General features: G+C 67.5%; 50 protein-coding genes, 1 tRNA gene, 1 pseudogene and 1 riboswitch (2 of these 53 running past the window's edge). Of the genes and pseudogenes, 25 read left to right on the forward strand and 27 right to left on the reverse strand.

From position 1 onward, the window contains the following. The 3 genes from DM450_RS02940 to DM450_RS02950 all read right to left on the reverse strand — a co-directional run. On the reverse strand, window positions 1–1,817 hold the 5' portion of the coding sequence (locus DM450_RS02940) for a hypothetical protein (RefSeq protein ID WP_142632519.1). 742 nt of this gene lie to the left of the window's left edge; 1,817 of the gene's 2,559 nt are visible here — the first part of the coding sequence; its start codon is at window positions 1,815–1,817; its stop codon lies beyond the left edge, outside the window. A gap of 129 nt (window positions 1,818–1,946) precedes the next feature. After that, a complete protein-coding gene (locus tag DM450_RS02945; protein ID WP_142632520.1) occupies window positions 1,947–3,449 on the reverse strand; it encodes a lipopolysaccharide biosynthesis protein in 1,503 nt (500 codons plus the stop codon). Between the two features lie 81 nt (window positions 3,450–3,530). Beyond that, window positions 3,531–5,678, reverse strand: a complete 2,148-nt coding sequence (locus DM450_RS02950) for a GumC family protein (protein WP_185928693.1) — start codon at window positions 5,676–5,678, stop codon at window positions 3,531–3,533. A gap of 204 nt (window positions 5,679–5,882) precedes the next feature. Here DM450_RS02950 and DM450_RS02955 point away from each other — a divergent pair, with 204 nt between their 5' ends. The 3 genes from DM450_RS02955 (at window position 5,883) to DM450_RS02965 (ending at window position 9,446) form a co-directional block, all read left to right on the forward strand. Then, on the forward strand, window positions 5,883–7,100 hold the full coding sequence (locus DM450_RS02955) for a glycosyltransferase (RefSeq protein WP_142632522.1): 1,218 nt from the start codon (window positions 5,883–5,885) through the stop codon (window positions 7,098–7,100). After that, complete coding sequence (locus tag DM450_RS25695) at window positions 7,093–9,054, forward strand: glycosyltransferase (protein ID WP_185928694.1); 1,962 nt, start codon at window positions 7,093–7,095, stop codon at window positions 9,052–9,054. The genes DM450_RS02955 and DM450_RS25695 overlap by 8 nt, the downstream gene beginning before the upstream one ends. A gap of 77 nt (window positions 9,055–9,131) precedes the next feature. Continuing rightward, complete coding sequence (locus DM450_RS02965) at window positions 9,132–9,446, forward strand: hypothetical protein (protein WP_142632523.1); 315 nt, start codon at window positions 9,132–9,134, stop codon at window positions 9,444–9,446. A 3-nt stretch (window positions 9,447–9,449) separates the two neighbouring features. Here the strand turns inward: DM450_RS02965 and DM450_RS02970 are convergent, their stop codons facing one another. From DM450_RS02970 to DM450_RS02985, 4 genes are all read right to left on the reverse strand, one after another. Next, window positions 9,450–10,289 (reverse strand): metallophosphoesterase family protein, encoded by an 840-nt coding sequence (locus DM450_RS02970; RefSeq protein WP_142632524.1) that lies wholly within the window; start codon window positions 10,287–10,289, stop codon window positions 9,450–9,452. A gap of 138 nt (window positions 10,290–10,427) precedes the next feature. Then, window positions 10,428–11,270 carry a TorF family putative porin gene (locus DM450_RS02975; protein WP_142632525.1) on the reverse strand — a complete coding sequence of 281 codons (843 nt, stop codon included), beginning with the start codon at window positions 11,268–11,270 and terminating at the stop codon, window positions 10,428–10,430. Window positions 11,271–11,566: 296 nt separating this feature from the next. Beyond that, the gene (locus DM450_RS02980; RefSeq protein ID WP_142632526.1) at window positions 11,567–13,096 is read right to left on the reverse strand and encodes a SulP family inorganic anion transporter; all 1,530 of its coding nucleotides are present in this window, start codon (window positions 13,094–13,096) and stop codon (window positions 11,567–11,569) included. Beyond that, window positions 13,093–13,782: a carbonic anhydrase gene (locus tag DM450_RS02985; protein WP_142632527.1), complete on the reverse strand. Its 690-nt coding sequence runs from the start codon at window positions 13,780–13,782 to the stop codon at window positions 13,093–13,095. The genes DM450_RS02980 and DM450_RS02985 overlap by 4 nt, the downstream gene beginning before the upstream one ends. Before the next feature lie 179 nt (window positions 13,783–13,961). On the opposite strand from DM450_RS02985, the gene DM450_RS02990 reads away from it, so the two are divergent. Continuing rightward, window positions 13,962–14,534, forward strand: a complete 573-nt coding sequence (locus DM450_RS02990; protein WP_142632528.1) for a hypothetical protein — start codon at window positions 13,962–13,964, stop codon at window positions 14,532–14,534. A 43-nt stretch (window positions 14,535–14,577) separates the two neighbouring features. Here DM450_RS02990 and DM450_RS02995 read toward each other — a convergent pair whose 3' ends face one another. From DM450_RS02995 to DM450_RS03015, 5 genes are all read right to left on the reverse strand, one after another. Beyond that, window positions 14,578–15,903 (reverse strand): ATP-binding protein, encoded by a 1,326-nt coding sequence (locus DM450_RS02995; protein ID WP_142632529.1) that lies wholly within the window; start codon window positions 15,901–15,903, stop codon window positions 14,578–14,580. Beyond that, window positions 15,903–16,640 (reverse strand): response regulator transcription factor, encoded by a 738-nt coding sequence (locus DM450_RS03000; RefSeq protein ID WP_142632530.1) that lies wholly within the window; start codon window positions 16,638–16,640, stop codon window positions 15,903–15,905. Before DM450_RS03000 ends, DM450_RS02995 begins: the two co-directional genes overlap by 1 nt. Before the next feature lie 137 nt (window positions 16,641–16,777). Next, the gene (locus DM450_RS03005) at window positions 16,778–17,398 is read right to left on the reverse strand and encodes a hypothetical protein (RefSeq protein WP_142632531.1); all 621 of its coding nucleotides are present in this window, start codon (window positions 17,396–17,398) and stop codon (window positions 16,778–16,780) included. Further along, window positions 17,398–17,664, reverse strand: a complete 267-nt coding sequence (locus DM450_RS03010; RefSeq protein WP_142632532.1) for a hypothetical protein — start codon at window positions 17,662–17,664, stop codon at window positions 17,398–17,400. The genes DM450_RS03005 and DM450_RS03010 overlap by 1 nt, the downstream gene beginning before the upstream one ends. Before the next feature lie 208 nt (window positions 17,665–17,872). Further along, window positions 17,873–17,964, reverse strand: a tRNA-Ser gene (locus DM450_RS03015). A 312-nt stretch (window positions 17,965–18,276) separates the two neighbouring features. Between DM450_RS03015 and DM450_RS03020 the strand changes: the two genes are divergently transcribed. The 3 genes from DM450_RS03020 to DM450_RS03030 all read left to right on the forward strand — a co-directional run bounded on the left by DM450_RS03020 (window position 18,277) and on the right by DM450_RS03030 (window position 21,119). After that, complete coding sequence (locus tag DM450_RS03020) at window positions 18,277–19,077, forward strand: DUF1134 domain-containing protein (protein ID WP_142632533.1); 801 nt, start codon at window positions 18,277–18,279, stop codon at window positions 19,075–19,077. Between the two features lie 322 nt (window positions 19,078–19,399). After that, window positions 19,400–20,578 (forward strand): aromatic amino acid transaminase, encoded by a 1,179-nt coding sequence (locus DM450_RS03025; protein WP_142632534.1) that lies wholly within the window; start codon window positions 19,400–19,402, stop codon window positions 20,576–20,578. 1 nt (window position 20,579) lies between these two features. Then, complete coding sequence (locus tag DM450_RS03030) at window positions 20,580–21,119, forward strand: GNAT family N-acetyltransferase (protein WP_142632535.1); 540 nt, start codon at window positions 20,580–20,582, stop codon at window positions 21,117–21,119. 193 nt (window positions 21,120–21,312) lie between these two features. Here the strand turns inward: DM450_RS03030 and DM450_RS03035 are convergent, their stop codons facing one another. From DM450_RS03035 to DM450_RS03060, 6 genes are all read right to left on the reverse strand, one after another. Then, window positions 21,313–21,930 (reverse strand): riboflavin synthase, encoded by a 618-nt coding sequence (locus tag DM450_RS03035; protein ID WP_142632536.1) that lies wholly within the window; start codon window positions 21,928–21,930, stop codon window positions 21,313–21,315. Then, the gene (ribD, locus tag DM450_RS03040) at window positions 21,915–22,886 is read right to left on the reverse strand and encodes a bifunctional diaminohydroxyphosphoribosylaminopyrimidine deaminase/5-amino-6-(5-phosphoribosylamino)uracil reductase RibD (RefSeq protein ID WP_142632537.1); all 972 of its coding nucleotides are present in this window, start codon (window positions 22,884–22,886) and stop codon (window positions 21,915–21,917) included. The genes DM450_RS03035 and ribD overlap by 16 nt, the downstream gene beginning before the upstream one ends. Continuing rightward, on the reverse strand, window positions 22,883–23,410 hold the full coding sequence (locus DM450_RS03045) for a hypothetical protein (protein ID WP_260610123.1): 528 nt from the start codon (window positions 23,408–23,410) through the stop codon (window positions 22,883–22,885). Before DM450_RS03045 ends, ribD begins: the two co-directional genes overlap by 4 nt. Window positions 23,411–23,533: 123 nt before the next feature. Next, window positions 23,534–24,259: a M48 family metallopeptidase gene (locus tag DM450_RS03050; RefSeq protein WP_142632538.1), complete on the reverse strand. Its 726-nt coding sequence runs from the start codon at window positions 24,257–24,259 to the stop codon at window positions 23,534–23,536. Between the two features lie 2 nt (window positions 24,260–24,261). Further along, window positions 24,262–24,777, reverse strand: coding sequence for a YcgN family cysteine cluster protein (locus DM450_RS03055; RefSeq protein ID WP_142632539.1), 516 nt, complete (start codon window positions 24,775–24,777; stop codon window positions 24,262–24,264). Window positions 24,778–24,796: 19 nt separating this feature from the next. Further along, a complete protein-coding gene (locus DM450_RS03060; protein WP_260610125.1) occupies window positions 24,797–25,423 on the reverse strand; it encodes an SCO family protein in 627 nt (208 codons plus the stop codon). 131 nt (window positions 25,424–25,554) lie between these two features. Here DM450_RS03060 and DM450_RS03065 point away from each other — a divergent pair, with 131 nt between their 5' ends. From DM450_RS03065 to DM450_RS03095, 7 genes and pseudogenes are all read left to right on the forward strand, one after another. After that, complete coding sequence (locus DM450_RS03065; RefSeq protein WP_242526223.1) at window positions 25,555–26,196, forward strand: ankyrin repeat domain-containing protein; 642 nt, start codon at window positions 25,555–25,557, stop codon at window positions 26,194–26,196. 67 nt (window positions 26,197–26,263) lie between these two features. Continuing rightward, window positions 26,264–26,929, forward strand: a complete 666-nt coding sequence (locus DM450_RS03070; RefSeq protein ID WP_142632541.1) for a COQ9 family protein — start codon at window positions 26,264–26,266, stop codon at window positions 26,927–26,929. A 140-nt stretch (window positions 26,930–27,069) separates the two neighbouring features. Beyond that, a pseudogene (locus DM450_RS03075) lies at window positions 27,070–27,297 on the forward strand (ferrous iron transport protein A); the annotation flags it as partial. Between the two features lie 86 nt (window positions 27,298–27,383). Beyond that, on the forward strand, window positions 27,384–29,228 hold the full coding sequence (locus DM450_RS03080; protein ID WP_142632543.1) for a ferrous iron transporter B: 1,845 nt from the start codon (window positions 27,384–27,386) through the stop codon (window positions 29,226–29,228). Between the two features lie 362 nt (window positions 29,229–29,590). Next, entirely contained in the window at window positions 29,591–30,181 is a 591-nt protein-coding gene (gene ssb / locus DM450_RS03085) for a single-stranded DNA-binding protein (RefSeq protein ID WP_142632544.1), read from the forward strand. 282 nt (window positions 30,182–30,463) lie between these two features. Beyond that, window positions 30,464–31,921, forward strand: coding sequence for a methyl-accepting chemotaxis protein (locus DM450_RS03090; protein ID WP_142632545.1), 1,458 nt, complete (start codon window positions 30,464–30,466; stop codon window positions 31,919–31,921). A gap of 183 nt (window positions 31,922–32,104) precedes the next feature. Beyond that, complete coding sequence (locus DM450_RS03095; protein WP_142632546.1) at window positions 32,105–32,593, forward strand: outer membrane beta-barrel protein; 489 nt, start codon at window positions 32,105–32,107, stop codon at window positions 32,591–32,593. 262 nt (window positions 32,594–32,855) lie between these two features. Here the strand turns inward: DM450_RS03095 and DM450_RS03100 are convergent, their stop codons facing one another. Further along, the gene (locus tag DM450_RS03100; protein ID WP_142632547.1) at window positions 32,856–33,530 is read right to left on the reverse strand and encodes a response regulator transcription factor; all 675 of its coding nucleotides are present in this window, start codon (window positions 33,528–33,530) and stop codon (window positions 32,856–32,858) included. 329 nt (window positions 33,531–33,859) lie between these two features. Between DM450_RS03100 and DM450_RS03105 the strand changes: the two genes are divergently transcribed. Together DM450_RS03105 and DM450_RS03110 are read left to right on the forward strand one after the other, a co-directional pair. After that, window positions 33,860–34,759 carry a UDP-2,3-diacylglucosamine diphosphatase gene (locus DM450_RS03105; protein ID WP_142632548.1) on the forward strand — a complete coding sequence of 300 codons (900 nt, stop codon included), beginning with the start codon at window positions 33,860–33,862 and terminating at the stop codon, window positions 34,757–34,759. Then, window positions 34,756–35,823 (forward strand): glycosyltransferase family 4 protein, encoded by a 1,068-nt coding sequence (locus DM450_RS03110; protein WP_142632549.1) that lies wholly within the window; start codon window positions 34,756–34,758, stop codon window positions 35,821–35,823. Before DM450_RS03105 ends, DM450_RS03110 begins: the two co-directional genes overlap by 4 nt. Window positions 35,824–35,826: 3 nt before the next feature. Here the strand turns inward: DM450_RS03110 and DM450_RS03115 are convergent, their stop codons facing one another. From DM450_RS03115 to DM450_RS03140, 6 genes are all read right to left on the reverse strand, one after another. Then, on the reverse strand, window positions 35,827–36,621 hold the full coding sequence (locus DM450_RS03115) for an IclR family transcriptional regulator (protein ID WP_142632550.1): 795 nt from the start codon (window positions 36,619–36,621) through the stop codon (window positions 35,827–35,829). A gap of 6 nt (window positions 36,622–36,627) precedes the next feature. Beyond that, window positions 36,628–37,635: an LLM class flavin-dependent oxidoreductase gene (locus tag DM450_RS03120; protein ID WP_260610131.1), complete on the reverse strand. Its 1,008-nt coding sequence runs from the start codon at window positions 37,633–37,635 to the stop codon at window positions 36,628–36,630. A gap of 78 nt (window positions 37,636–37,713) precedes the next feature. Continuing rightward, window positions 37,714–38,121: a Rap1a/Tai family immunity protein gene (locus DM450_RS03125; RefSeq protein WP_142632551.1), complete on the reverse strand. Its 408-nt coding sequence runs from the start codon at window positions 38,119–38,121 to the stop codon at window positions 37,714–37,716. An 87-nt stretch (window positions 38,122–38,208) separates the two neighbouring features. After that, window positions 38,209–38,799, reverse strand: a complete 591-nt coding sequence (locus DM450_RS03130) for a TMEM165/GDT1 family protein (RefSeq protein WP_242526221.1) — start codon at window positions 38,797–38,799, stop codon at window positions 38,209–38,211. A gap of 58 nt (window positions 38,800–38,857) precedes the next feature. After that, window positions 38,858–38,989, reverse strand: a riboswitch (yybP-ykoY riboswitch). Between the two features lie 139 nt (window positions 38,990–39,128). After that, complete coding sequence (locus DM450_RS03135; RefSeq protein ID WP_142632552.1) at window positions 39,129–41,819, reverse strand: TonB-dependent receptor domain-containing protein; 2,691 nt, start codon at window positions 41,817–41,819, stop codon at window positions 39,129–39,131. 114 nt (window positions 41,820–41,933) lie between these two features. Then, complete coding sequence (locus DM450_RS03140) at window positions 41,934–43,535, reverse strand: hypothetical protein (RefSeq protein WP_142632553.1); 1,602 nt, start codon at window positions 43,533–43,535, stop codon at window positions 41,934–41,936. Window positions 43,536–43,861: 326 nt separating this feature from the next. On the opposite strand from DM450_RS03140, the gene DM450_RS03145 reads away from it, so the two are divergent. The 8 genes from DM450_RS03145 (at window position 43,862) to virB11 (ending at window position 51,957) form a co-directional block, all read left to right on the forward strand. After that, a complete protein-coding gene (locus DM450_RS03145) occupies window positions 43,862–44,236 on the forward strand; it encodes a tetratricopeptide repeat protein (protein ID WP_142632554.1) in 375 nt (124 codons plus the stop codon). A 274-nt stretch (window positions 44,237–44,510) separates the two neighbouring features. Next, window positions 44,511–44,852: a TrbC/VirB2 family protein gene (locus tag DM450_RS03150; protein ID WP_142632555.1), complete on the forward strand. Its 342-nt coding sequence runs from the start codon at window positions 44,511–44,513 to the stop codon at window positions 44,850–44,852. 3 nt (window positions 44,853–44,855) lie between these two features. Further along, a complete protein-coding gene (locus tag DM450_RS03155; protein ID WP_142632556.1) occupies window positions 44,856–45,137 on the forward strand; it encodes a type IV secretion system protein VirB3 in 282 nt (93 codons plus the stop codon). Between the two features lie 37 nt (window positions 45,138–45,174). Beyond that, window positions 45,175–47,604 (forward strand): VirB4 family type IV secretion/conjugal transfer ATPase, encoded by a 2,430-nt coding sequence (locus DM450_RS03160; protein ID WP_142632557.1) that lies wholly within the window; start codon window positions 45,175–45,177, stop codon window positions 47,602–47,604. A 5-nt stretch (window positions 47,605–47,609) separates the two neighbouring features. After that, entirely contained in the window at window positions 47,610–48,920 is a 1,311-nt protein-coding gene (locus DM450_RS03165) for a type IV secretion system protein (protein ID WP_142632558.1), read from the forward strand. Beyond that, window positions 48,920–49,774 carry a TrbG/VirB9 family P-type conjugative transfer protein gene (locus DM450_RS03170; protein ID WP_142632559.1) on the forward strand — a complete coding sequence of 285 codons (855 nt, stop codon included), beginning with the start codon at window positions 48,920–48,922 and terminating at the stop codon, window positions 49,772–49,774. The genes DM450_RS03165 and DM450_RS03170 overlap by 1 nt, the downstream gene beginning before the upstream one ends. Before the next feature lie 2 nt (window positions 49,775–49,776). Further along, a complete protein-coding gene (locus DM450_RS03175) occupies window positions 49,777–50,868 on the forward strand; it encodes a TrbI/VirB10 family protein (protein WP_142632560.1) in 1,092 nt (363 codons plus the stop codon). Between the two features lie 18 nt (window positions 50,869–50,886). Next, window positions 50,887–51,957 carry a P-type DNA transfer ATPase VirB11 gene (gene virB11, locus DM450_RS03180; RefSeq protein WP_142632561.1) on the forward strand — a complete coding sequence of 357 codons (1,071 nt, stop codon included), beginning with the start codon at window positions 50,887–50,889 and terminating at the stop codon, window positions 51,955–51,957. A gap of 127 nt (window positions 51,958–52,084) precedes the next feature. On the opposite strand, the gene DM450_RS03185 is transcribed toward virB11, so the two are convergent. Together DM450_RS03185 and DM450_RS03190 are read right to left on the reverse strand one after the other, a co-directional pair. Continuing rightward, window positions 52,085–53,566 carry a Ppx/GppA family phosphatase gene (locus tag DM450_RS03185; protein WP_142632562.1) on the reverse strand — a complete coding sequence of 494 codons (1,482 nt, stop codon included), beginning with the start codon at window positions 53,564–53,566 and terminating at the stop codon, window positions 52,085–52,087. Between the two features lie 86 nt (window positions 53,567–53,652). Continuing rightward, the gene (locus DM450_RS03190) at window positions 53,653–55,821 is read right to left on the reverse strand and encodes an RNA degradosome polyphosphate kinase (RefSeq protein WP_142632563.1); all 2,169 of its coding nucleotides are present in this window, start codon (window positions 55,819–55,821) and stop codon (window positions 53,653–53,655) included. Window positions 55,822–56,196: 375 nt separating this feature from the next. On the opposite strand from DM450_RS03190, the gene DM450_RS03195 reads away from it, so the two are divergent. Beyond that, window positions 56,197–56,484 carry the 5' end (the start) of a DUF2126 domain-containing protein gene (locus tag DM450_RS03195; RefSeq protein ID WP_142632564.1) on the forward strand. 3,102 nt of this gene lie beyond the right edge of the window, so 288 of the gene's 3,390 nt are visible here — the first part of the coding sequence; it begins with the start codon at window positions 56,197–56,199; the stop codon falls past the right edge of the window.

A 56,484-nucleotide genomic window follows, 5' to 3' on the forward strand; every position in this document is an offset into this window, starting at 1 on the left:
GTCTTGCCGCCATCGTCGCTGAGGTGGATCCAGTAGCCGCCGGGGCTGATCTCACCGGCGCGGTCGAACATCCCGGACAGGCTGATGGCGACGGCGCGCTTGTCGTTCCGTTCGAAACGGACCGGCGTGAAGCCGCGCGGCAGCTCGCCCCAGGCTTTTGGCCACTGGGCGCTCTTTTCGTTGTCGGCGTAGGCGTTGTCGGCGGGGTCGTTGCCCGTGGTCGCCGGAGCGCTGCGCAGTTGCGGGGGCAGCGGATGGACGGCAAAGTCGGGCGGGCTGGCGCGCAGCGCTGGGCGATCTCGCCACGCCGGATCCGTGCGATCCTCGGTAAATTCCAGACGCGCCTTGGCCAGACCGGCATCGATGCGGGTACGCAGGGTGGGCCAGCCGTCGAGGGCGATTCCATCGATCCTGGCTATCGCAGCGGCGCGTCGGGCTTCGGTCTGCTTGTCGTCAGGCTCGATGGTCCAGGTGACGGAGCGGCGTGCATGCGCGCAGATCTGCTGGAACGGCGGAGCGGCAAAGACCGAACATCGCAGGCGGGCCGTGGCGCCATCGGCGCTCGGGCGCTGCGAACCGGAAAAAGCGGCTTCGGCATAGATGTAAGGGTCCCGCTCGGGAGTGTCGATCGCGTGGAGCAGCAGTATGCCGTCGATGGCCACCTCATCATGCGGGGCGGTTTTGACGTCGTCCTCGCCCAGTCCTTCGCGTTTCAGGCAAGCCTGCGCAAAGGTCCGGTCATCGGGGCGGGTGTTGCTCTGGTAGCCACAGGCAACGATGGCACGCCAGATGACGGTTTGCGGGGAGGCGATGACGATAGCGCGGGCTTCCGTCTTCCGCCCGGCGTCGAACAGGGCCGCGGCGATGGAACTTGCCAGATCGCCCTCTGCTAGCGCGGGAAAGGCAACCGGGAGATCGTCTATTTCGGCTTCGAACGCCGGCTGCACTGCGGGCAGGATGGCCTGTCGTTCGCCTGCGGAGAGGCCGTCGAACAGTGCAAGGCCCTCTGAAACGAGCCCGGTATCGAAGGCCAGGGCGATGGCCGTTCGGGTCATGCGCAGGCGCAGGGCATCGCGCGACGACGGTGCCGCGCGGGCCAGCGCGGACGGAGATGCCAGCCACTCCGCAATCGGCAGCGCGTGGACTTTGCGCATTTCGTCCGACAGCAGGAGTTCGCTTAGGGTGGCGGCCGCATGGGCGGGATCGGCTGCGGCAAGGCGGGCCTGGTACACGGGGCACTGGGTGACGCTGGCAATGGCGCGCAAGGCTTCGAGCGGATCGGCGCCGATGTGTTCGAGCTGTTCGAAGTGCGCTGTGCAATGGTCGATCTGCCACATGGCATCGGCGGCGATCTCGATCGACAGCTGTGTGCCCTGTGCGGCTTTGGTGTGATCCAGCAGCCGGCGGGTCATCGCGGCGGCGGCTTCTTCGTCCGAGCCAAACCCGGATCGCCAGGCATAGTCCTGCATTCTCAGCCAATCGCGCGCGAGATCGAGCATGGCGGGGGCGGCCATGCCGTGTTCTTTCGCAAGACTGGCAGAGACAACGGGAAGAGAATGCGCCTTGAGGCCTGCCAGCAGGGCCGTGGCCCAGTGGTCGAACTCGGGCGGGCGCGAGCGGTAGCCGGGTAGGCTATAGTCAGCCGATTTCTTGCGCAGCGCCTCGTCCGAGAAGTCATGCGGACGGGCGTCGCTGCTGACCATGACTTCTTCGCTCATCTCCTCGACCGAGCTTTGCGGACCGGCGCTGGCCGGTGCGGGCATCGTCAGCAAGATTCCCAGCGCCAGCGCCGGTATGGAAAGCAGCCCTGATCCCATTCGCACTCTGTGTGCTCCCACCCGTTGCCTCTTGCTTATCTTTTCAGATCAGCACTTTGGTGAGTCTGGTGGCGGCTCTCTCGGGGGACGGCAAGCGGAATTTTGCTGGGTGGTGCCGGGCCACCGCTCTTACGCCGCCGAGCGCGCTTTTCGCGCCTTTGCCAACCTGCGCAACTGGACAAAGACCGTGCGATCCTGCGCCGCGAAGGCGCCGAGGTAGATCATTGCGGCAATCGGCAGCCAGAGCGCGAGGATCGCCGGTTCGCTCATCCGGCTTTCGCAGTATTGCACGCCGGGCAGGACGATCACAGCCATCAGGCACGAACTCGACAAGGCAGGCCGCAGGCTGGCGATGACCTCGTGCAGGGTGATGCCGGTGTGCTTGCGCAGCAGATGGAAGCCGTAAGGCAGGATCAGGTAGCCTCTTGCCACGCCGGTCATCAGCATGGCCTGCCAGCCCCAGCGGGCGGCGAGGGCCGCAGCGGCGATGCCGGCGACGATCTGCAAGGTCGTCCACGAGAGGACCTGGCGGGATTCGCCGGTAGCGGCCAAGGCGCTAATGATCAGGTTGTTCATCTGCGAAGCAACGACCGCGCAGGCGAAAATGCGGATGGCGTCGGCCACCGGCTCCCACCCGGGGCCAAAGACCAGCGCGACGATTTCATCGGCGATGGTAACGCAGCCGAGGAAAGCGGGGAACATCAGGAACGAGGAGAGGCGGCTGAGCTGAAGGTAGCTTTCGCGCAGTGCTGCCCCGCCGTGCCCAACCCTGCCATGCTCAACCCCGCCGTGCTCGGCCTCCCCGTGGACCGCACGGGCGAGCACCGGCATCGAGACTTGCTGGAACGGCGTGTAGGTGACTTGGTTCAGCACTTCCATCACGCGCGAACCGGCACGAATGAAGGCAACCGCCACCGGGCCTATCAGCGCGCCGCTGATCAGTTCCGCGCAGCGGATGTTGAGCTGGTTCAACGTGCGGGACAGGCCGAGATAGCCGCCGAAGCGGATCATCTCGGTGCAAGTCTGCCGCCGGAACCGCATGCGAGGCCACCATGGGTAGCAGGCCCATACCGCCAGGACCAGCGCGCCCGCAAAGGCGATGCGCTGGGCGACGAGCGCCCAGACCCCGAAGCCGAGCAGCGCCATGGGCAGTCCGACCGCCGCTCCCGCCAGTGCCGCCACGAGGTTGCGGATGGCCACGGAGCGGAACCGGAGGTCCCGCGTCAGCCGCGCGGTGTGGATCGCACCCAGCGGCGTGATCGTGAAGATCGATGCGAGCGCCATGATCACCGGGGTCAGGCCGGGCTGGCCAAAAAGCAGCGAAACGAGCGGGGCAATCGCGATCGTCAGCAGCGTGAACAGCATGCCGCAGGCAAGATTGGCCCAGAATGCGGTGTCAGCGTCGCTCTCGTCGAGCGCGCGCCGCTGGACCACGGCTTCGTTGATGCCGGCGCCGCTGATCACCAGCAACAGGTCGATCACCAGCGCGGCCATGGCGACGAGCCCGAAGGTTGCCGCACCGAGCAGCCGGGCGAGCATCGCGAACGTGACAAAGGCCAGGGCCTGGGTGCCGATGCTCGACACCGTGGACCAGACAAGCGGCGAGAGGATGCCCGGGCGTTGGTGGGTCATGCCGCCGAGGCATCCAATGCGTTGCGGAGCCGGCCTTGTACCGGCCAACCCACAGCCGGCCGGTCGGCGTTCGCCCGAAGCTCAATCGACATAATAGCCTTTGAACTTCTTGTGATAGCCAAAGGCGTCGCCGAGGCCGGCGCTGGCATATTGGCGGGCATCGAGGAAGCTGAGGGCAATGCCGGCAATCGTGCTGCCGCTCTGGCGCAGCAGCTCCAGCGTCGTTTCCACCGCGCGCAGCGGCGTGCGGCGCCACCGGGCGACCACCAGCGTGGTATCGGAAAGCCGGGTGACGATGCGGGTCTCGGCCAGCCCGAGCAGGGGCGCGGAATCGAAGATCACGATATCGAACCGCGCCTTCAGCGCCTCGATCAGCCGCATCATGCTCTCGCGGGAGATGCCTTCGCCGCCCCCCATCTCGCCCCGCGTGGTCAGCACCACAAGGCCGCTTGCCGTATCGCGGGTCAGCGCCTCGTCGATTGGCAGGGTGCCGTCCAGCACGCGCAGAAGGGCCTCGCCTTCACGCCCGGGGACCAGCGCGTCCGAGGTGGAGTGATGGCGCAGGTCGGCATCGACCAGAACGACGGTGCGATGCGACAGCGCCAGCGTGCGCGCCAGGCACATGGCAGTGGTCGACTTGCCTTCGCGGGGCAGCGGGGACGTGATCGTCACCACACGCTTGCCGTCCGCTCCCAGCAGATCGAGGCCCGAGGCAAGGTGGCGCAGGCTTTCGGTGAACATGGAGAAGGGGCGGGACACGACATAGTCCTGCGGCGCGATGCTGCCGCGTTTGACCCGCGCCGCCGAGTGCAGGGTAGGGATGGCACCGATGTAGCTGGCACCCAGCGCCTGCTCGATGTCCCTGCGGGTGGACACCCGGCTCTCGGCGTACTCGGCAATGCCGGTGGCGGCGAGGCCCGCCGCCAGGGCAACAAACAGGCCGGCAAGGGCGCCAAGCTTGCGGTTTGGCGAGATCGGGCCGCCGGGCACCTGGGCGGACGAAGCAATGCTGGCTTCGGCATCGGCAAGCGAGCCAGCCTGGGCGGCTTCCTTGGCGCGGGTGAGGAAGGCGTTGTAGATGGCGCGGCTGGCCTCGGCACGGCGTTCGAGCTCGAGGCGGCCGACCTGGGCCGCGCTGTTCTGGGCCAGCGAACCGCGGGCGCCGCCACGGCTGGCCAGGAGCGAGTCGAGTCGGGACTGGGCGATCTGCACATCCGCGCGCAGGCCCGAGACGATGCGCGAGAGTTCCGCCTGCAACTGGGCATGGATGTCGTCAAGCTCGTTGCGCGCCTCGATCACGTCGGGGTGGCGGTTGCCGTAACGGGCGTCAAGCTGGGCAAGGCGGGCGCTGGCCTGCGCTTCCTGCTGGCGAAGCTGGCGCACGGTGTCCGATGCCAGCGCGGCGCCGATGTCGGCTCCGCCGCCGCCGCGCGCGAGTTGTGACTGGGCGGCGGCGAGCCGCCCGCGCTGTTCGGCCAGCGCGGCCTGGGCTTCGGCGATCTGGCGGTTGAGTTCGGACACTTCCTGTTCCGCCATCGTAGCGCCTTCCGCGCTCATCAGGTTGTGGCGAACCATGTAGTCCTGCAGGGTGGCATCGTCGGCCACGGCCTGGCGGCGCAGGGTCTCCGCGCGGGCTTGCGCGTCCTCGGCCGATTGGCGGCTGCGCGACTGCCTGTGCTGCGCGCTCAGCGCGATGTAGGTCTGGGCGATGCCGTTGGCGAGTTCGGCGGAAAGTTCCGGATTGCCCGTGCGCGCCGTGACATCGACCAGGTAGGTCACCCCGATCCGGCGAACCTTGGTGAGGGCCAGCACCCGCAGCATGGCGCGCTCTTCGGCAAGGGTCGCCGCGCCTTGGGTGCCGCCACCGATCGGTCCGTCTGCCGTGCCCGGCTTTTCGGGAAGACCGAAGCCCTTGCGCCGGTCAAGGTGAAGGCGGCGCACGACGGCAATCGTCAGCGCCGGGGAGCGCATCATCATGACGGCGGTGTCGATCAGGTTGTCGTCCGCCGGGGCGAGGGCACCGCGATCGTTGACCTTTACCGGTTGGCCTTCGCGCGGTTCGAGCTGGAGGGTCGCAGTGGCCGAATAGACTTTCGGGGTGATCCACAGCACGCCGCCGGCCAGCAGCACGACTGCCAGGAACGTGCCGAGAAACAGCCAGCGATGACGCAAGATGATCTCGCGAATAAAAGCAGGATCGGGAAGTATCTTCCTGGGTCTGTTTTCCATCAATTCATCGTATGGAAGATTGTGAATAATACTGTTCAAGATGTTCCTCCAAAACAGATGAAGTTCGAATTGATGCCTTTGAGGGATGGGAATTAAATAATCCCGAAGTTCAATTCGATCTGATGACATCCGTACAATGCCTGTCTGAGATTTGACGGGGAACAGGATTTTCATCGGATTGAGAGTAGATTTCGGGATATTCGCATGAGATTGGAGCAATATTCGCCGGCTACGGTCGCCTATCTCGGACACGACGTGAACGATGCCGCCGTCCGGCGACGCGTGGCGATGTTCCGGGAGGAAGGCCTCGCGGTCAGGCTCGGTGGCTTCCGGCGGGGGGACGCGGCGCCGCCCGACGGCAGTCCGGACGAGATCGTCGACTTTGGAAAAACCGCCGACGCCCGGCTTATTCAGCGGGCACTCCGGGTTCTCGGCAACCTGCTCGCGCCCCGGCTCGTTCAGCGAACCTGCGACGGCGCGCGGGTTCTTGTGGCGCGCAACCTGGAAATGCTGGTGCTGGCATGGCGGGTGCGCCGTCGCGGGCAGCGGCTGGTTTACGAGTGTCTGGACATTCACCGATTAATGCTCGGTTCCGGATGCAAATCCCGGCTGATGCGGTGGATCGAGCGCAAGCTGCTGCGCCGTGCCGACCTGGTCCTGGTGAGTTCCCCGGCTTTTGCGCACGAGTATTTCTCGGCTCGGCAGGGGCATGACAAGGCGGTCCTGCTGGTCGAAAACAAGGTGCCGATCACCCAGCGCGCGGCACGGCGAGGCGGAGAGACCCGCGCCGAGGCCGAGCCCCGAGGCAGTGCCGAGACACATGCCGGGGCGCACGCGCAGGCTTCCCCCCGTGTTGTCATCGGTTGGTTCGGCATGCTGCGCTGCCGCCGGACTCTGGCCGAACTGGCACGCATCGCCAGGGCCGATGTCCCGGGTCCGGCGGCGGTCAGTGGCGCCCGGGTGGAGGTGCTGATTGCCGGGATCCCCAGCCCGGCCGAATTCCCCGACTTTGCCGAGCAGGTGAGGGCCTGTCCCGGCTTGCGCTACCTCGGGCCCTACACGCCCGCGCAGCTTCCCGATCTCTATGCCGAGGTCGATTACATCTGGGCCATCGACTATTTCGAAGAGGGGCTCAATTCCGAATGGTTGCTGCCCAACCGGCTCTACGAGGGGCTGGCGCACGGGGCCGTGCCGATCGCCTTGCGCCGGGTCGAGACGGGGCGCTGGCTGGAGCGTCACGGCGTCGGCCTGCTGGTCGATGCGCCGGAGGCGGAATTGCCGCAGCGTCTGCTGGAGGCTGCGGGGGCGCGGTTTGAGGCATGGCGCCGTGCGGTGGCGGCGCTGCCGATGGAGGCACTGTTCCAGACGGAGCGGGAGCGCAAGGCCATCGTCGCGCAAGTGATGGGGGCGGACCATGACTGAGCCGCGTTCCTTTCCGTTCGATGATGCGCATGCCGATGTGCTGGTCGTGGTTCCATGCCTGAACGAGCAGGAGCATCTGCCCGGCCTGCTCGACGCCTTGCTGCGCGATGCGCGCGGGGCGCTGGTCGTGGTGGCCGATGGCGGCAGCACCGATGCCAGCCGCGCCATCGTGGCGGAACGCGCACGCCGCCACGCCAATCTGCATCTGCTCGACAATCCGCAGCGGATACAGAGTGCCGGAGTCAATCTGGCGGCGCGGCGCTTTGGCGCCGGGCGGCGCTGGCTGGTGCGGGTCGATGCGCATTGCGACTATCCGGCGGGTTATGTCGACCGTCTCAAGACGGCGGCGGCGGCGAAAGGGGCGGATGCGGTCAGCGTCCCGATGGTGTCGCGCGGGAACGGATGTTTCCAGGTCGCAGCGGCGGCGGCGCAGAACTCGGTGCTGGGTACCGGGGGATCGCCCCATCGCCACCTTGGCGAAGGGCGCTGGGTCGACCACGGCCACCATGCCCTGTTCGATCTCATGCGCTTCCTCGCCGCGGGCGGTTACGACGAGGCCTTTTCGCACAACGAGGATGCCGAACTCGACCGCCGCCTGCGCGATCGGGGCGCACGCATCTGGCTGGAGCCCTCGGCGGCGATCACGTATTATCCGCGCGCTTCGCTGCGGCCCCTGCTGCGCCAGTATCGCAATTACGGGCGGGGGCGGGCGCGCAATCTGGCACGCCATCCGGACCGGATGAAGCTGCGCCAGATCCTGCCGCTGGGGGTCGTGCCGGCGATCCTGCTGGCGCCGTTCGGGCTTTTGCTGGCGGCGCTGCATCCTTGGGCACTGGCGCTGGCATTGCCGGCGATGGTCTGGATCGGGGCGACGCTTGCCGCAGGCGCGGGACTGGGGCTGCGGTCGCGGGTGCCTTGCGCGATGGGGGCCGGCGGCGCGGCACTGGCGATGCACGCGGGCTGGGGGTTCGGCTTTGTGGCGGAATGGCTGCGGCTGCGGGCAAGGCCGGATCACTTGCCTGCGCCGCCGGTGCCGCTGGTCGTCGATCCCGATGGGCAAGCAACGGCCTGCGGGCTGGAAGCGGTAACGATCTGCGTCTGCACGTTCCGCCGGGACTCGCTGTTCGAGACTCTGACGTCCTTCCTTGGCCTGTCCGCTCTGGACGGGCGCGCGGTGAATGTCGTGGTGGTCGACAACGACGATGGGGACGATCTGCGCGCTGCTGTCGGGCGGTTCGCTGCAGGGTACGGCTTGCCGCTCGCCTATGTCCATGCTCCGGCGCGCAACATCTCGATTGCCCGCAATGCCGCCCTCGATGCCGTGACGACGCGCTGGGCGGCCTTCATCGACGATGACGAGGTGGCCGATCCCGCCTGGCTGGCGATGTTGCTGGCCGGGCATGAGGGGCATCACGCGGTGATCGGACAGAGCCGGGCGGTCTATCCCGCCGAACTGCCGGGCTGGGCGGCGCGCTGCGATTTCCATTCCAACCGAATCACCGGCCGTCCGGACAATGCCTATACCTCCAACGCCTTGATCGACGTGGATTTCGTGCGCGGGACGAACTTGCGGTTTCGTGAGGGACTGGGCCGCACCGGGGGCGAGGATACCCTGTTTTTCCGGCAGATGGCCGAGGCCGGCGGCTCCATCGTCTACCGACCGGCCTCCGTCGTCTACGAGACGGTCCCGGCCCAGCGGGCGACGATGGCCTGGGTGCGGCGGCGCAAATATCGCTCGGGCCAGGTCCATGGGCTGCTGTGCCGGGAGTTCGAGCCCGTCCGCTATCGCAAGCTGGTCGCCACTGCCGGGGCCAAGCTGGTCCTCTCGGCGGCGATGGCACTGCTGACGATACCCGGCACCGACGCCTCCCGGCGCTGGACGGCGCGGGCCTTCCTCCATGCCGGCGCGCTTCATTTCCGGGTGAAACCGGCGATCCTGGAGGAATATGCCTGATCGCGCCTTGGCCTGTTTCGGGCAGGCGGGTGGATCTGCGGCGTCGGCGGCGGTAGGGCGGTGGGAAGGAGATCTCGATGGACTTCACCTATATCCTGGCCGCCTTCCTGTCGCTCTGCGTGGGATTTGGCAGCGCGCTGGTTTTTGTCGCGGTGCGGGGCACATCGCCGCGCAAACTGGTCGCCATCGCCGTGGTCCTCGCGGTCGTTGCCGATCTTGTGCTCCTGATCGACTGGCGGGGCATCGGCGAATTGGGGGCCGCGAACCTGCTTGCCGACTTTGGCTTTTTCATACTCTACGGCTGCATCGGCTGTGCCTTCGGGGCCTATCCGGTGCTGGTGCTGCGCAGTGTCCTGCGGCGGGCGCGGCGGGCAGGGAGGGAAGATCGCTGACCGTCACGCAATGCCGGTCTGGAGGCTCCAGTGGCGGTCGTCCTCGAGCACCAGCGCGGTGAGCACGCCGGTCCGGAAGGCGCCGGTGTCGATGCCGACCCGTCCCGGCGCCAGGTCGATTGCCGGCGTGATCGTGTGCCCGTGCACGACCAGCTTCTCGAAGCGCTGCTGCGAGCCGATGAAGGGTTCGCGAATCCAGCGCATGGTGGCGGCGTCCTGATCGCCAAGCGCCAACGCCGGGTCGATGCCGGCATGGGTGAAAAACATGTCGCCGAACTCGGCACAGGCGCATAGCCCGCGCAGCAGTGCGCGGTGTTCCGCGGGAATGGCGCCGACCCCCTCGATGATGGCGTGGGTTTCGTCCCCGGAGCCGGGAAGCGCCACACCGTAGCTGGCCAATGTCTCGCGCCCGCCGATGCGGGCAAAGAACCGCGCAACCTCCTCGGTCGGGTGGTCGAGCAGTTCGAGCAGGACTTCCTCGTGGTTGCCCATGATCGCGTGGACTTCCAGCGCGCTGTCCTGCAGGAGCTTCACGAGATCGAGCACGCGGGCGCTGTCGGGGCCGCGGTCGACGAAGTCTCCCAGCAGCACGATTGCGGTCTCGCGGCAGGAAAGGCCGCGCGCATCGCGGGCGATCATGTCGATCAGGCGCTCGAACGGGGCGGCACAGCCGTGGATGTCGCCAATCGCGTAGATGCGTTTTCCGGGAGGAATGCGCCGGTCGCGGAAGGGATCGGCCGATGGCGGTGGTGGAGGCAGGGATGCGGGCGGCGCGGCGCTCTGCCCCGGCGCGTCCGGATGGTGTTCCTCGGCGGGACGCGAAGGCCGGAAGAAACGGCGCATGCCGATTATATTAGGCGCTCACCGGGCAAATGCCATCGGTTGCTGAAGGAAGCGCCGGCAGGGGGCAGGAGGGCGCGGGGGCCTTCCGCTTGCCTGCGAACGACACCGCCCGTCGGGGCGGTGTCGCTGCGGGATCGATCAGAAACCGGCGGTGAGCGAGAACAGCACGGTCGAACCGGCGATCGTCTTGCCGTTCTTGGTCGAGGAGAAGTTCGGCTGCAGGTAGGCCGATTCCGACTTCGAGATGTCGGTGTCGACATAAGCGACGCCCAGCGTCACCGGGCCGAGCGCCAGGTCGGCGCCGAGCAGCCAGTCGACATATTCGCCGGTCGGCGCGACGCTGGTGCCGTTGGGCCCAAGGCCCGAGTTGCCGTTCGAATAGCCGATGTGGCCCTTCACGGTGACGGGAGTGTTGGGGATGCCGGCGCTGGCGTCGCTCCACATGTAGAAGTTGTCGGTCTTGGCGCCGGGGTTGCCGATACCGTCGAGATAGTCCGCGCCGCTGGCGTAGACTTTGCCGAGCGCCTGCTGCTTGGGCGCATAGGCCACGCCGACCAGCACGCTGGCCGGGCCGAGGTCGCCCGAAAGCTTGACGTAGGGTTCGGCGAAGTCGGTGTCGCTGGCGCCGCCCGGATACATGTACCAGGTCAGGCCGACGTCGAGCTTGAGGCCGCTGCTGATCTCGGTCGAGTAGCCGCCGACAAGGTCGAGTTCCATATTCGAGCCGCCGAAGGTGCCCCAGCCGGAAAGGTTGGAGGCCCAGGTGGCGACGTAGAAGCCGCTTTCATGGGTGACGGTCACGCCGCCTTGCACGGCCATTTCCTTGTCGGTCTGCGAGACGCCGCGGAAACGGTAGTCGGTGGTCAGCCCCACGCTGCCCGAGACGGTGATCGGTCCCGGTGCTTCTTCCTGCGCCATCGCAGGCGTTGCAAGCATGGCGGTAGCAAGGCCCAGGAGGCCGGTGGCAAGACGGAAATTCATAATCGGAACGCCCTCATGTTTCGATTTGTTGCGCGTTCCTTCCTGCGTCCGGCAGTCGTGCCCTGCGTGCGTGGCGGGCCCATTTCTGCCGGAACCTCCTGCTTACGGATCGGGCTTGTCCGCTTGCTTGCCGGCCTGTGACAAAATGTTTCCAGCGTCCGCAGGGGCGATCAGGCGCCGCATGCGGGTGCGTTCCATAAAGAAAAGCCGGGCGGCCCGAATGGGAAGGGCCGCCCGGCAGGGGAAAGGCGAACGTGAGGGTGTTCGCCGCTCTGTCTGGTCAGATGGTCAGGCCATCAGGCTGCGATCGGCAACGGGCGCAGGATGGCTTCCGGGCCGGTCACGGTATCGGTCTGCCCGCTCTGGCGGCGGCGACCGAGCCATTCGCGGATGGTTTCCGCGGTGGTGTGATCCATCACCTTCACCTTGTGCAGGTCGAGGTGGACCGGCTTGTGGTGGGGCTGCTTCTCCAGCACCGCGTTGAGGCGGGTGAGGCCCAGGAACGTGGCGCCGCCGCCCAGTTCGAGGCGGGTGTGCTCGTCGTTGTCGTGCTCCTGCACCTTGAGGCGCAGGTTCCTGGCATGGGGCAGCAGTTCCACCAGCGTCAGGGCGAGGCCCGCCAGCACGCCGGTGAGCAGGTCGGTCGTTACCACCAGCACGAAAGTCGCCGCCCAGATCACGGCGGGGAACGCGCCGTAGGCATGGAACAGGTGACGCACGTGGCTGAGGTTCACGAGCTTCCAGCCGGTCACGACCAGCACGCCGCCCAGCGCCGCCATCGGCACTTCGCGCAGCAGCCAGGGCAGCAGGGCGATGAAGCCGAGGATCCAGACGCCGTGCAGGATCGTCGAGAGACGGGTCTTGGCACCGGCCTGGACGTTGGCCGAGCTGCGCACGATCACGCCGGTCATCGGCAGGGCGCCGAAAATGCCGCAGAGCAGGTTGCCGATGCCCTGTGCGCGCAGTTCCTTGTCGTAGTGCGTGCGCACGCCGTCATGCATGCGGTCGACCGCGGCGGCCGAGAGCAGCGTCTCGGCGCTGGCGATGAAGGCGATGGCGAGCGCCGCTACAAGCAGCGCGGGCTGTGCGAGCGGGGCGAACCAGGCGGTGGAGGTCGGCAGCGCGAAGGCGGCGCCGATCGATTCGGGCACGGCGATGCGCGCCACGTCGAGGCCCAGGCCCCAGGCGACGAGCGTTGCCGCCATCACGCCGAGCAGCGCACCCGGCACGAGGCCGAGGTTCTTCGGGCGCAGCTTTTCCCAGCCGATCATCACGCCGATGGTCAGCAGGCCGAGCATCAGCGCCAGTTCGGTGGAGGCGATGTTGGTGGGATCGAGGCCGAGGATGCGTGCGGGCATCATCGCCATGTTTTCGAGCCCGCTCGACATCGGCTTCTGGTCGAAGAGGATGTGGAACTGGCCGATCACGATCAGCGCGCCGATACCGGCGAGCATGCCGTGGACTACCGCCGGGCTGATCGCGCGGAACAGGCCGCCGAGGCGCAGCACGCCGGCAACGATCTGCAGCACGCCCGCCAGCAGCAGCACGGGGCCGAGCGCTTCGAGGCCATGCTCGCGCACGAACTCGAAGACAATGACGGCAAGGCCAGCGGCGGGGCCGCTGACCTGAAGCGGGGAGCCGGCCAGAAGGCCGACGACCAGACCGCCGATGATGCCGGTGACGAGGCCCTTTTCAGGCGGCACGCCGGAGGCGATGGCGATGCCCATGCAGAGCGGCATCGCGACCAGGAACACCACGATCGACGCGGTGAAGTCCCGGCCGAAGTGGGCAAAAAGCCCACTTCTTTCGGTGGTTACCGAGTTCACTCTGCGGCCTCGGCATATTCGGTGGCGAAGCGGGTGCGGGCGGCGAGGGCCACCGGCAGGGCGCTGTCTTCGCGCAGCGGCACGAACTGGCCGGTGTCGCCGTCGAGGCCGAGCACCTGGCCTGCGTGGATGTCCACGAACCAGCCGTGCAGGGTCATTTCACCGCGGGCGATGGCGGCGGCGACCGAGGGGTGGGTGCGCAAGTGGGCGATCTGGGCGATGATGTTCTCGAGGCTGATGGCGCGCACGCGCTCCTTGCCGTCGAGGTCGCTGTGGCAGGTGCTGACGATGTGCTCGGCAGCGGCGCCGTGCTTGAGCCATGCGGCGACGTTCGGCATGGCTTCGAGGCCGACCGGGTTGCTGAGCGCCTTCATCGCGCCGCAGTCCGAGTGGCCGCAGACGATGATGTCGCGCACGCCGAGGGCGGCGACGGCATATTCCACGGTCGAGGTCACGCCGCCGTTCTGCGTCGAGTAGGGGGGCACGATGTTGCCGGCGTTGCGGCAGACGAAGAGGTCGCCGGGCTGGGCCTGCATGATCTGCTCGGGCACGATGCGCGAATCGGCGCAGGAGATCATCAGCGCCTTGGGCTCCTGGCCTTCGGACGTCAGCTTGCCGAACAGTTCGCTGCTGGCGGGGAAGATGGTCTTCTCGAAGTGGAAGACGCGTCCAATCAGTTCGTTCACTCTCGTCACCTTTCCAAACAGGGTGCCCCGCGCTCGCCCGAAGGGGGATGGGAGAGCGGCGCGGGGCTTGAAGGAAAGGTATGGACGCTCGTTTTCGGCCATCGTGCGCGTTTGTCAGGAAATGTTGCTGCGCCGCAGCAGGCGTGTTTCTGCCGCATGGGGAGGGCAGGTAGTCCGCGTTGGCCGGACAGGAGCGGATTGCCGAAACGACGGGTGCAGGTCATGGTAAGCGGATGAGAAGACTGTCCTTCCCGTTGGCCTTTTGGGCTTGCATGGTTTCGGTGCCGTCGTTTGCGGCGGCAGCGGCGCGACCGGTATGTGATCTGCCATCGATAACGTACATCGGCGATCTTTGGCAGGTGCTCGGACAAAGAGCGGTTGAGGCCATGAATCTCGCGGGCGGCAGGCAAAGCGCTGCAACGAACGCGAGGTTGCAGCGCCTACTGGGGGAGCAGGCGGCGTTTTCCCTGGGAGGGGGCGATGTGAGGGTTCCGCTTGGCGAGGGCGTTCCGGCGATCCGGCGGATGGCGCTGGAAATGCGTGCCGATACGTTTCGCTTCCTGAACTGGGACTATATTCCGACGCCCGTGCAGAACCCTTGCGCGAGACAGGAACTGACCGTCGAATTTTTCGATAGCCGGCAGGCCCATGTCTTTCCGGTCAAGTTCACTTTCGAGAACGGGCGTATTGTCGCAGGCGACGGCTGGCGGCGATCCTTGACATCAGGCTCCATCGCGCCCGTGCAAGATTGAGCCCGTCTTGCCTGATGCTGGACCGAAACTACGGGCAGGCGATTCAGGCCGGTTCCAGCGGCAGCCGGATCGTGGCCCGTAATCCGCCCCCGGCGCGGTTGCGCAGGTCGAGGGTGCCGCCTTCGAGGCGCACCGCTTTGCGCACGATCGGCAGACCGAGGCCCATGCCGGCAGTATCCCGCGCGCGCGAACTGTCGAGGCGGACGAAAGGCTGGAGGGCGTCGGTGATGCGGTCTTCGGGAATGCCGGGGCCGTCGTCGTCGATCGTGATTTCCGCGGCGCCGCCGTCGCGCCGCAGCGAGACGCGCACATTGCCGCCGTAGTGCAGCGCATTCTCGATGAGGTTCGACAGCGCCCGCCGGATCGAGACCGGGCGGGCCATGATCTCGAGGCTCGACAGTCCCGAATAGGTCGCATTCGCGCCGCGATCCGCCGCCGTGTCGACCAGCGTTTCGGCCATGACCGCAAGGTCGATGCGTTCGGCCGGGATATTGGCGCCGCCGGTATCGACATAGGCCTGGATCGAATCGAGCAGCATCCGCATTTCCTCGATGTCGTGGTCGAGCCCCTCGCGCACTTCGGGATCGACCTCGCCGTCGTCGAGGCGCAGCCGCATGCGGGCGAGCGGGGTCTTGAGGTCGTGGCCGATCGCCAGCATCGTGTGGGTGCGGTCCTGAAGCGACTGGTGGATGCGCTCCTGCATCTCGTTCATCGCGCGGATCAGCTCGCGCATTTCCTCAGGCCCGTGTTCGGGCAGCGGCTTGGGCGGCCCGGCGCCGAGATTGCGGGTGGCGCGCACCAGCGAGCGCAGCGGGTCGAGCGCGGCGCGCAGCAGCAGCCAGGCCAGCGAGACCAGCAGCAGCGCCGGCACCAGCAGGCTGGCGAGGCGCCCGGCGGTCAGGCTCCAGGCGGCACGGGCGTGGGTGCGGAAGGACAGCAGCGAATTGTCCGGCAGGCGCAAGGAGCCGCCGATATTGCCGCGCCCGGGAATGGTTTCGAGATGGAGTTCGAGGTCGGCATGGGCGAGTTCCGGCTGGATCTCGACCACTTGCGCGCGCAAGTTGGCCAGCCCGATCGAGCCGCGATGGCGCTGCGAGGGGGGCGACCATTCGAGCACGAAACGTTTGGTGGAAAGGGCCCCGGTCACGCCGGGGCGGTCGGCCAGCGGTGCACGCTCGATCGCGCGGCTGGCCAGCACCAGGTTCTCGGCAATACGCTCGGCATCGTCGCGGCGCAGTTCGAACGAGCTGGCCCGCTCGAACAGCACCGTATTGGCAATGAAATCGATGAGGATGACCAGCAGCAGGACGGCGATCAGCCGCTCGATGAGGCCAAAACGCCGGAACAGGCGGAACCGGCGTGTCTGCATCAGGCGCGCGTGACCTCGGCCTTGAACATGTAGCCGACGCCGCGCACGGTGACGATCGGTGACTCGGCACCTTCGCCCTGCAGCTTGCGGCGCAGGCGGCTGACCAGCACGTCGACGCTGCGGTCGGAACTGTCACCCAGGCGTGCGCGCGAAAGCTCGATCAGCCGCTCGCGGCCCAGCACGCGCTGGGGGTAGGCGAGGAAAGTGGCCAGCAGGTCGAACTCGGCACCGGTGAGGTCCACCATCGCGCCGGTCGGCGAGCGCAGTTCGCGGCGCGCCATCGACAGCGTCCAGCCGTCGAACAGGATCGCGTCGGGCATGCGGCCATCGGCCACGCCGTCGGCCGCGGCGGTGTCCGGCCCGGCGCTGTTGCCGCCCCGGCGCAGCACGGCGCTGACACGCGCGGCCAGTTCGCGGGTGCTGAAGGGCTTGGCGAGATAGTCGTCCGCGCCCAGTTCAAGGCCGAGCACGCGGTCTTCCTCGCTGCCGCGGGCGCTGATGAAGATCACCGGCACGTCGCTCTCGCGGCGCAGGCGGCGGAACAGGTCGAAGCCGCTGGTGCCCGGCAGCATCACGTCGAGCACGACCAGGCTGACCGGCCCCTCGCGCAGCGTCACCCACATTTCCGCGCCGGTGGCGGCGGTGAGCACGTTGAACCCGCTCTGGCGCAAGGCGCGCGCGGTCAGGGTGCGGAGGGGGCCGTCGTCCTCGACGAGCAGGATTGTGGGCGTGGACATGGGTGCTTCGTCGAGGTGGCGATAAACGGGGGCGACACTCTGGATCATGATCTCGTCGTCAGCTGATGTAGGGGGGAGGGCGGCGATTGGCAAATCCAGGGTAGTGGGAAACGGAGCGATTTGCGTTTCCCATCCCTTTAGTCGGTTCCTCGCGGCGGCTGCAGTGCGGCAACCGCGTCGGAAATTCCGGCGGCTTCGTCCGGATGCATCGAGGCTTGGAACGTGCGGCCGATCGTGTCGTGCAAGGCAAGCCTGGTCGGCGAGGGGCTGGCGGCCATGCGCGCGACGGTGCCGGCCGGCACGTCGAAGGCATAATGGACACGGGTGGTGCAGGCGGTGACCAGCGCGTCCTGCGTGGGGCAGCGCTCCGCCTGGCGCTCGACCTGGGCGAGCGGCAGTGCCGCGCTCGTTCGGGGGGCGTCGCCGTCGATGCCGAGGGCAAGGCCGGTCATGTCGCGGGCCAGCCCGGCATGGGTCACTTCCTGCCAGAGCTGCCAGCGCACCGCGCCGCTTTCGCGGTCGACATGGGCGCGCAGATGGGCGGGGCCGATCTCGACGCTGCCCGCCGCCGCCCGGCCATGGCCGCGCTTGCCTGCCTTGTGGGTGGTGGCAAGGACATGCGGCAGGGCCGGGTCGTCGATGACCGCGGCCGGGCTTGCGGCGGGCGCGAGCTCGCGCGCCGCCGCTTCACCCGCGAGCAGGAGCGCGGGCAGGCCGAGAATGCCGATCACGCCGGCCATGCCCGCGCGTAGCGGCATCAGCGCGCGCCCTCGTTGGCGGCGAGCTGGGTGCCATCGCTCTGCGCGGCTGCCTTGGCGTCGGCCTGCAGCGCGCGGTGGCGGCAGTCGCGGCCCTTCGACGGTTCGGGGTGGCAGGCCACGCGCGCGGCGGCGGTACGCTTGGCCTTGGGGGCGGAAACGGCGGGATGGCCCTTGAGGTGGGCGATGGTCTCGTTGGCGATCGCGGCGCCGGGCAGGGCGAGCGAGAGCGAGGCGATAGCGGCGAGAACGGGGAACTTGGTCACTTTCAGGTCTCCATAGACTGGCAATGGACCTGAATGTGAGGACGCTCCGTGTCCTGCTTTGTGCGGCTCTGTAACGAAGTATTGCCAGCGCGAAACTATTGGAAACGGTTCAGCAACACACGTGCGCAGACATGGCTTTTGCGTTCCCCGCGAGGGGTTTGCTCTTGCTTGTCTGTATGAAGGGAAAAGGCTGAAACCGAAAGCCGCATGGCGGAGACGGAGGGATTCGAACCCTCGGTACCCCCTTAAGAGTACGACGGTTTAGCAAACCGCTGGTTTCAGCCACTCACCCACGTCTCCGTGCTGCGGCTAGGAGGCGCCCTATAACGAGGGCTTCGGGGTCGGGCAAGGGGCATGTCGCTGGATTTGCGCATTTGCCGATCCGCTCCGGAAAATGCCTGTGGACTGTTTTGGTCTACGGATTGTTTCGGCGGCGCTCAGGCCCGATTCGATCCGTCGCGAAACGGACTCGCCCTGCCGACCGTTCATTGCAGGGTCAGGCGGGGTGCACTCTGCTAGCGTCCTGCCGCAATGCGCCGCCCCCCGGCGCGTGCGGAGCCCGAATTCGGGCGCGGGATCGCATCAATCGGATTACTCAGGGGAGCGAGGGAAATGACAGTCGAAACGCCAGCTAAAGGACGCCGCCTGCGTATCGGCATGGGGATCGCCATGATGGTGGCAGGGCTTGCCGCGCCGCTGGGCTCCGCCATGGCGCAAGTGACGACGGTCGATCCCGACGCGGCGATCGATTCCGACATCGGCACGCCGCCGACCACGTATTCCCATACGCCGCAGGTGCCCGAGCAGGCCCCGGTGGACAGCCAGGGCAACGGCATGCCGGTCGATCAGGGGCCGGTGCCGGTTCAACCGATCCCGACGACGCCCGCGCCTGTCGGCCCCAATGGCGCCCCGGTGGCGGCGGACAGTTCCAGCACCTATCACGAGGATGACCTGATCGGGGCTGCCGAAGGCGTGTTCGGCAAGGGCGCCAAGGGCCTTGCGGACCTGATCAAGGATCTGCTGGCCAAGCAGGGCGAGCCCAACGGCTACATCGTCGGCCGCGAGGCCGGCGGCGCGCTGGCAGTCGGGCTGCGTTACGGTTCTGGCACGCTCTATCACAAGATCGAGGGCGAGCAGCCGGTCTACTGGACCGGCCCCTCGATCGGTTTCGACGCGGGCGCCAATGCGGGCAATGCCTTCGTGCTGGTCTACAACCTCTACGACAGCGAGGATCTCTACCACCGATTCGGCGCGGGCGAGGGGCAGGCCTATCTGATCGGCGGCTTCACCGTCAGCTATCTGCGCCGCGGCAACGTGGTGCTGATCCCGGTACGTGCGGGCGCGGGACTGCGTCTCGGCGCGAACATCGGCTACATGAAGTTCTCGCACAAGCAGAACTGGCTGCCGTTTTAATCCGGGCTAGAGCAGTTTCCGATCCGATTGCATCGGATCAACTGCTCTATGGTTTTGGTTTTACGCGTTTTCCAATCAGGTGAATCCACCTGATTGGAAAACGACCTGGCGCCCGAGCTCCCACCCGACCTCCCATCCAGGATACACCGTCATGGGAGGTCGGGTGGGGAGCGTGGGGCGGTGCCGCAGGCGTATTCCGGCCAAGAAAGTTGCTTCGCGCCATCGGTTTTGTGGCCGTTGCACCACTGCGCGGGCTGCTTGCGGTAATTCCCTGTCAATCCCGGTTGCGCGGGCGGACGGTGCGGAGTAAGGCCCGCCCGCCATGCTTACGAACCTTCAGCAACAGCCCGCCGACGCGCTTCTTGCGCTGATCAAGCTCCACAACGACGATCCGCGCGCGGACAAGATCGACCTTGGTGTCGGCGTCTACCGCACCGGTGAGGGCGACACTCCGGTGTTCCGCTCGATCAAGGCCGCCGAGGCCAAACTCGTCGCCGAGCAGGATTCGAAAGCCTACCTCGGTCCCGAGGGCGACATGGGCTTTGTCGAAGCGCTGATGCCTTATGTGTTCGGTAAGGCCGACCCGTCGATGGGCGGCCGCATCGAGGGCATGCAGACCCCCGGCGGCACCGGCTCGCTGCGCCTCGCGCTCGCCATGGTGAAGCGCGCTGGCTACAAGCGCATCATCGTCGGCGTTCCCAGCTGGCCCAACCACGCCCAGATCTGCGCCGACCTCGGCCTTGAAGTCGTTGAATTCAATCACGCGCTCGCTTCGGGCACCACCGACATGGACGCGCTGCGCGCCGCCATCGCCGATGCCCGCGAAGGCGATGCCATCCTGCTGCACGGCTGCTGCCACAACCCCACCGGCATCGATTACAGCAACGCGCAGTGGGACGAGATCGCCGGCCTGATCGCCGCTGCGAAGATCCTGCCGATCCTCGACCTCGCCTACCAGGGCCTGGGCAAGGGCATGGAAGAAGACGCCTATGGCCTGCGCCGCGTGCTCGCCGCCGTGCCGGAAGCGCTGATCTGCTATTCGTGCGACAAGAACTTCGGCCTCTACCGTGACCGCGTCGGCGCGCTCTACGCGATGGTTGGCGATCCGGCCGACCTCGCCCGCGTGATGTCGAACGGCCACAACCTCGCCCGCGCCAACTGGTCGCAGCCGCCAGACCACGGCGGCGCCGCTGTCCGCCTCGTCCTCGAAGACGAGACGCTGACCGCCGACTGGCTCGCCGAGCTCGACGAGATGCGCGAGCGCATGCGCGAAGTGCGCGCCAAGCTGGCTGCTGCCGGCACCGCCGGTTCGGCCGACCTGACGCCGATGGGCGGCCAGAACGGCCTGTTCTCGATCGTGCCGCTGAACAAGGACCAGGTCCTTGCCATGCGCACCAAGCACGGCGTCTACATGGCAGGGTCTGGCCGCATCAACGTGGCGGGCCTGACGATGGGCAACATCGACAAGTTCATCGCCGCTGTCGCCGACGTGACGGCCTGAGATGGATCGTCAGCCGGTCCTCGAAGGGGACCGGCTGGTCCTGCGTCCCCTTCGTTCAGACGATTGGGACGCACTCTACGCGGTAGCCTCCGACCGCGAGATCTGGGCGGTTCACCCCGCCCACGATCGCTGGCAGGAACCGGTGTTCCGCCAGTTCTTTGCCGACGCTCTGGAGGGCGGCGGCGCTTTTGCCATTATCGACCAGCAGAGCGGGGCCGTGATCGGCTCCAGCCGCTATGGCCCGCCCGAGGGCGACGAGATCGAGATCGGCTGGACTTTCCTTGCTCGTGCCCACTGGGGCGGCGGTTTCAACGCCGAGATGAAGCGCCTGATGCTGGCCCACGCGCTCACGCATTTTGAGCGGGTGATCTTCAAGGTCGGCGCGCAGAACGTGATCTCGCGCAAGGCCATGGAGCATATCGGCGGGCGGCTGACCGACCGCTCGTTCGAGCGCGAGACTTGCGGTGTGGTGGGCGTGCATGTGATCTATGAGATCACGCGCGAGAGTTTCGCGGCGGGGCCTTTGAAGAACAAGGGATAGAGCAGGGGGTTAATACCCCCTGCACCCCCAATACCGTCTGCGTTGCGCGCGCGGATTCGGGGCGCGCTCCTTGCGGCGCAGCCAATATGTCTCCCGGCGCAGCCATGGGCGCGCAGGGGATAGCGCGGGGCACCACGAAGACGGTACTGGGGGTGCAGGGGGCTATGCTCCCCTGCTTTTACTCTTCAATCCTTCACCCCCGCAGCGACTGCATCCGCTGCAGATACCGCGCCAGCACGTCGATTTCGAGGTTCACCCCGTCGCCCGCCTTGAGCGCGCCGATGGTGGTGACTTCGGCGGTGTGCGGGATGATGTTGAGCATGAAGTGGCAGCTGCCGTCGCTCTGGTCGGCGACGTCGTTCACGGTCAGCGAGACGCCGTCCACCGTGATCGAGCCCTTGGGGGCGAGGTAGGGCGCCAGTTCTGCCGGAGCGGCGATCACGAAGCGCAGCGAATCGCCTTCGGGCGTGATGCTGGCCACGGTGCCGACGCCGTCGACATGGCCGGTGACGATGTGTCCGCCCAGTTCGTCGCCCAGCTTGAGCGCCTGTTCGAGGTTCAGCGAGGTGCCTTCGGTCCAGCGTCCGGGGACGGTGCGCGCGACCGATTCGGCGGAAATCTGCACCGCGAACCAGGCATCGCCTTCGCGGCCGCCTTTGTCGATGACGGTGAGGCACACGCCCGAGCAGGCGATCGAGGCGCCCATGGCGATCCCGGCAGGGTCCCAGGGGCAGGTGATGACGGCGCGCAGGTCGCCCGACTGGCGGGCTTCGCGGATCTGGCCGACGGCGGTGACTATTCCGGTGAACATAGGCTGCTTTCGTAGACTTCGAGGGTGTCGCTGCCAAGCCGCCGCCGCGTGGTCAGCGACCAGCGGCCGTGGGCATCGGCAAGGCGGGCGAGGCCGTAGTCACCGAGCGCCGGGCGGCCGCCGACCAGGATCGGCGCGCGGTAGAGCAGCAGGCGATCGACCAGTCCGGCGGCGAGGAAGGCCGTGGCGGTGACCGCGCCGCCCTCGACAAAGAGGTGCTGCACGCCTTCCATCGAGGTAATCGCCTCGGGCGAGGGCAGGGCGCGCCAGCCGTCGGGCGCTGCGCCGCGGGTCAGCACCCAGCGTTCGGGGCTGCGCGCGGCAAGGCCGGGCAGGCGCACGTCGAGGCGCGGGTTGTCCGCCCGCAGGGTGCCGCCGCCGACCAGGATGGCATCGGCTTTGGCGCGCATGGCGTGGGTGTGGGCGCGGGCCTGGGGCCCGGTGATCCACTGGCTCTCGCCGTTCGCCATGGCCATGCAGCCGTCGAGCGAGAGCGCCAGCTTCAGCGTCACTTCGGGGCGGCCGAGGCGCTTGGAAACGAGGTAGCCGGACAGGCTGCGCGTGCAGGCGGGCGAGGGCAGGTACTCGGCCTCGATCCCGGCCGCGCGGATGCGGGCGAGGCCTTCGCCGGAGGTGCGCGGATCGGGGTCCATGCAGCCGATCACCACGCGCGCCACGCCCGACGCGCAGACAAGGTCGGCGCAGGCGGGGCCGCGGGCGGACTGGTGGGCGCAGGGTTCGAGAGTGACGTAGAGCGCGGCGCCGTGCGCCGCCTCGCCGGCGGCGGCGAGGGCCACGGCTTCGGCATGGGGGCGACCGCCCGGCTGGGTCCAGCCGCGTGCGATGACTTTGCCATGCTTGACCAGAAGCGCGCCGACGCCCGGATTGGGGCGGCTCAGCGGTCGCGCCCGCGCGGCCAGCGCCGCGGCCGCCGCGAGCCAGCGGGCGTCGCTCACTGCTGTTGCTGGGTCTGGGATTGTGCTGACGCGTCGGACGCGGCCGGTTGTTCGTCGTACTTGGGCATCGTCACGCCTTCGGGCAGCTTCGGCGCGCCGATGCGCTTGGCCTCGGCGGCCTTGCGGGCGGCTTCGTCGGCCTCGGCCTCGCGCGCGATCTTGTCCACGTCCATCCCCGAATAGCGGCCGATCACCTTGTACATCTCGCGCACGTCCTTGTCGCGGCGGGCGAGTTCGGCGGCCCAGGCTTCCTTGCGCTTCTGGTTGTCGAGGTTGGAGGCCATGATCTCCGCATCGCTGCGGTGTTCGGGCAGCACGGTGATCCAGGTCACCTTGGGCGGCAGGTGCGGGCCCTTGGCCTCCTGGTTCACCATCAGGTAGAACACGCCGAAAGTGCAGGCGGCCGAAACCGCGGCGATGCGCCAGCGGTTATGCCCGGCCTGCTTCCAGACCGCGCGGAAATCCGCGATCATGCCGACGGGATTGACGTCTTTCCAGTATCCGGTGCGCTTCAGTAGACCCATGGGCCGCTATGTAGGCGTTTAAGTGCTGTTTGAAAATCCGCCGTGGGCGGATTTTAGCGGCACCGGCCCACTGCCCCAAACTCGTCACGGATGTGACGAGCCCATCAAACAAAAGACAGAACGCTACCCGAAGGGTACATAGAGACTGCGGCCCTTTTCCTTCAGCCAGCGATTGGCCGAAGGCACGCTGCCTTCGAAGATTTTTGCCAGGAAGGCATGGAACGCGGGCGAGTGATCGAAGTGGACCAGATGCGCCACTTCATGGGCGACGACCGAGCGGCGCACCGAATCGGGGGCCATGATGAGCCGCCAGTTGATGCGGATCGAGCCGTCCGCCGCGCAGGAGCCCCAGCGGCGATTGGCGCTCGACAGCGCGAGCGCGGGCACGGCTTGCCCGGCCACGGCACAGTAATGCTCCAGATCGTCCGCCAGCAGCGTGCGCGCCTCGGTTTCCAGCCAGCGCTTGAGCCGGGCGGGCAGCGAGGATTCCGGGCCGCCTACCAGCAACTCGCCATCATCGGGCACCGGGCGGCGAGGGTAGGCGGCGTCGTGGCGCAGGACCAGCACCTCGCCCCGGAAGGAAAGGGGGGTGCCGTCGGCCAGCGGCCGTGCCTCGGGTAGCGCCTCGATCTGGATCGCCAGCCAGGACCGCTTGGACTGGGCGAAGGCGACGGCATCCTCGGTGCGGGTCCAGCGCGGGACCGAGATGCGGATCTCGCTGCCGTCGGGGGCGAGCCGCATGGTCATGCGCCGGGCATTGGCAAGGCGGCGGATCAGGATGGGCACTTGCCGTCCGGCGATCTCGACCACCGGGTCCTCGTCGGGAGCGCGGCGCAGCCAGTCGAGCACGCCTATCGGCTCTCCTGTTCGCCGGCCCAGGGGGCGGGGCCCTCGGCCTCGATCTCCCAGTCCTCCATCTCGTCCTCGCCATAGGGCCAGACGATGTGGTTCTCGAGCGGGCCCGCCACCGTCTCGCTGATCGCCTTGCCGGCGACGGACATGCCCGCCGCGTGCACGGAATTGCGGTCGCCGCTGACGAGATAGTGCCATTCGGGCAGCGGATCTCCGTCCGCGCGCAGACGGTAGGCGCAGCTTGGCGGCAGCCACGAGAGCCTGCCCGCCGATTCCGGGGTGAGCTTGAGGCAATCGGGCACGACCTTGCGGCGCCCCGGATAGTCGCTGCACTGCGCGGTCTTGAGGTTCAGCAGCTTGCAGGCGACATTGGTGTGGTAGATCTCGCCGGTGTCGGCATCTTCCACCTTGTGCAGGCAGCACTGTCCGCAGCCGTCGCACAGGGCTTCCCACTCGCCGCGGTCGAGGGTGTGGAGCGGCCGCTCCCAGAAGGGTCGTTCCCCGTTCGTCGTCATGATGGCGCGAATTCTACGCTCAGTTCACCCATTTGGCGAGTTCGCCGGCCACTGCCTCGGGGCCCTTGTCCACCGGAAGCATGGCGATCGGCTTGCCGTCCGGGTCCATCAGGTAGGCGATGCGGCTGTGGTCCATCAGGTATCCGCCGGGCGTGTTCTCGCCCTTCTTGTAGTAGACCGCGAAGGCATCGGCGGCCTGCTTGACCTGCGCGGCGCTGCCGGTGAGGCCGAGCAGGCGCGGGCCGAAGGCGCCGGACCACTGGCCGACGATCTCGGGCGTGTCGCGCGCGGGATCGATGGTGACGAAGATCGGCTGCACCTTGGCGGCGGCGGCCGCATGGTCCCTGGTGAAGAGCGCAAAGCCCTTCATCATCGCCTGGACGTCCATCGGGCAGGCATCCGGGCAGAAAGTATAGCCGAAGTAGACGATGCGCCACTGGCCCTTGAACGAATCCCAGGTATGCGGTTTGCCGGCCTTGTCGAAGAGCGTGAACGGCCCGCCGATTTCCGCGCCCTCGAGCGGCGGATGCTCCTCGCGGCCCTGTCCGCAGGACGCCAGCGGCACGGCGCAGGCCAGGGCCAGGCCCAGCATGGGCGCGGATGTGGAAACGGCAAGCAGCCGGCGAAACGGGGAAAGGTAGGTCATGGCGCCGCGCTTCATGCTCTGCTAGAGCCGCGCGTGCAAGGGTGCGATTTGACGGCGCATCGGGGCTGGCGTCGGAGACGGACGGGCCGCCCGGACGGCGCCGTGGACCCAGTCTGGAAGGATAATCAAACGTGTCGAAGACGATCTCCGGGAACGCCACAGGGTTTTCGCGCCGGATCCTCGCTGCGGGGCTGGCTGCACTCGCGGCGGGCATGACGCTCGCCTCGCCTGCCCATGCCGATTACTCGGAAGGCTACAAGTTCCTCGAATCGGTCAAGAAGAAGGAAGGCGAAAAGGTCGAGAAGGCGCTGATGGAGAACAGCCAGATCGTCAACGCCAAGGACGTGACGACCGGCGAGACCGGCCTGCACATCGTCACCCAGCGCCGCGACCTCACCTGGCTGGCCTACCTCATCGGCAAGGGCGCCAACGTGAATGCGTCGGACGACCATGGCCGCACCCCGCTGCAGCTGGCCGTCAGCCTCGGCTGGCGCGAAGGCGTGGCGCAGCTGCTCGATGCCAAGGCCCAGCCCGATCCGACCAACGACGCGGGCGAGACGCCGTTGATCTTCGCGGTGCACCGCAAGGACGTCGACATGGTCAAGACCCTGCTCCAGGCCGGTGCCAGCGCCGATCGCGCCGACAACTCGGGTCGCAGCGCGCGCGAGTATGCCAATGTCGAGGCGGGCAAGACCAGCCAGCTGGCGCAAGTGATCGAGCAGTTCGGCGCCAAGGGCAGCAAGCCCAAGGCGGTTTACGGACCCGTGATGTAACCGTGGGGCACCACGCCGTGGCGGAATACTGGCCGGCCGGATGGTGCCGGCGCGAAGGAACAGAGTGATGGAAGAACCTCAGACGCTGGAGGCGCTGCGGCGCCAGCTTGCCCCGGCCATCGCCGATGCCGCGGCATTCGACGGCTGGAGCGTGAAGGCGGTGGACGAGGCCGCGCGCCTCGCCGGGGTCGATCCCGAACTGGCCCGTTATGCCTTCGCGGAAGGCCAGATGGCGATGATCTCGGCGTGGATCGCCCATGTCGATGCCGAGATGGCGCGCAGCGTCCCGGCGGCCTCGCTGGCCGGACTGCCGATTCGCGAGCGGATCCGCCGTCTCGTCATGGCCCGGCTCGATGCCGTGGCCGGACGCGAGGAAGCGCTCAGCCGGGCGCTGGCGGTCATGGCGATGCCGCGCAACGTGCTCGCCGCCACGCGCCTGGGCTGGCACAGCGCGGATGCCATGTGGCGTCTCGCCGGCGATACCGCCACCGATTACAACCACTATACCAAGCGGGCGATCCTCGGCGCGATCTATGCCGCCACGCTCAAGGTCTTTGCCAGCGACACCAGCGAGGATGCGGTCGGCCCCAAGGCCGAGACCCGCGCGTTCCTCGACCGCCGGATCGAGGGCATCATGCGTTTCGAGAAGGCCAAGGCGCAATGGCTGCGCCCGAGCGAGGAGCGGATCAGCCTGGTGCGGCTGATGGGGCGCCTGCGCTATCCGGCGCGCTGATCCGCTGGCGGTGGCCTTGTGCTGCCGGGTTTCGCTGTTTCCTGCCTTTTCGATTGCAGGAATAGCGACAGACATGTCCGGTTAAGCGGGCTATTGCGAACAAGTTGCAATTGAATCGGTAATCTGGCAGCGCAGCCCGCATGACTCTCGACCAGCTTCCTATCGGCCAGTACGCCCGCATCGTTTCGGTGGACTGGAATGCCCTCGTTGAAGAGGAGGCGCGCCGCCTGCGCGCGCTCGGGCTAGAGGAGGGCGCGCGGGTCTCGATCGCGCATCGCGGGATCTTTGTCGGCCGTGACCCGGTCGCCATTGCCATCGGCCGCATGATCGTGGCGGTGCGCCGCGCCCACGCCCGCGCGATGACCGTGCTGCCGCTCGACAAGGTCCAGGCCGAACCCGAAACCGATGAGGCCGCCGTCGCTGCCGGCACGCCCACCAGTTCAGGAGTGGCCGCATGAGCCGCCAGCGCAAGGTCGCCCTCGTCGGCAATCCCAATGCGGGCAAGAGCGCGCTGTTCAACGCCCTGACCGGCGCGCGCCAGAAGATCGCGAACTATCCCGGCGTCACCGTGGAGCGCAAGTCCGGCCGCCTGGTGCTGCCGACCGGCGAACCGGTGGAGATGACCGACCTGCCGGGCGCCTACAGCCTCGATGCCACCAGCCCCGACGAGGAAGTGACCGCCAAGGTCATCGCCGGCCAGTTCACCGGCGAGGCCGCGCCCGACGTGCTGGTGGTGGTGCTCGACGCCTCCAACCTCGAACAGCACCTCGTCTTTGCGCAGGAAGTGCTGGCGCTGGGCAAGCCGACCGTCGTCGCGCTCAACATGGTCGATCTTGCCGAGCGGGACGGGCTGGTGATCGACCCTGCCGTGCTGCAGGAAGAACTGGGCGTGCGGGTCGTCTCGACCGTCGCCGTGCGCCGCCGCGGTCTTGTCGAACTGGCCGAGGCGATCGCGTCCGCCGAAACCCGCCATCCCGGCCCCGGCCTCACCGCGCTCGGCGCCACCGAGCGCCGCGTGGCCGCCCATGCCATGGCCGATGCGGCGATCCTCTCCGAATCGAAGCGCCACCGCCTCCATGCCCGGCTCGACAAGGTGCTGCTGCACCCCTGGCTCGGCTTCCTGATCATGATGGGCGTGTTCTTCGTGATGTTCCAGGCGGTGTTCGCCTGGGCGACGCCTTTCGCCGATGCCCTCGATGCCAGCGCGAGCTGGCTGCACGACAGCGTCAAGGCGGCGCTTCCCGCCGGCCTGCTGCGCGATCTGCTGACCGACGGGGTGATCGCGGGCGTGGGTGCGGTCGTGGTGTTCCTGCCGCAGATCGTCATCCTCTTCGCCTTCATCCTGGCGCTGGAGGCCTCGGGCTACATGGCCCGCGCCGCCTTCCTGATGGACCGGCTGATGTCGTTTGTCGGCCTGTCCGGCCGCAGCTTCATTCCGCTGCTGTCGAGCTTCGCCTGCGCCATTCCCGGCATCATGGCGACCCGCTCGATCACCGATCCCAAGGACCGGCTGACGACGATCCTGGTCGCCCCGATGATGACCTGTTCGGCGCGCCTGCCGGTCTATGCGGTGATCATCGGCGCCTTCATCCCCAACACGGCCGTGGGCGGCGGCGTGCATCTCCAGGGGCTGGTGCTGTTCTCGCTCTACGTCGCGGGCATCGTCGGGGCCATGGTGGTGGCGCTGGTGCTGCGCAGTACGGTCACCAAGGGCGCGGCTTCGGGCTTCATCATGGAACTGCCCAAGTACCAGCTGCCCCGCCTCAAGGACATGGCGATCGGCCTGTGGCAGCGCGCCTGGATCTTCCTGCGCCGCGCCGGCACGATCATCTTCACCGTCACCGTGGTGCTCTGGGTGCTGCTGAACTTCCCGCAGGCGAAGCCCGGCGAGAGCCAGGTCGATGCCTCGATCGCGGGCAAGATCGCCAATGGCCTTGCCGTGGTGGTGGAGCCGATCGGCTTCAACCGCGACATGGCGCTGGCGCTGATCCCGGCCATGGCCGCGCGCGAGGTGGCGGTCTCGTCGCTGGCGACGACTTACGCGGTGGACGCGGGCGATAACGAGGACAAGCAGGCCGTCGAACTGGGTGACCGGCTGAAGGGCCGCTGGACCCTGCCGATGGCGCTGGCGTTCCTGGCGTGGTTCGTCTTCGCGCCGCAGTGCATGTCCACCATCGCCGTCACCCGGCGCGAGACCAACGGCTGGAAGTGGCCGGCCTTCATGCTCGCCTACCTGTTCGGCCTGGCCTACATCGCGGCGGGGGCGACCTACTGGATCGCGGTGAGCGCGGGGCTCTAGGCGGCGTGGACAAATTCCTCGAGGTCACGATAGCCCCCATGTGCCCCCCGGCGAGGCGCGCGGACGCGGGAAGAGTGGTTCTCTTTCAAGGCCGTGCAACGCTGCCGGGGGGCAAATGGGGGCTACCCCGAAGGGGCCGGACCAAAACCCGCCACTTCGGCGTCGGTTCGGCTTGAACTATCGACATAGTCCTGCGCCTCATCTCCTTGAATTGACGGGTTTTGCCTCCGGTCGTGACCTCGAGGAATTTGTCCACGCCGCCTAGCAAACCGGGCCTGTAGAAAACCGGGGGCTTCAGACTCGCATCGCCGGCCCCCATTCGCTACCCCGTTCGCCAAGATTCAGAAGAAAGCGATTCCATCATGGCAGGCAGCGTCAACAAGGTCATTCTGATCGGCAACCTGGGTGCCGATCCCGAGGTGAAGTCGTTCCAGAACGGCGGCCGCATCGCCAATCTGCGCATCGCGACCTCGGAAAGCTGGAAGGACCGCGCCACTGGCGAGCGCAAGGAACGCACCGAGTGGCACTCGGTGGTGATCCAGAGCGAAGGTCTGGTCGGCGTGGTCGAGCGGTTCCTGCGCAAGGGTTCGAAGATCTACATCGAAGGCCAGCTGCGCACGCGCAAGTGGCAGGACCAGAACGGTAACGACCGCTACACCACCGAAGTCTCGGTTGGTGGCGTCGGCGGCGTGCTGACGATGCTGGACGGCGCGCAGGGCGGCGGCGGCGGTGCCCGTGGCGGTTCCGGCGGCGGCTGGAACGAAGGCGGTTCCTCGGGCGGCGGCTACGGCGGCGGTGGCCGTTCGGGCGGCGGTTCGTCGGGCGGCAACGAATGGGGCCGTTCGGGCGGTTCGTCGGGCGGCTCTTCGGGCGGCGGCGACGAATGGGGCCGCACGCCTTCGTCCTCGGGCGGCGGCTTCGGCGACGACCTCGACGACGACATCCCGTTCTGATCGGCTTTTGCCGGACCGTATCGAAGCAAGAAGGCAGCGGAAACGCTGCCTTTTTTGTGCCCGGCGCGGTTGGTGCGCCCGGCGGACAGGCCGGGGAGGCGATGCCGGTTAGGCGTTTGCGCGCTCCAAGGCGCTTTCCACTACATGATTGCCCCTAGCATGGGGTCTGCCAATCCTTTGCAAATACCGGATAAATCGCTCTCTTGCAGATCGCCTTTGGCACGCTGCGCGCCAGATCCGGCGCAAGTCAGGATCCAGGGACTGGCTTCGGGAAGGGCAGGCATGTTCGATTGGTTCGAGAAAGAGGCTCCGATCCGCGCCAAGTTCCGGGCGCTGCTCTATCTTCACGGGCTCTGGGGGCTGGTGGGCCTGCTTGGGGCTGCCCTTGCCGCATTCGGCTGGATGATCCCCGGAATCGGCTGCGCGGTTCTGGCGCTGGCGGGCGGGCTGGTGACGGTCCGGATCAGCGGCAGGCTGATCTGCGACCCTTATGTCGAGACCGTGGTGCGCATGGAGGCGCTGGCGGGCGGCGATCTTTCCAGTCCCATCCGCTTCACCGACCACAACGACTGCGTGGGCCGCATGACCAAGGCCATGGCGGTGTTTCGCGACAATGCCGCGCAAGTCCAGCGCAGCGCGGGCGAACAGCAGGCCGTGGTCGAGGGGCTCGAACGCGGCCTTTCGGCGATCGAGCAGGGCGACATGACCACCCAGCTCGCCCAGCCTTTCGCCGCGGCCTATGAAGGTCTGCGCGCGAGTTTCAACCGCACCGTAGGCGGTCTCGAGGGGAGCATGGGGCAAGTGGTCGCCTCGGCCGAATGCGTGCGCTCGGGCTCGGCGGAGATCCGCGCCGCCTCGGACGACCTGGCCGAACGTACCGAACTGCAGGCCGCAACGCTGGAGCAGACCACGGCCTCGATGAAGCATGTGACCGGCATGGTCGGCGAGACTGCCCGCAGCGCGGCCGACGTGCGCAACGCGGTGACCGCCGCGCACGGCGATGCCGACGAGGGTGCCTCGGTTGTACGCAGTGCCATCACGGCGATGGCGGCGATCGAGAAGAGTTCGCTGGAGATCAACCAGATCATCGACCTGATCGACGGTATCGCCTTCCAGACGAATCTCCTGGCGCTCAATGCCGGGGTCGAGGCAGCGCGCGCGGGCGATGCCGGCAAGGGGTTTGCCGTTGTCGCCAACGAAGTGCGGGCACTGGCCCAGCGTTCCTCCGACGCCGCGCGCGACATCCGCGCGCTCATCACCAATTCCTCCACCCAGGTGAGCCAGGGGGTTGACCTGGTCGGGCAGACCGGGCGCATGCTGGAGCGCATCGGCACGAAGATCGCCGAGGTGAACGCACTGGTCGATGCCATCGCCAAGGGCGCGGAACTGCAGGCCGATACCCTGGGCGACATCGGCAAGGCCGTGATCAACATGGACCAGATGGTCCAGCAGAACGCCGCCATGGTCGAGCAGACCGCGGCGGCCGCCCGCAGCCTGGCCTCCGAGGCCGAGCAACTCTCCGGACTGACCGGGCGCTTCCGGCTGAAAGGGGGCGCCAAGGCCTCGTCTCGCCGCGCGGCGTCGTCGCCATCGGTGCCGTCGCTACCGGTTTCGGTGCCGGGGGGCAGTGCCTCCGAGCGCCCGGCCAGCCCGGCGCCGCGCCTTGCGGCGCTGCCGCCGGTCAGCGGCAATCTTGCCCTGAGCCCGGCCGCTTCGGGGGATGACTGGGCCGAATTCTAGGGCGGAGTTTTAGGACCGAATTTCAGGGCCCCGATCCGATCGGCCGCGTCCCGCTTCCGAAAACTGCAAGTGCCGGGCAGGGATCAGCAATGTTATCTCACAATCGCAAGGTCTAAGGCGGCGCCAGCGCTGCCCGGCCCTATACCTCCTCCGGGCGGCGCACCGGCTATCCGAGGTTTGATCATGCGCCACCTGCCCCTGCTGCTTTGCGCGGCATTCGTTTCGCCCGCCGCTACCCTCGCCGTTACCTTCGCCACCCCCGCGCTTGCCGACGAGGCCTATGTCGAAGGCACCGGCGGCGTGATCTGGAACCGCGAGGATACCCATGCTGTCGCCGGCGCGGCGGTGGGCTATGACGTCGATCTGGGCGAGCGTTTCTTCGTCGGGGCCGAAGGCCTTGCGGAAAAGACGCTTGCCGATGATACCCGCGTGGTCTGGGGCGTGGGCGGCCGTGTCGGCGCCCGTGTGCTGCCGGGCGCCAAGCTCTACGCGGCGGCGAACTGGCAGACCAAGGACTGCCGCGAATGCGGCAGCGCGGTCGGCCTCAGCACCGGATGGGAGCAGGATCTCAACAAAAGCGTCTACGCCAAGCTCGAATACAAGCACGTGCTGATCGGCGACGGCGAACCCGATGCCGACATGGTCGCCGTGGGGCTGGGCTACAAGTTCTAGGCGGCGTGGACAAATTCCGCATTGCCACGGTTGCCCTGCAAGCTGCGCCAGCAAGGCGCGAAGCCGCAGGAAGAGCGGGCCTCTTTCAAGGCGGAGCAACGCTGCTGGCGCAGCTTGCAGGGCAACCCCTACGGGGCTGGAGGCAAAAGCCGTCCCTTCGGCGTCGGCTCGGCTGGAAGTATCGACATACTCCTGCGCCTCACCTTCTTGAATTGACGGCTTTTGTCTCCAGCCGTGGCAAGGCGGAATTTGTCCACGCCGCCTAGGCCGTATCGAAGACATACCCCAGCGAGCGCACGGTGCGCAGCGGGTTGCCCGCGCCCACGCCCTTGAGGGCGCGGCGCAGGCGGCCGATCCACACGTCCACGGTGCGTTCGTCCACTGCCGGTTCCTGCTTGCCGAGCGCGGCGATCAGCTGGGTGCGGGTGAACACGCGGCCGGGGTGCTCGATGAAATAACGCAGCAGGCGTAGCTCGTTGGGCATCAGCGCGATCGGCTTGCCCTGCCAGCGCGCCTGGAAGGCGGCGACGTCGACCGAGAGTTCACCCTGGGCCAGCACCCGCAGCCCGATGCTTTCCTGTTCGCCGATATTGGCGCCCAGCACCCGGTCGAGCAAGGCGCCGCGGGTCAGCGGGCCGACGATATAGTCGTCCGCGCCCATGCGCAGCGCGCGCTTGCGGTCTTCCTGGTTGTCCTCTTCCAGCACCATCGTCACATGGGCATTCTGCGTCAGCCCGTCGGCGCGCAGGCGGCGGCACAGTTCGAGGCCGGACATTTCCGGCAGCACCCAGTCGATGAACACCCAGAGCGCGCCTTCGATCAGCGGCAGCTCTCCGCTGTCGTGCCAGCGATGCAGCACGACGTCGAAATCGTCATGACGAAAGGCCGCGAGTCCGCCGGAAAGCTCGCATGCCAGGAAGATATCGATCCGCTTCATGACCCCCCTGGAGCGTTTTTCGCATCAGGTGGAACACCCGATGACTTGGAAAATGCGAAAACGGGAAACGGGAGTGTTCGAACCGATCTGAGCGGTTCGCAAACTGCTCCAGCCCCGTGTCGCGAGTTGTTGCGAGCGGGTAATTGCCGCGTCAGTGTGACGAGCAAGTGACATATCGATGACATGCCCAAGAAATTGGCAGTACTTTGAAGGGCGATCCGCCTGCCGCCGTCGCTGTCATCGAAGTGACCCGCAACCGTCACGCCCGCGCAACGCGTCCATGCGAAATATGACAGAGCTGGAACGGGGCAGAAACGGGGTCCGGATCGATGCGCAACGACATGCAGGCTCTTCTCGAACGCGGTGCCTACGGCCTTGGCGGCGGTGATGGCGGTGGCAATATTCCGGCCTGGCTGGACTTGCCCGATCCCAAGGGCTTCCGCCCCAAGCGCAAATACGAAACCGTGTGGATTTCCGACATCCACCTCGGCACGCGCGGCTGCAATGCCGAGATGCTGGTGGACTTCCTGCGCTCGGTCGAGTGCAGGACGCTCTATCTGGTGGGCGACATCGTCGACGGCTGGCGGCTTTCCAAGGGCTGGTACTGGCCCGACGCACACAACGAGGTGATCCGCCGCATCCTCAAGATGGCGCACCGCGGCACCCGCGTGGTCTTTGTGGCCGGCAACCATGACGAGATGCTGCGCGACTATGCGGGCCTCACCTTCGGCGGTGTCGAACTGGTGCTGGAAGCGGTGCACGAAACCAAGGACGGCCGCCGCCTGCTGGTGACGCATGGCGATGCCTTCGACGGCGTGGTGCTCTACCACAAGTGGCTCGCGTTCCTGGGCGACAAGGCCTACGGCGCGCTGCTGCGGGCGAACATCGTGTTCAACGCAGTGCGCCGCAAGCTGAAGATGCCCTACTGGTCGCTCTCGGCCTACATGAAAAAGAAGGTCAAGAACGCCGTCCAGTACGTCTGCAGCTTCGAGGAAGCGGTGGCCACGGAAGCCATCAACCGCGGCTTCGACGGCGTGGTCTGCGGCCATATCCACTGCGCGGAAATCCGCGAATTCGGCGGAATCACCTATTACAACGACGGCGACTGGGTGGAAAGCTGCACCGCGCTGGTGGAAGACGCGGCGGGGCATCTTTCGATCCTCGACTGGATCGCGGAAACCGGAGGGCACACCGCCCCGGCGGACGCCCATCTGGAGGCCGCCGAGTGAAGCTGACGCTGGCGACCGACGCCTGGCTCCCCCAGGTCAACGGCGTCGTCCGCTCGCTCACCACCACTCTGGATGAGCTTACCCGGCGCGGTCACGAAGTCGATACGCTGACGCCCGACCTGTTCCTGACCGTGCCGATGCCGGGTTACGCCTCGATCCGCCTCGCCATGGCACCGCGTTTCGGGGTGCGGCGCATGCTTGACCGGACCCGGCCCGACATCGTCCATATCGCCACCGAAGGCCCGATCGGCTGGGCCGCGCGCGGCTGGTGCCTCTCGCGCGGGGTGCCGTTCACTTCCGCGTTCCACACGCGCTTTCCCGAATATGCTTCGGTGCGCACCGGGATCAGTGCCGAGCGGTTCTGGCCGATCATGCAGCGCTTCCATGCCCCGAGCCAGGCGGTTCTGGTCTCCACCCAGAGCCTCGCCGCCGAACTCGCCGGGCGCGGTATCGGCCATACCCGGCGCTGGAGCCGGGGCATCGACCACACCCTGTTCCGCGCCGAGGGCCCGCGTCATCCGCTGATGGCCGCGCTGCCGGGACCGGTCATGCTCAATGTCGGCCGCGTGGCGCCGGAAAAGAACCTCGAAGCCTTCCTCGACGCCGATGTGCCGGGCAGCAAGGTGGTGGTGGGCGACGGTCCGGCGCTGGACAGCCTGAAGCGCCGCTATCCGCATGTCCATTTCCTCGGGGCCTTGGCGGGCAAGGAACTGGCGAGCGCCTACCGCACCGCCGATTGCTTCGTGTTTCCCAGCCTGACCGACACCTTCGGCCTCGTGGTGATCGAGGCGCTGGCCTGCGGCACACCGGTCGCCAGTTTCCCGGTGACCGGGCCGGTCGACATCCTTGGCCTTGACGGCTGCGGGGTGGACGAACCGCTGGCCCGTCCGGCAGGCGGCGTGGACAAAGACCTTGCCGTGGCCATTCGCGCTGCCCTGAAGGTCGAACGCATGGATGCGGCCGCGCTCGGCGCGCAGTTTTCGTGGGAGCGGGCCACCGATCAGTTCCTCGCGGCGCTGACAGCGGCGCTGGAGGGCGATCGCGGACTGCTCAGCGCGGCGTAAGTTCTACCGGAACCCCAGGCTGCGGGAGATCAGCGCCGCTTCCGCCACGACCAATCGCGCCAATTCCGCCAGCCGGTCCCCCGCGCGCGCGGTCGGCGCGGCGATCACCAGCGCGCCGAGGACCTGCCCCGCCGCATCGCGGATCACCGCCGCCGTGCCGGTAACGCCTTCCGCCGCCTGATCGACCGTCTGCGCATAACCCTGCTCCCGCGCCGCCTCTATAGCCGCGCGCAGCCCGGCGCGGTCCACCAGGGTCGTCGGCGCGAGGCGCTGGGCGTTGAGCCGCTTGAGGTAGCTCTCCACCGCCTCGGCCGAGCAGGTCGCCAGCAGCGCGCGGCCGCCCGCGGTTGCATAGAACGGGCGCCGGTCACCGATGGCAACGAGATACCGCACCACATGCGCGCTTTCGACGAGGTCGACATAAGTCATGCTCTCGCCCTGCGTATCGCCGACCGCGAGCAGCACCGTCTCGCCGCTGGCGGTGCTCAGGCGGCGCATGCCGTCGCGGATCAGGTCCGAACTCTGGAGCCGCCGCCGGGCCTCGGTCAGCGCGCTGCCCAGCCCGAAAGCGCCGGGGCCGAGCCGCCACATGGCGTCGCTGCCGATCACGAAACCCTCGTCGGCAAGGCCGCGCAGCAGGGCGGCAAGGCTGCTCTTGGGCGTGGCGAGGCGGCGGCTGAGATCGGCCAGCGACACCGGCTCGCTGCTGGCGCAGAGCGCTTCCAGCAGGCGGATCACCCGCGTTACCGACTGCGGCGAGGCCGCCCGCCGTTCCGTCACTTGCACACCTTCTGCCATCCTGCCTCACCGAAACGCGGGAATGACTTCGTCCGCGAAGACTTTGGCATAGGCAAGGAAACGCTCCGCCGGAAGCCCGGGCGGCATCATCATCGTCACATGCTCCACCGGCGCCGTCCCGCGCAGGCGGCGGAAGTGGTCGATCGCCTCGGCGGGGGTGAGGATGCGCAGCGCGCCGCTGGCCTTGAAGCTGGCGAGGTCCATCGCCTTCATCGCCGGATCGTCGATGCCCACGGCGCTGTCCTCCGCCATCCAGGCGGCATAGGAATTGGTGACGTGCAGGAAGTGCGGTGCCAGCTCCTCCATCGCCGCCGCCTTGTCGTGCGCGACGACCAGCGTGAGTTCCTGCACCCAGACATGCGCCTCGGCCGGGTCCTTGCCCTGTTCCTCCAGCTTCTGGCGGTAGAGCGGCCAGACCTCGGCATTGCCGAAGTAGCCGTCGCCGTATCTGGCGACGCGCTCCATCGCCTTGGGCGCAAAGCCGCCGATGTAGAGCGGCACCTGCCCCCGGCTGGAGAGGGCGGCGATGCGTGCGCCTTCCAGCCGGAAATGCTCGCCGGTGAAATCCACGGTCTCGCCCGCCCAGAGCCTGCGGACCACGTGCAGGAACTCGTCGAAACGCGCGCCGCGCTTGCGGAAGTCGAGCCCATGCGCGGCATATTCCCGCGCCCGGTAGCCGATGGCGAGGCCCATCCTGAGCCGCCCGCCCGAGAGCGCATCGAGCACCGCGCAATCCTCGGCAAATCGCAGCGGTTCGTAGAGCGGGGCAAGCGCGATGCCGGAGCCCAGCGCCATCCGTTTCGTGCGCGCGGCGATGGCGGCCAGCAGGACCATGGGCGAGGTCATGTAGCCGTCCTCGGCGAGATGATGCTCGGGCACCCAGGCGCCATCGAAACCGAGCGCTTCGGTCTCGGCGATCACGTCCAGCACTTCGGCATGCAGCGCCTCGGGCGCGCGGTGCCAGGGCGCCGGATTGCGCATGTCGTAGAGATATCCGAAGCCCAATTCCCGCACTGCCTGCTCTCCCTTTATGGAGGCGAGCCTAGCGCGGGGCGACCGCGCGGGCCATCGAGGGGCAGGGCGCCGGGGCGATTATCGCTTTTTTCGTTTCGCAGGCACCGGCTTTTTCGCGGGCGTTGCGGCGGGGCAGGGCCAGGCCTTGCGGGTAGCGGTGAAGACCAGCGAGGAGGCGGGGGCGCTCAGGCTCCGGGGATTGTCCTCGAGATAGGCGAGCGTAACCTCGCGCAGGCGGCTGATCGTCACGTCCGCGGGAATGCAGCTCTTGAGCTTGTTGGCCTCGCGCGTGGTGTTGAACGCGTCGACGGCGCCGGTGATGTAGGCGATGCACTCGTAGGAGTGCTCGACGTACGCCTTGTCCTTCTTGGGGACGGAGCAGGTCTTGTAGAGGTCATCGCCGCTGTAGAAGCCCGCGCTGGCGGTGACCGGGGCCAGACCGAGCGCGGCACAGGCGGCGATGCAGGCCAGTCTTGCGCACGTCATCGGCGGTTGTTCCTTATTCACGATCCGGGGCCACGATCCGGTAAATTGGCGGGAACCTCTTATGTTCCCGCCAATTCCGGCAAAGTTCTAGCCCAGCAGGCCGGCGGTCTGCGCGAGCAGCCAGAGGCCGATCACCAGGAACAGCAGCGCGGCCACGGTGCGCACCACGTTGAGCGGCACCCGCTTGATGAGGGCGTTGCCGAGGAACACGGCGGGCACGTTGGCCAGCATCATGCCGATGGTGGTGCCGGCCATGACCGGGATCACGCTCTGGAAACGGGCGCCGAGCGCGATCGTCGCGATCTGGGTCTTGTCGCCCATCTCGACCAGGAAAAAGGCGATGGCGGTGGCGATGAAGGGGCCGAAGCGGCTGGGCTTGGGCTCGTCGTCCTCGTCGAACTTGTCGGGGATCAGGGTCCAGGCGGCCATGGCGATGAAGCTGAACGCGATCAGGTAGCGGAACCACTGGCCGTCGAGGAAGGCAGAGGCCTGTTCGCCGACGAGGGCGGCGAGGAAGTGGTTGGCGATGGTCGCCACGAAGATGCCCGCGACGATCGGCCAGGGCTTCTTGAAGCGGGTGGCCAGGACGATGGCCAGAAGCTGGGTCTTGTCGCCGATTTCGGCAAGGGCGACCACCGCGGTCGAGGTCAGCAGCGCTGACGAGAACAGGACGGGCAAATGCAATCTCCGGGCCGGGCGACAGACAAGACAATAGCGCGGCAGAACCCGCCCGGCCGGACGGAGCTGCAACGCCATTGGTCTCGCCCGGACGGTGATCCGTCCTCCCGTGCGCCATGGTCTCTCGACCAAGTATGTTGACGACGGGTCCTGCGGGGACGCAGGCGGCTACTCCCCAGATGACGGGCCGGCGCATAGCGTGCTTCGGTGCCGCGCGCAAAGAAAAAACCGGCGAAAAAAAGGCCCCTCGAAAAAAGACCCGGCCGCGTGAGGCGACCGGGTCCTGAGGTGCGGCCGGGAGGGCAAGGACCTCCCGGTGAGAACGGAAATCAGAACTTGGCCGAGGCGGACAGCGTGAAGACGCGGCCCTGGTCGTACGTGTTGTAGTTGACCTTGCCGTCTTCCATTTGCTGGTATTCCCGATGGCTGCGGCCGGTGAGGTTGCGGCCTTCGAACTTCAGCTCGATCTGCTTGTCTTCCGACAGCTTGATGCCCTGGCGGATCACCAGGTCGATGGTCAGGCCGGGGTATTCGAAGATGTCCGGCTGGCCCGAGTTGGCAAGGCCGCGGCTGACCGCGCGCTTGCTGGCGTAGTTGAACAGGATCGTCTGCTGCGACAGGCTTTCGGTGTCCTCGAAGCCGATCTGGGTATTGGCGATGTGCTTGGACTGGCCGGTCAGCGGCGCGCCGTTGGTGAAGTAGTCGGTGGCGAGCGAGGTGCCGGTGCCGGCGCCGTAGATGCGCACGGTATCGCCGTCCTTCACCTTCAGTTCCGACTTGGTGAAGGTGTAGTTGCCCAGCAGCAGCAGGCGGCGGGTCTCGAACAGGCCGCCCCAGCTGTCCAGCGGCACGTACTTCTGGAACTCGACCTCGGCGCCGTAGAGGTTGGCCTTGGGCGCGTTGGCGTAGGAGGTGATGAAGGATTCCGAACCGGTCAGGAACGATTCGATCGGATTGTCGATCCGCTTGAAGAAACCGCCCACCGCGATCCGCTGATCCGGCGCGAAGTACCATTCCCAGCGCGCTTCGGCGTTGTAGAGCTGGCTGTCCTCGAGGAACGGGTTGCCCTGGTAGGTGCGGTTGCTGTCGGGGTCGAAGTAGGGTTGGTAGAGCAGTTCGCGGAACTGCGGACGGGCGAGCGTCTTGGACGCGCTGGCGCGCACCTGCATGCCGGGCTGGACTTCGTACGTCAGCGTCAGCGCGGGCAGGATATATTCGTTCTTGAGATCGGTCGCCTTGCTGGGGGCGGCACCGATCGGGCGCAGGATCGTCGATTCCTTGGCATATTCCCAGCGCAGGCCGAAATCGAACGACAGTGCGTCGGTCAGCTGGCCGTCGAGCTTGCCGTAGAAGGCGTGGTTGAGCAGGCGCGAATCGAACTGGGCGGTCGAGGCGTCGGGTTCACGCAGTTCCAGGCCGTAGTTGACGCCGTTGTCCGCCAGGTACCAGGTGCCCGGCTGGAGCAGCACGTCGAGGCGCAGCAGGCCGAAATTCGAGATCTGCGTCTGGTCGCCATTGGCGTAGATCGCGAAGGACCGGCGCGTGTTGGTGCGCGAGTTGATCTGGTAGGCATAACCCACCGTGCCCGTCCAGCCCGGTGCGAACTGGTGCGAGAGGTCGGCCCCGGCCGACCACACGTTCTCGTTCAGGCGCGAGAAGGTGATCGTGGTCGGGTCCTGGTTGCCGTTGCCGAGACGGTTGACGAAGTATTCGCCGTAAGGATCCGCTGCGGTGTTGGTCCGCAGGTACTCGGCGTTGATCTCGAAGGGCGCGAGACGCTTGGAGTTGGCATAACCGGCGCGCAGGTCGATGGTGGTGTCGTCGGCGGGCTTGAACTCGCCGACCAGCTGGGTGTCGATCAGCTGGCGCTCGTACCACGCGGTGGTCTGTTCCATGTAGTCGGCATTCGGGTTGTTCTCCCGCTTGCCGAGGCGCAGGCCGGTGTGCTTGTCGGTGTCGTGGATATAGACGTTGGTCCAGCGGATCGAGTTCTCGCCCCACTCCAGGCCCATGCCGACGAGGGCATTGGCGACGACGCGGTTGTCGGTGTTGACCGCGGTGAAGTTCTCGAACAGCTGGTCGGGATCGGCGGTCACGCCCTGGGCGCGCTGCTGGGTGATCTGCTTGGTCTGGGTCTTGTTCGAATAACCCGCCGCCGCGATCACGCCGAGCGTGGCGCCGCCGAGATCGAACCGGGTGCCGGCCGAGATGTCGGCGGACCAGTTCGGCTGGACGTGGTCATCCTTCTGGACCACCGCGTTGCGGCTGGTCACCAGCTGGCCGCCAAGTTCCTTGGCAAGGTCGCTGGTCGGATTGATGACCTCGTTACTGTTGAAATAGGCCTGCAGCGCCGAGGGGACCGAACGGTTGCCGTTGTCCCAGCCCGTCCAGTCGGTCTTCGAACCGTAGTAGGTGTAGCCGAGCTTGTTGGTGGTCTCGGTGTCCCAGCCCAGGCCGCCGCCGAACTCGAGGAAGCTTTCCTCGGGGATCGCCTTGGTGGTGAGGTTGATGACGCCGCCGCCGAATTCGCCGGGGAAGTTCGCCGAATAGCTCTTCTGGACAAGCGAGGAGGCGACGATGCTGGTGGGGAAGAGGTCGAGCGGGACCACGCGCTTGAGCGGCTCGGGGCTGGGCAGCGGCGAGCCGTTGAGCAGGGCCAGCGAATAGCGGTCGCCGAGGCCGCGCACGTAGACGTAGCCGTTGCCGACCACCGAAAGGCCGGTCACGCGGCCCAGCGCGCCGGCGATGTCGCCTTCGCCGGTACGGGCGATTTCCTCGGAGGAAAGCACCGAGATGACCTGCGGGGCGGTGCGCATGACGTTGCGGCTGCGCTGGCCGGTGACGATGATCGCGCCGCCGGGGACCGAGATGTCGGGCGCCTGCCCCTCATCAGCCCCGTCCTGCGGGCTCGCGGCATCGGTGGCGGTGGTGGAAGTGGTGCTGTCCTGCGCCCACGCCAGGCTCGGCGTGAGGATCGTCGTGGAAAGCAGCAGCAGCGATGCGAGCCGCGGCGTGGTCATGTCTGGTCCCCCTGGAACACTTGGAATTTCGTTGGCAGAGCGTGGGTCTTGGCCCGATGCGATAAAGGGGAGCGGCCGCGCTGGACCGCTCCCCCGAAATCGCGGGCGGTCCGATCAGGTGGTCGGCAGCACCGTGCAGCTGTAGGTGGAACCGAACGCGCCGGTGGCGTTGTTGCAGGTCCAGCCCTTGTACCAGGTGTCCGAGGCATCCTTGACGGCGCCGATGTAGGTGGCCGCGGTGAAGAAGCTCGAGAGCGTGGTGAGGCCGGTGTAGGCGGCGACGCCGCTTTCGTTCGTGCCGTTGACGAACGTGCTCGTCAGCGTCGAGGTGAAGGCGTCGTTGTTGTTGTTGCTGCCCGAGCCGAACTGGCTCTGGGTGTTGGCGGCGGTATAGCTGCCCGAGCCGAGATACTTGGTCGAGTTGCAGCTCATCACCACCGAGTAGGCCTTGAGCGTCGCCGGCGTGGTGCCGGTGCCGTTGAGGCGAAGGCACTCGTTGTTCGGGGTGTTGATCACGCCGTTGACGAGCGTCACGTCGGCATTGCCGCGGATCAGCAGCGAGGCGAGGTCGTTCGCTTCGTTGTTCGAGCTGACGGCGGGCTGGACCATCGTGAAGTCGGCGATCACGGTCTTCTGGCGCGGGGTGTCGGTTTCCAGGCCGTTCGAGTCGGCCTCGACCATGGCGTCGCCGCCGCGGCTGCGCTGGAGCAGCAGCACGTACTGGAAGTTGCCCTGCAGGCCGGTGTCGACGTCAAGGCTGTCGTCGTCGGCGTTGACCGCGATGTAGTGCTTGAAGTTCACGGCGCCGCCGAAGAACTCGGCACCGTCGTCCGAGCTGTTGACCGACTGGAAGTATTCCAGCGTGGTGCCGGTGCCGATGCCCTCGGCGGTCAGCGACTGCAGTTCCTTGCCGTTCGACAGCACGAAGCCCGAATAGCGGATCTGCACGTACTTCATCGTGCCGGCATTGTAGGTGTTGTCGGCGCCGCCGAAGACGGCCTTGTTGACCGCGCCCTCGGTGTCGCGTTCGCAGGTGGCGGCGGCGGTCGAGCCGTAGTTGCAGTCGGTCACCACGCCGCGGCCGAGCAGCACGACGCCGCCCCACTGGCCCTGCGCGCTGTCGTCGAAGCCGCTCGGGCGGGTGACGTTCTGGACGCTGGTGAAGATGATCGGGGCCGAGGCGGTGCCGGTCGCGCTGATCTTGTTGCCGCGGTTGACCGCGAGCCAGGCCGGTTCCGAACCGTTTTCGCCGTAGACGATCACGCCCGGATCGATCGTCAGGGTGACGTTGGTGTCGGCAGTCAGGGTGCGTCCGCCGCAGCTGGCGGTGGTGGTGGCGAAGGGCTTGGCCGCCGTCGGGGCCGAGAAACCGCCGTCGCAGCCGACGTCGACGCGGCCGTTCAGGCGATAGAGCACGCCGGCGACCTTGGGCAGGGCCGAGCTGACGTCGACGAGTGCGGGCAGGGTGCAGACGCGCCAGGTGCCTTCGGGGCTGGTGATGACGCCGTCGTTGGTCAGCGTAACGCCGCCGGTCGAGGGGCACGAAGCCGCCGCGGTCACGGTGCCCGAAGTGGGCGTCGGGGTCGGCGTGGGGGTCGGCGTCGGATTGTTGATCACGATGCTGCCCGCGCCCGGCGAGGCAACGTCGTCGGCGCCGCAACCGGCAAGTGCAAGGGCGCTGCAGCCGAGCAGCAGCATGCCATGGATAGTCTTCACGTGAGTTCCCCCGTTGGACAGGTCGCTACGAGACGGCGAGTCCGCCTTCGCTGTGAGGGGCGTCTAGGCCGAGGGGGTGACAGTTTGTTGGCGTTACCGTGACAGAAATATTCGGTTGGATGACCGCAATATGACGGCAACATCGATTTGGCGCCGGTTGGCCTACGCAGGTCTGCTTATGTCCGCCGAAACGGACCTCGACTCGCTCGTTTCGAGACGATTCACGCTTTGATTGCAGTTTTATGACACTCGCGTCATTTTCTTGCGGACGCGCGTTTTCCGGCGGATGTTGCATGCAATCAACAGATCGAACCGGGAGAACTGCCGTGTCCCTTACCGCCCTTGCCCTCGCTGTCCTGCTTGCCCAGTCGCCCGCCTCGCTGGCCGTGGCAGAGCCGACGCATGACCGTGTCGACGTCGCCTATGACGAACTTTCCGCCGGCAGGGCGCAGGATGCGCTGCGCAAGCTGGAGGCCGCCGGGGCGCCGAAGTCGGACGATCCGGCCACCCTCATCAACCTCGGCGCGGCCTATGTCGCCAATGGCCAGACCGAGAAGGCGCTCGCCAGCTACCGTGCCGCCGTCAACAGTCCGGAGCGCTACGATCTCCAGCTGGCGGACGGGACCTGGGCCGATTCGCGCTTTGCCGCACGCCGTGCGCTGGGCCAGCTGCTGCGCGCCAATGCCCAGGCCTCGCGCTGATCCCAGCCGCCGCTCCGGTAATGCCCTGAGGGGGCGCGGAGGGCGGTGAACCGCTCTCCGTCTCCTTCCCGCACCCGTCCCTGATCCTTTTCCCCTTCGGGTCGCGCCATGTGGGGAAGGGGCGCGGCCTGCGCGATCTGTCGGCGGTTTGCCGCGAGTCGCGATGGCGGTTTCGGGATTCTTGCGTCAGGATTGCAACACGACGGTCGATTTTGCCGTCTCACCGTCACACACCTGTCATCCCGATAACGCACTTGGCCTCCATACGGAGGGCATGGTGATTCGACACGTTCAGCTTGGCACCCGCAAGTTTCGCGGCGTTTTCAACATTTTTGCAGCGCTTGCTGCCATGGCGCCGGCTGCCGCGAATGCGCAGGCGGCAGGTGGCGGCGATCCGGCCGGGTCCGGTCCGATCGTGGCGGCGCTGGGCTGGCTCCAGGGCACGCTGCTCGGCCACGTCGCCACGGCCGTCGCGGTCATGGCGGTGGCGGCGGTCGGTTTCATGATGCTGACCGGGCGCATGAACTGGCGCTTCGGGGCGACCGTCATCATCGGCTGCTTCGTGCTGTTCGGTGCCGGCGCGATCGTCTCCGGCATCCAGTCGGCGGCGGGTTGAGGCATGAGCCTCGCGCGCTTCCCGGTGCACCGCGCGCTCACCCGCCCGCAGATGTTCGCGGGGGTGACCTTCACCTTCTTTATCATCAACGGCCTGGTGACGACGGAAGCCTTCCTCATCACCAAGAGCTTCTGGGCGCTGCCGGTGGCGCTGCTGGTGCATGGCATCGGCTACGTCGCCTGCCTGCGCGAGCCGCGGATCTTCGACCTCTGGCTCGCCAAGGTCAGCAAGTGCCCGCGCGTGCCGAACTGGCAGCGTTGGGGCTGCAACAGCTATTCGCCCTGAGCGGGCGCGCCAAGCAAACGGCGGGGGAAGCGACAAGATGTCCGGGAACAGAAAGTCCGTGCTGAAGGGCTGGGGTGCCAAGGAAGCCATGGTGGGCGACCGGCTTCCCTACCAGTCCTTCGTCGACGAGAACGTCGTGCTGCTGCGCGACGGGTCGGTCATGCTCTCGCTGGTGGTGCCGGGCCTTGCCTTCGAGACCGCCGACAGCGAGGAACTGAACGCCCACGTCGCCACCCGCGAAGTGCTGCTGCGCTCCTCGCTCGACGCGCGCTTCGTGCTGTACCACCACGTGATCCGCCGCCGGGTGGAGATCGCGATGGACGGCCAGTTCGACGATCCGCTGGCCGCCCATATCGATGCCCGCTGGAAGGCGCGCACGGGGTCCGGCGCGCTGTTCGTCAACGACCAGTTCATCACCCTGGTCCGCCGCCCCGCGCGCGGCAAGGCGGGCTGGGCCGACAAGCTGTCCCGGTTCATGAAGAATAGCGGCAAGGCACCCGCCGAAGCCGATGTCTCCGACGTGCGCGCCTTGCGCGCGGCGGCGACGGCGATGGTCGCCTCGCTCGGTTCCTACGGCGCGCGTATCCTCGGCGACTACGAGGGCGGGGCGGGCAACTGCTCGGAAGTGCTGGAACTGGTCTCGGCGCTCTACAACGGCGAGATGCGCCCGGTGCGCCGCCCGGTGGAGGGCACCGACCTTGGCCACATGCTGCCCTATCGCCGGATCAGCTTCGGCATGGACGCGCTGGAACTGCGCGGCGCCGAAGGTTCGGGCTTTGCCTCGCTGGTCAGCCTCAAGGACTATCCCGATTCGACCTCGCCGGGCCTCACCGACGCCTTGCTGCGCCTGCCCGCCGAACTGGTCCTGACCGAGACTTATGCCCCCTGCGACCGCCAGATCGCGCGTGAACGCATCGACCTGGCGATCCGCCGCCTGCGCTCGGCGGATGAAGAGGCGATGGCCGAGCGCCGTGAAATGAGCGCCGCGCGCGATGCCCTCGGCACCGGCGCGGTCGGTTTCGGCGACCATCATCTGTCGGTGCTGGTGCGCTCGCCCACGCTTGAAGGGCTGGACGAGGTGACCGCCTCCTGCGCCGCCGCGCTGGCCGATGCCGGGGCCGTCGCGGTGCGCGAGGACGTCAACATGGAGCCCGGCTTCTGGGGCCAGTTCCCCGGCAACGAGGCCTACATCGTGCGCCGCGCGCTGATTTCCAGCGCCAACATGGCCTGTTTCGGCTCGCTCCACGGCTTTGCGATGGGGCAGGCGAGCGGCAACCACTGGGGCGATGCGGTGACGCTGCTCGCCACCACCAGCGCGACGCCGTTCTTCTTCAACTTCCATCAGGGCGATCTCGGTAACTTCACCGTCATCGGTCCGTCGGGTTCGGGCAAGACGGTGGTCATGAACTTCCTCGCCGCGCAGGCGCAGAAGTTCTCACCCCGCACAGTCCTGTTCGACAAGGATCGCGGCGCCGAAGTGTTCCTGCGCGGCATCGGCGGTACCTACAGCCGCGTCGCCGCCGGGCATCCGACCGGCTTCAACCCGCTCTCGCTGCCCGACACCGCCGCCAACCGCGCCTTCCTGCGCGACTGGCTGGGCGTGCTGCTGGAAGCCAAGGGGCCCGAGGAACTGGCGACGATCGCCGGCGCGGTCGACGCGGCCTACCACAACGATCCCTCGCTGCGCCGCCTCTCGCATTTCCGCGAACTGCTGGCCGGTGCGCGCCGCCCGGAACCGGGCGACCTCGCCTCGCGCCTCGACGCGTGGCTTCAGGGCGGCGAACATGGCTGGCTGTTCGACAACCAGCATGACCGGCTCGACCTCTCGGCCCGCGTGCTGGGCTTCGACATGACCGCGCTGCTGGAAAGCCCGCGCCTGCGCACGCCGGTCATGATGTACCTGTTCCACCGCATCGACGAGCGCCTCGACGGCGAGCCGACGATGATCCTCATCGACGAGGGCTGGAAGGCGCTCGACGACGAAGTCTTCGCCGCGCGTATCCGCGACTGGCTGAAGACGCTGCGCAAGCGCAACGCGCTGGTCGGTTTCGCCACCCAGTCGGCACGCGACGCGCTCGACAGCAAGATCGCCACCGCGCTGGTCGAACAGACCGCGACGATGGTGTTCATGCCCAATGCCCGCGCCCGCCATGAGGACTATTGCGAGGGCTTTGGCCTCTCGCAGCACGAACTCGACGTCATCAAGACGCTGCCCGCGCACTCGCGCTGCTTCCTGATCCGCCAGTCGGACGCCTCGGTGGTGGTGCGCCTCGATCTTTCGGGCATGCCCGAAGTGCTCACCGTGCTGTCGGGCCGCGAGAGCACCGTGCGCAAGCTCGACCAGCTTCGCGAACGCTACGGTGACGAGCCTTCGGCGTGGTATCCGCTGCTCACCGGCCTCCAGTGGCCCAACGACCAATGGGGCGAGCAGGACGAGGATGCCGCCTGGGGCCAGGCGGCGGAGTAAGGCGGATGAGCGCCGCCTGCGAACAACTGACCGAACTGGCCTCCCAGGGCGTTGCCCCGGCGCTGCGCGCGGTGGACTGCGTCTCGAACGAGATGGCGGCGGCCGCGTTCGGGCGCCTGTTCGGCGCCGGCGGGGCGATGGGGCCGGTCCTCATCCTCGTGCTGACGCTCTACATCGCGTTTCTTGGCTTCTCGCTGCTGTCCGGGCGCTCCAGCCTCAGCGTCTCGGCGCTGACGCCGCGCATGCTGACGATCGGCTTCGTGCTGACTTTCGCGACCAGCTGGATGGCTTACCAGAGCGTGGTGTGGAACCTCGCCATCGGCGGCCCGGACTGGATCGCGGGCGCGGTGATGGGCGCCAGGGGATCGGCCACGCAGATCTTCGGTGACCGCATCGACATCGTTTTCAACGCCATTGCCGAAGCCTCTCAGGCTGCCGGGCAGGGCGGCGGTGAAGCGGCCCAGGGGGCGGCTGAAGGCGCTGCCGCCGGAGCCGGGGCCGGGGCGGTCAAGGCCGCAGCGGCGGCCGGCGGCGCGGGGCTGTTCTCGCCCGACAGCGTGATGTGGATGGGCGCGCTGATGCTGCTGCTCGGCACGGTGGGCGTGCTGCTCACCGCGCGCATCGCGCTGGGCGTGCTGGTCGCGCTCGGGCCGATCTTTGTGGTCATGGGCCTGTTCGGCGGCACCCGCGGGCTGACCGCGGGCTGGCTGCGCGGTGTCGTGCTGACGGCGCTGACGCCGCTGTTCGTGGTGCTGGGCGGCGGGATCACGCTGGAACTGCTGGTGCCGATCGTCTCCTCGCTGGTCCAGGGCGCGCAGCTGGGCGAGATCGACGGGCGCGCGGCCATGGCGCTGTTTGTCGTCGCCGCCGTGCATCTGGCGCTGATGGGCATGATGCTCAAGGTTTCCGCCACGCTGGTGTCCGGCTGGCGGGTGTTTGGCCTTGCCGACGGCGAGCGTTCGCGCGGACGCGGCGACAGTGCCTCGCAGGCCGCGCCGCCGCCGCCTTCGGTGCAGGTGCAGCCATTTGCGACTTCCGCTGCGCAAGGCCGCGCGCCTGCCGTCTCTGCCGCCAGCGCGGCGGCCATGGCGGCTTCGGGCGGCGGCGCGGGTGCGGCAACGCATTCAAGCGAACGGCGAACCGTGGTAACCCAGGTCTCGGGCGGCGGAATCGAGCCGCTGGGACACAGCCATGCCTCGCGGGCGCGCGGCATCGGCAGCCGGTTCCGCAGTGCATCGAACGACAGCGGGCGCCCGGCGTCCCACCCCAACGCGACCCAGAACACCGCATCGAAGCCGGTGAAGGAGAATTCGTGATGTTCCGCAGCAAGGCCCAAATTCGTGGAGTCTCCCTCGCTGTGACCGCCATTCCCGCGCTGCTGATGCTCGCCTCGCCCGCACTGGCGGACGAGCGCCTGGTCGAGCGTCCGTTCGCCGACAACCAGGTGGTGCGGATCGACGGCAAGGCCGGGGTCCAGGCGACCATCGCCTTCGGCAAGGGCGAATCGATCGAGAACGTGGCGGTCGGCGATTCGCAGACCTGGCAGATCACCCCCAACAAGCGCGCCGACCTGCTGTTCGTGAAGCCGCTGGAAGCCAGCGCGCGTACCAACATGACGGTGGTGACCAACCGCCACACCTATTTCTTCGACCTGGTCGCCTCGGCCAAGGCGCGGCCGCTCTACATGCTGCGCTTCACCTACAAGGACGAACCGGCCGAGACCGCGCCCGCCATTCCGGGGGCGGCGCTGGCAGGTCTCGAACCGTCCGAGCGCGCGATCGCCGAGGGTGATGCGATGGCGATGCCCGCCGATCCGGCAGCGCTCAACTTCGCGTGGAAACGCACCGGCGCGCCCAGGCTGCTGCCCGCGCGTGTCTATGACGACGGGCTTTCCACTTATCTGCTCTGGCCGGAAAACACTGCCGTGCCCGCCATTCTCGTGCAGAACGAGAAGGGTGAGGAAGGCCCGGTGAACTACGCCGTGCGCGGCCAGACGATCGTGGTGGCCGAAGTGCCCCGGCTCATCATCCTGCGCTCGGGCAAGGCCAGCGCCACGCTGGAAAACAACCGCAGCGATGCGGCGCCGGCCGCTGCTGCCGCACCGGCTGCTCCCGCGGCAGCGGTCGCTGCCAATACTGCTTCCACGCCTGCTCCGGCCAAGGGGAACTGACCATGGCGCCCAATTCCTCGATGCGCGAAAAGATCGCTGCCGATGCCGCCGCCGACCCGCGTGACGGGCAGGGCGCCGAGGTCATCGATCTTACCACCCGCAACGTCCTGCCGCGCGTCACCCAGCGCAAGAAGGCCGACGGGCTGGGGCTCGCGGCCGGGATCGTGTTCGTGATGGCACTGGGCGGACTGACGCTGTGGTCGATGGATTCGGTGCGCACGTCGCCGGTTGCAGGGGTTGAACCCACGCCGCCCGCCGCTGCTCCGCAGGCCGCCGCCATCGCGCCCGCTCCCGCCGTGCCCGCGCCCGCGCCGGTCGCCGCGCCCGCCGCCGCCCCGCTGCCCGCCCCGGCGCCCGCGCCGGTGCTGGCCGCCGCGCCGGGCGCTGCGCCTGCCGCCAATCCTTACGCCAGCCCGACCGTGGTTTTCGACGTCGGCGCCGGACCGGCGCCGGCCGGGCTTGCCGGACCTGCCGGTGAAGCCAAGGGCGGCGGCAACGCCAACGACGATTTCGCCGCGCGCGTGGGCGGCACCGGCTCCACCGCCTCGGCGACCCGCAACTTCGATCCCGCCACCACGGTCACGCAGGGCACGCTGATCCCGGCGGTGCTGGAAACCGCCATCGATACCGACGTGCCCGGCTACGTGCGCGCCATCGTCTCCACCGACGTGCGCAGTTTCGACGGCAAGCGCGTGCTCATCCCGCGCTCCTCGCGCCTGATCGGCCAGTACAAGAGCGGCCTCACGGCGGGGCAGAAGCGCGCCTACGTGATCTGGAGCCGGTTGATCCGCCCGGACGGCGTCTCGGTGAACCTCGGCTCGCCCGCCGTTGCCTTCGGCGGCGAGACCGGCCTTGCGGGCAAGGTCAACAGCCACTTCTTCGAGCGTTTCGGCTCGGCCATGCTGCTTTCCGTCGTCGGCGGCCTCTCGACCATCGTGTCGAGCGGGTCGAGCGTGGTGGTCGGCGGCGGCCAGTCGGCGGCCGCGGCGGCGATCCAGCAGAACGGCAGTGTCGGCCCGACCATCCGCGTGCGCCAGGGCGAGCCGATCCGCGTGTTCACCGCCAAGGACCTCGACTTCAGCCAGGCGCAATGATCGGTGAAGATTGGATCGATGGCGGACGTTCTTTCCCTTCAGGCCCTGCCTGCCGCACCCCTGCCTGCCACCCCCATGTTTGACGCATCCATGTCTGACGGGGGCGCGCAAGGCGCGCAGCGCAGCGTCTATCTCGACGCCTACCTCGCGCCGCTGCGGCCCTGGCTCGACAAGGAGACGGTGACCGAGATTCTCGTCAACCGGCCGGGCGAGGTGTGGATCGAGGATGCGGCGCTTTCCGGCATGCAGCGCGTGGCCTTGCCCGCGCTCGACAACCGCCTGCTCCAGCGCCTTGCCGAACAGGTCGCGCGGATCAGCCACCAGGGCATCAACCGCGAGCATCCGCTGCTCTCCGCCACGCTGTCCGGTTATGGTGGCGGGCAGGGTAGCGGGGCGCGCATCCAGCTGGTCGGCCCGCCCGCCACGCGGTCCGACTGGGCCATGGCGATCCGCCGCCACCGCCTGCTCGAACTGCCGCTCGACGCCTATGACCGGGGGCCGATCACCCCGCCGGTCGAAGAACCGACGCCCGATCCGATGGCCGAGCCCATCGCCTTCCTGCGCGACGCCATCCGCCGCCGCCGCACGATCCTGATCTCGGGCGGCACCTCGACCGGCAAGACCACCTTCCTCAATGCCATGCTCGGCGAAATCCCCGGGCACGAGCGCGTGGTGCTGGTGGAGGACACCGCCGAACTGCATCTGCCGGGCGCCAACGGCGTGGGCCTGATCGCGGTGAAGGGCGAACTGGGCGAGGCGAAAGTCTCCGCCAACGACCTCCTCCAAGCGGCGCTGCGCCTGCGGCCCGACCGCATCGTGCTGGGCGAACTGCGCGGCGGCGAGACCGTGTCGTTCCTGCGCGCGATCAACACCGGCCATCCGGGCTCGTTCTCGACCGTCCACGCGAATACCCCGCGCGGCGCGCTGGAGCAGATCGCGCTGATGTCGATGCAGACAGGATTGGGGCTGACGCGCGCGGAGACGCTGGAATATGCGGCCTCGGTGATCGATATCGTCGTGCAGCTTGACCGGCGGGACGGGAAGCGCGGGATCAGCCAGATTGCCGAGAGTGCGACTTTGGTAGGGTAAAAGAAACAGGCAAGTCCTGGGGGATGATCCCCCAGACCCTCGAAACGTCTTCGTCGCGCCCAGCCTATCCGTCGTGCGCTCCTTGCGGCGCAGGGGGGCTATGCTCCCCTGCTTTTACTCTTCCCCCTTAATCGACGATCGCGAGTCCCGCCGCATCGCGCACCTCGCACTCCAGCCCGAGCCAATCGGCCAAGGCCTTGTGATCCTTGGCGACGCCGGGGCTGTAGAGCGGGCGCATCACTTCGCAGAGCGTCAGCACCAGCGCGCCGTCCTCGATCCGCAGCGAGGTCTGCGACAGGCCGGACTGCGAGCAGCCGGTCAGGCGGCGGCAGAGGCGCACCGCGAGGCCCCAGCCGATCGCGCGGTCGAGGTCTTCCTTCGAGGCGAGGCGGGCGAAGGCGTCGGGCACCTCGGTCTTGCCGGAATTGGCAAAGACGGTCATCGCCATCATCGCGCGGCCGTGCATGTCGAGGCCGATCCAGCGCTTGCGCAGGGCCCAGGTCATCGCCTCTTCGGTGCGCAGGTTCGGTTCGGTGCGCATCGCGGCGAGCGCGAGCAGGCCGGAGGCCTGGCGCAGCTGGCGGTCCTGCGGTTCCTCGCGGCAGACGGCAGCGGTCCATCTGGCAAGGGCGACGGCATCGTCCGCCGTCACGCGGGCACTGGCGGAAAAGGCGGCGACGCTGGCCAGCATCGGGTCCTCGGCCTGCACCTCGGCATCGAGCTGGGCGTGAAGCAGGCCTTCGCGCAGGCCCCAGGAGGAGAACACCAGCTTGGACGGTTTGAGGCGGGTGATGACTTCGGCCATCAGCGCGGCGGCATCGGGCAGCGAGGCGAGGCGCGAGGCGGACGTGCGCGAATCGACGTCGCCCAGCTTGCCCCTGGCGAATTCGCGGGCGAGGTCGAGCGCCTGCGAGGCGGGCAGTTCGAAGCCGTGGGGATCGTCCACCGGCCAGTCGAGCACACGCATGGCCTGAAGCGCGAGCGCGCGCCAGGACCCGCCGACGATGTAGAGCGGCAGGCCCTTGCCCTGTTCCCATCCGGCCCGCTTGAGGCCGTCGCGCACGGTGTCGGCAAAGGCGGCCGGTCCCCTGGCGCGCAAGTCCGGCAGCCGCAGGGTGCCGAGCGGCAGGGTAACGCCGTGCCAGCTTTCGCCATCGGCGATCTCGACGAGTTCGAGGCTGCCGCCGCCAAGGTCGGCGGCAACGCCGCGGGCGCCGGGGAAGGCGGCGATCACGCCGGTGGCGCTGGCGCGGGCTTCTTCCTCGCCGGTGAGCAGGCGGGGGTGGAGGCCGAGGGCCCGGACCGCGTCCAGGAACTCGGGGCCGTTCGTTGCATCGCGCGCGGCGGCGGTGGCCACGCATTCGACGTTTTTCACCTCGAACAGGCGCAGCAGGCCGGCGAAGCGGCCGAGCGCGATGAGCGCGCTGCGGATGCCCTTTTCGGCGATCGCGCCGGTCTTGCCGAGGTCGCGGCCCAGCCGGGCGCTCACCTTTTCGTTGAGGATGACGACGGGCGCGCGGGGCGGCCCGTTGTAGATCACCAGACGCACGGTGTTCGAACCGATGTCGATGATCGCGCGCTTTTCGCTCTTGAGGCTGATGCCGATCATAGGAAAACCAGGCTGATGCCGATCATAGGGGGTCTTTGGTCGATTGCCTCTCGAGCCCGAGACTCGGGCCAATTGCCCCCCTTATGTCAGATGTTGCCTCGTCTTAGCGAGAGCTTTGGCACTTTTCGTCCACTGGCAAGCGACGCGCCGCGTCCTGAGAGCGACGGGTTGGTCATGAAATAGCGGTGGAGATTGAAGGGGTTGTCCACTTCTCCCACCCGGTCGTAGCTGCCGTCGGGGTGGAGCACCCAGGACTGTTCGGTGTCGAGCAGATTGGCCAGCATGACCTGGTCGAGCACCTGGTCGTGCACGGTCTTGTTGGTGATCGGCACCATGACCTCGACCCGGCGGTCGAGATTGCGGCTCATCGCGTCGGCCGAGGTGATGTAGACCTTGGCCTTGCGGTTGGGCAGGTCCGCGCCGTTGGCGAAGGCCCAGATGCGGCAGTGTTCGAGGAAGCGGCCGATCACCGACTTCACAGTGATGTTTTCCGACAGTCCGGTGATGCCGGGGCGCAGGCAGCAGATGCCGCGCACGACGAGTTCGATGTCGACGCCCGCCTCGCTGGCGGCATAGAGCTTGTCGATGAGGCCGGGGTCGGTCAGCGAGTTCATCTTGGCCCAGATCTGCGCGGGCTTGCCGGCGCGGGCATTGGCGATCTCGCCGTCGATGTTGGTGTAGAGCGTGGAGCGCAGCGAAATGGGCGAGATCGACAGGCACTCGGTGCCCTTGGGCTCGACATAGCCGGTGATGAAGTTGAACAGGCGGCCGACGTCGCGCCCCATCGCCGGATCGGCGGTGAAGTAGGACAAGTCGGTATACACGCGCGCGGTGATCGGGTGGTAGTTGCCGGTGCCGAAGTGGCAGTAGGTGCGATAGCCGTCGCCCTCGCGCCGCACCACCATCGAGGTCTTGGCGTGGGTCTTCCAGTCCACGAAACCGTAGATCACCTGAACGCCCGCGCGTTCGAGCTGGCTGGCCCAGAGCAGGTTCTGCTCCTCGTCGAAGCGGGCTTTCAGTTCGACCACCGCGGTCACCGACTTGCCCTGTTCGGCCGCGCCGATGAGGGCGGAGATGATCGCCGACTGCTTGCCGGCGCGGTAGAGCGTCTGCTTGATCGCGATCACGTCCGGGTCGCGCGCGGCCTGGCGCAGGAAGTCGATCACCACCTCGAAGCTTTCGTAGGGGTGCTGGACAACGATGTCCTTCTCGCGGATGGCGGCGAAGATGTCGCCGTCATGCTCGAGGATGCGTTCGGGATAGCGGGGGGTATAGGGCTCGAACTTCAGTTCCGGGCGGTCCTCGTCGCAGATCGTCGACAGGCCGGAGAAGCCGATCAGCCCCTCGGTCTTCATGATCAGCGCCTTATCGAGCCCGAGCTGGTTGCGCAGCAGCTCCTCGGCGGCCGGGTCGAACTTGCCCTGCAGCTGGAGCACGATGACAAGGCCGCGGCGGCGGCGCTGGATCGCGGTGCGGTAGTAGCGCACCAGGTCCTCGGCATCTTCCTCGATCTCGATGTCGCTGTCGCGCAGGATGCGGAACACGCCGTGGCCGTGCAGCGTGAAGCCGGGGAACAGTTCGTCCGCGTTGCGGCAGATCACGTCCTCGATCGAGATCCACGCCGCCTGCTCTCCGGGAATGCGCACGAAGCGGGGCAGCGGGGCGGGGATCAGCACCATTTCCATGACCGGCGCGTCATCCGCCACGCGGGTCAGCGAGAACAGGATGCCGATGCCCTGGTTGGCGACGAAGGGGAACGGATGCGCCGGGTCGATCGCCTGCGGGGTGATCACCGCCATGACGTGTTCGAGGAAGTAGTTGCGCAGCCAGGCCTGCTGCTCGGCATCGAGCGGTTCCTCGCCCACCACCCGGATGCCTTCCCCGGCCAGCTGGACCTTGAGGTCCGCCCAGGTTTCCTGCTGGATCGCCTCGAGTTGCAGCACCTTTTCATGGGTGATGGCGATGGCCTGCGAGGGGGTGAGGCCGTCCATCGAGATTTCCTCGATCTGGCGGCGCACCTGCCCGGCGATGCCGGCGACGCGCACCATCAGGAACTCGTCGATGTTGCTGCCCGAGATCGAGAGGAACCGCAGCCGTTCCAGCAGCGGGTAATGGGGATTGCTCGCTTCGGCGAGAACACGCTCGTTGAAGGCCAGCCAGCTCTGCTCGCGGTTGAAGTAGCGGTTGGGCAGGGTGGCGAGGTCGGTCACCGGGCTGCGTTCACCGGGGGCCGTGTCTTCGTGAATGTCCAGCATGTCCTACGTCTTCGTTCGAGCGAGTCATGGGCGCCATGCACCCCTTGGACCCCCTTGCATGCCATGATGTCACTTTTGCTGCAATTGTGGGGGCTTCTTGCGCAATCTATCAAGTTCCGGCGGCAAGATCCCGTTTGAAAAATGCCCGCAGGGCATTTTTGCGCGGCACCGGCCCGCTCCCCCACCCGACCACCCACGAGTGTATCCTGATGGGTGGTCGGCCCCCTCAGCGAAAAGGTCCCCCGGACCCTTTCGTGTTCTTCGGGACGGGAGCGGGCCGGTGCCGCGCAATTCGCATCGCGAATTTTCAAACTGAATCCAGGACCAATGGAAGATCATTGCAGTGCAGCATAGATTCGCGCACAGTCACGGCCGATGATCAAGGCGGCTCTCCACCATCTCACGCGCTACCGTTACTCCCGGCGGGTGCGCCTCGGTCCCCAGGTGATACGGCTGCGCCCCGCGCCGCATAGCCGCACGGCGGTCCCCAACTATTCGCTGAAGATCAGCCCGCCCGAGCATTTCCTCAACTGGCAGCAGGACCCGCACGGCAACTGGCAGGCACGGGTGGTGTTCCCCGACCCGGTCGATCATTTCTCGATCGAGGTGGACCTCCTGGCCGAACTCGCCGTCATCAACCCCTTCGACTTCTTCGTCGAGCCC

Origin of the sequence: Sphingomonas sp. IC081 (assembly GCF_006874585.1) — a bacterium.
Classification (GTDB): Bacteria; Pseudomonadota; Alphaproteobacteria; order Sphingomonadales; family Sphingomonadaceae; genus Novosphingobium.

Excerpts from the sequence above, each read along its gene's own strand:
- DM450_RS03000 (WP_142632530.1), bottom strand. The coding sequence starts at position 16,640 with ATGTCCACGCCCACAATCCTGCTCGTCGAGGACGACGGCCCCCTCCGC.
- DM450_RS03035 (WP_142632536.1), bottom strand. The coding sequence starts at position 21,930 with ATGTTCACCGGAATAGTCACCGCCGTCGGCCAGATCCGCGAAGCCCGC.
- DM450_RS03060 (WP_260610125.1), bottom strand. The coding sequence starts at position 25,423 with ATGACCTACCTTTCCCCGTTTCGCCGGCTGCTTGCCGTTTCCACATCC.
- DM450_RS03105 (WP_142632548.1), top strand. The coding sequence starts at position 33,860 with ATGCGCAACGACATGCAGGCTCTTCTCGAACGCGGTGCCTACGGCCTT.
- DM450_RS02970 (WP_142632524.1), bottom strand. The coding sequence starts at position 10,289 with ATGCGCCGTTTCTTCCGGCCTTCGCGTCCCGCCGAGGAACACCATCCG.
- ssb (WP_142632544.1), top strand. The coding sequence starts at position 29,591 with ATGGCAGGCAGCGTCAACAAGGTCATTCTGATCGGCAACCTGGGTGCC.
- DM450_RS03125 (WP_142632551.1), bottom strand. The coding sequence starts at position 38,121 with ATGACGTGCGCAAGACTGGCCTGCATCGCCGCCTGTGCCGCGCTCGGT.
- DM450_RS03020 (WP_142632533.1), top strand. The coding sequence starts at position 18,277 with ATGACAGTCGAAACGCCAGCTAAAGGACGCCGCCTGCGTATCGGCATG.
- DM450_RS03115 (WP_142632550.1), bottom strand. The coding sequence starts at position 36,621 with ATGGCAGAAGGTGTGCAAGTGACGGAACGGCGGGCGGCCTCGCCGCAG.
- DM450_RS03045 (WP_260610123.1), bottom strand. The coding sequence starts at position 23,410 with ATGGGTCTACTGAAGCGCACCGGATACTGGAAAGACGTCAATCCCGTC.
- DM450_RS03190 (WP_142632563.1), bottom strand. The coding sequence starts at position 55,821 with ATGCTGGACATTCACGAAGACACGGCCCCCGGTGAACGCAGCCCGGTG.
- DM450_RS03165 (WP_142632558.1), top strand. The coding sequence starts at position 47,610 with ATGAGCGCCGCCTGCGAACAACTGACCGAACTGGCCTCCCAGGGCGTT.
- DM450_RS03090 (WP_142632545.1), top strand. The coding sequence starts at position 30,464 with ATGTTCGATTGGTTCGAGAAAGAGGCTCCGATCCGCGCCAAGTTCCGG.
- DM450_RS02945 (WP_142632520.1), bottom strand. The coding sequence starts at position 3,449 with ATGACCCACCAACGCCCGGGCATCCTCTCGCCGCTTGTCTGGTCCACG.
- DM450_RS03005 (WP_142632531.1), bottom strand. The coding sequence starts at position 17,398 with ATGCCGCTACGCGCGGGCATGGCCGGCGTGATCGGCATTCTCGGCCTG.
- DM450_RS02955 (WP_142632522.1), top strand. The coding sequence starts at position 5,883 with ATGAGATTGGAGCAATATTCGCCGGCTACGGTCGCCTATCTCGGACAC.
- DM450_RS03135 (WP_142632552.1), bottom strand. The coding sequence starts at position 41,819 with ATGACCACGCCGCGGCTCGCATCGCTGCTGCTGCTTTCCACGACGATC.
- DM450_RS03095 (WP_142632546.1), top strand. The coding sequence starts at position 32,105 with ATGCGCCACCTGCCCCTGCTGCTTTGCGCGGCATTCGTTTCGCCCGCC.
- DM450_RS03170 (WP_142632559.1), top strand. The coding sequence starts at position 48,920 with ATGTTCCGCAGCAAGGCCCAAATTCGTGGAGTCTCCCTCGCTGTGACC.
- DM450_RS02950 (WP_185928693.1), bottom strand. The coding sequence starts at position 5,678 with ATGGAAAACAGACCCAGGAAGATACTTCCCGATCCTGCTTTTATTCGC.
- virB11 (WP_142632561.1), top strand. The coding sequence starts at position 50,887 with ATGGCGGACGTTCTTTCCCTTCAGGCCCTGCCTGCCGCACCCCTGCCT.
- DM450_RS03100 (WP_142632547.1), bottom strand. The coding sequence starts at position 33,530 with ATGAAGCGGATCGATATCTTCCTGGCATGCGAGCTTTCCGGCGGACTC.
- DM450_RS03070 (WP_142632541.1), top strand. The coding sequence starts at position 26,264 with ATGGAAGAACCTCAGACGCTGGAGGCGCTGCGGCGCCAGCTTGCCCCG.
- DM450_RS03025 (WP_142632534.1), top strand. The coding sequence starts at position 19,400 with ATGCTTACGAACCTTCAGCAACAGCCCGCCGACGCGCTTCTTGCGCTG.
- DM450_RS03160 (WP_142632557.1), top strand. The coding sequence starts at position 45,175 with ATGTCCGGGAACAGAAAGTCCGTGCTGAAGGGCTGGGGTGCCAAGGAA.
- DM450_RS03155 (WP_142632556.1), top strand. The coding sequence starts at position 44,856 with ATGAGCCTCGCGCGCTTCCCGGTGCACCGCGCGCTCACCCGCCCGCAG.
- DM450_RS03080 (WP_142632543.1), top strand. The coding sequence starts at position 27,384 with ATGAGCCGCCAGCGCAAGGTCGCCCTCGTCGGCAATCCCAATGCGGGC.
- DM450_RS03175 (WP_142632560.1), top strand. The coding sequence starts at position 49,777 with ATGGCGCCCAATTCCTCGATGCGCGAAAAGATCGCTGCCGATGCCGCC.
- DM450_RS02975 (WP_142632525.1), bottom strand. The coding sequence starts at position 11,270 with ATGAATTTCCGTCTTGCCACCGGCCTCCTGGGCCTTGCTACCGCCATG.
- DM450_RS03030 (WP_142632535.1), top strand. The coding sequence starts at position 20,580 with ATGGATCGTCAGCCGGTCCTCGAAGGGGACCGGCTGGTCCTGCGTCCC.
- DM450_RS25695 (WP_185928694.1), top strand. The coding sequence starts at position 7,093 with ATGACTGAGCCGCGTTCCTTTCCGTTCGATGATGCGCATGCCGATGTG.
- DM450_RS03185 (WP_142632562.1), bottom strand. The coding sequence starts at position 53,566 with ATGATCGGCATCAGCCTCAAGAGCGAAAAGCGCGCGATCATCGACATC.
- DM450_RS02995 (WP_142632529.1), bottom strand. The coding sequence starts at position 15,903 with ATGCAGACACGCCGGTTCCGCCTGTTCCGGCGTTTTGGCCTCATCGAG.
- DM450_RS03055 (WP_142632539.1), bottom strand. The coding sequence starts at position 24,777 with ATGACGACGAACGGGGAACGACCCTTCTGGGAGCGGCCGCTCCACACC.
- DM450_RS02965 (WP_142632523.1), top strand. The coding sequence starts at position 9,132 with ATGGACTTCACCTATATCCTGGCCGCCTTCCTGTCGCTCTGCGTGGGA.
- DM450_RS03150 (WP_142632555.1), top strand. The coding sequence starts at position 44,511 with ATGGTGATTCGACACGTTCAGCTTGGCACCCGCAAGTTTCGCGGCGTT.